Origin of the sequence: Ramlibacter henchirensis (genome assembly GCF_004682015.1) — a bacterium.
Taxonomy (GTDB): domain Bacteria; phylum Pseudomonadota; class Gammaproteobacteria; order Burkholderiales; family Burkholderiaceae_C; genus Ramlibacter; species Ramlibacter henchirensis.
Map to the genome: position 1 here is coordinate 614,253 of NZ_SMLM01000003.1, position 57,072 is coordinate 671,324.

The 57,072-nt window shown below is 67.7% G+C and carries 47 protein-coding genes and 1 tRNA gene (1 of these 48 cut by a window edge); 24 read left to right on the forward strand and 24 right to left on the reverse strand.

Going from position 1 to position 57,072, the window contains the following annotated elements; all coding sequences use genetic code 11:
* Window positions 1–122: 122 nt before the first annotated feature.
* The 3 genes from EZ313_RS21020 to EZ313_RS21030 are packed head-to-tail and all read right to left on the reverse strand — an operon-like array spanning window position 123 to window position 4,938.
* Entirely contained in the window at window positions 123–1,298 is a 1,176-nt protein-coding gene (locus EZ313_RS21020; RefSeq protein WP_135265255.1) for an acetyl-CoA C-acyltransferase, read from the reverse strand.
* Window positions 1,299–1,319: 21 nt separating this feature from the next.
* Window positions 1,320–2,795: a M20 family peptidase gene (locus EZ313_RS21025; protein ID WP_135265256.1), complete on the reverse strand. Its 1,476-nt coding sequence runs from the start codon at window positions 2,793–2,795 to the stop codon at window positions 1,320–1,322.
* A 40-nt stretch (window positions 2,796–2,835) separates the two neighbouring features.
* Window positions 2,836–4,938, reverse strand: a complete 2,103-nt coding sequence (locus EZ313_RS21030; protein WP_135265257.1) for a 3-hydroxyacyl-CoA dehydrogenase NAD-binding domain-containing protein — start codon at window positions 4,936–4,938, stop codon at window positions 2,836–2,838.
* A 231-nt stretch (window positions 4,939–5,169) separates the two neighbouring features.
* On the opposite strand from EZ313_RS21030, the gene EZ313_RS21035 reads away from it, so the two are divergent.
* Complete coding sequence (locus EZ313_RS21035; protein WP_135265258.1) at window positions 5,170–5,835, forward strand: N-acyl amino acid synthase FeeM domain-containing protein; 666 nt, start codon at window positions 5,170–5,172, stop codon at window positions 5,833–5,835.
* A 112-nt stretch (window positions 5,836–5,947) separates the two neighbouring features.
* Window positions 5,948–8,044, forward strand: coding sequence for an ATP-binding response regulator (locus tag EZ313_RS21040; RefSeq protein WP_135265259.1), 2,097 nt, complete (start codon window positions 5,948–5,950; stop codon window positions 8,042–8,044).
* On the opposite strand, the gene EZ313_RS21045 is transcribed toward EZ313_RS21040, so the two are convergent.
* The 10 genes from EZ313_RS21045 to EZ313_RS21090 all read right to left on the reverse strand — a co-directional run bounded on the left by EZ313_RS21045 (window position 8,014) and on the right by EZ313_RS21090 (window position 19,491).
* Entirely contained in the window at window positions 8,014–8,709 is a 696-nt protein-coding gene (locus EZ313_RS21045; RefSeq protein WP_135265260.1) for an ABC transporter ATP-binding protein, read from the reverse strand. The genes EZ313_RS21040 and EZ313_RS21045 overlap by 31 nt on opposite strands.
* 1 nt (window position 8,710) lies before the next feature.
* Window positions 8,711–9,493 (reverse strand): ABC transporter ATP-binding protein, encoded by a 783-nt coding sequence (locus tag EZ313_RS21050; protein ID WP_135265261.1) that lies wholly within the window; start codon window positions 9,491–9,493, stop codon window positions 8,711–8,713.
* The gene (locus EZ313_RS21055) at window positions 9,490–10,827 is read right to left on the reverse strand and encodes a branched-chain amino acid ABC transporter permease (RefSeq protein WP_135265353.1); all 1,338 of its coding nucleotides are present in this window, start codon (window positions 10,825–10,827) and stop codon (window positions 9,490–9,492) included. Before EZ313_RS21055 ends, EZ313_RS21050 begins: the two co-directional genes overlap by 4 nt.
* A 71-nt stretch (window positions 10,828–10,898) precedes the next feature.
* Complete coding sequence (locus EZ313_RS21060; RefSeq protein WP_135265262.1) at window positions 10,899–11,846, reverse strand: branched-chain amino acid ABC transporter permease; 948 nt, start codon at window positions 11,844–11,846, stop codon at window positions 10,899–10,901.
* Between the two features lie 73 nt (window positions 11,847–11,919).
* Entirely contained in the window at window positions 11,920–13,236 is a 1,317-nt protein-coding gene (locus EZ313_RS21065; RefSeq protein WP_135265263.1) for a branched-chain amino acid ABC transporter substrate-binding protein, read from the reverse strand.
* A 169-nt stretch (window positions 13,237–13,405) separates the two neighbouring features.
* The gene (locus EZ313_RS21070) at window positions 13,406–15,034 is read right to left on the reverse strand and encodes a 3-(methylthio)propionyl-CoA ligase (RefSeq protein WP_135265264.1); all 1,629 of its coding nucleotides are present in this window, start codon (window positions 15,032–15,034) and stop codon (window positions 13,406–13,408) included.
* Between the two features lie 93 nt (window positions 15,035–15,127).
* Window positions 15,128–16,294 carry a hybrid sensor histidine kinase/response regulator gene (locus tag EZ313_RS21075; RefSeq protein WP_135265265.1) on the reverse strand — a complete coding sequence of 389 codons (1,167 nt, stop codon included), beginning with the start codon at window positions 16,292–16,294 and terminating at the stop codon, window positions 15,128–15,130.
* A gap of 8 nt (window positions 16,295–16,302) precedes the next feature.
* Window positions 16,303–18,825 (reverse strand): ATP-binding response regulator, encoded by a 2,523-nt coding sequence (locus EZ313_RS21080; RefSeq protein ID WP_135265266.1) that lies wholly within the window; start codon window positions 18,823–18,825, stop codon window positions 16,303–16,305.
* A 1-nt stretch (window position 18,826) separates the two neighbouring features.
* Entirely contained in the window at window positions 18,827–19,249 is a 423-nt protein-coding gene (locus tag EZ313_RS21085; RefSeq protein WP_135265267.1) for an N-acyl amino acid synthase FeeM domain-containing protein, read from the reverse strand.
* Window positions 19,210–19,491, reverse strand: a complete 282-nt coding sequence (locus EZ313_RS21090) for a hypothetical protein (protein WP_135265268.1) — start codon at window positions 19,489–19,491, stop codon at window positions 19,210–19,212. Before EZ313_RS21090 ends, EZ313_RS21085 begins: the two co-directional genes overlap by 40 nt.
* A 219-nt stretch (window positions 19,492–19,710) precedes the next feature.
* Between EZ313_RS21090 and msrB the strand changes: the two genes are divergently transcribed.
* Genes msrB through EZ313_RS21110 form a run of 4 tightly spaced genes read left to right on the forward strand, consistent with a single transcriptional unit; the run spans window position 19,711 to window position 21,754 of the window.
* On the forward strand, window positions 19,711–20,121 hold the full coding sequence (gene msrB / locus EZ313_RS21095) for a peptide-methionine (R)-S-oxide reductase MsrB (protein WP_135265269.1): 411 nt from the start codon (window positions 19,711–19,713) through the stop codon (window positions 20,119–20,121).
* On the forward strand, window positions 20,118–20,654 hold the full coding sequence (locus tag EZ313_RS21100) for a septation protein A (protein ID WP_135265270.1): 537 nt from the start codon (window positions 20,118–20,120) through the stop codon (window positions 20,652–20,654). The genes msrB and EZ313_RS21100 overlap by 4 nt, the downstream gene beginning before the upstream one ends.
* Window positions 20,655–20,656: 2 nt before the next feature.
* Entirely contained in the window at window positions 20,657–20,923 is a 267-nt protein-coding gene (locus EZ313_RS21105; protein ID WP_135265271.1) for a BolA family protein, read from the forward strand.
* Window positions 20,924–20,974: 51 nt separating this feature from the next.
* The gene (locus EZ313_RS21110) at window positions 20,975–21,754 is read left to right on the forward strand and encodes a peptidylprolyl isomerase (RefSeq protein WP_135265272.1); all 780 of its coding nucleotides are present in this window, start codon (window positions 20,975–20,977) and stop codon (window positions 21,752–21,754) included.
* 63 nt (window positions 21,755–21,817) lie between these two features.
* Here EZ313_RS21110 and EZ313_RS21115 read toward each other — a convergent pair whose 3' ends face one another.
* The 3 genes from EZ313_RS21115 to purL form a co-directional block, all read right to left on the reverse strand.
* Window positions 21,818–22,555 (reverse strand): heparan-alpha-glucosaminide N-acetyltransferase, encoded by a 738-nt coding sequence (locus EZ313_RS21115; protein WP_135265273.1) that lies wholly within the window; start codon window positions 22,553–22,555, stop codon window positions 21,818–21,820.
* Between the two features lie 48 nt (window positions 22,556–22,603).
* Complete coding sequence (locus tag EZ313_RS21120; RefSeq protein WP_135265274.1) at window positions 22,604–22,912, reverse strand: hypothetical protein; 309 nt, start codon at window positions 22,910–22,912, stop codon at window positions 22,604–22,606.
* 182 nt (window positions 22,913–23,094) lie between these two features.
* A complete protein-coding gene (gene purL / locus EZ313_RS21125; protein ID WP_135265275.1) occupies window positions 23,095–27,063 on the reverse strand; it encodes a phosphoribosylformylglycinamidine synthase in 3,969 nt (1,322 codons plus the stop codon).
* A gap of 125 nt (window positions 27,064–27,188) precedes the next feature.
* Between purL and map the strand changes: the two genes are divergently transcribed.
* Together map and EZ313_RS21135 are read left to right on the forward strand one after the other, a co-directional pair.
* On the forward strand, window positions 27,189–27,995 hold the full coding sequence (map, locus tag EZ313_RS21130) for a type I methionyl aminopeptidase (protein ID WP_135265276.1): 807 nt from the start codon (window positions 27,189–27,191) through the stop codon (window positions 27,993–27,995).
* Between the two features lie 15 nt (window positions 27,996–28,010).
* Window positions 28,011–30,635 (forward strand): [protein-PII] uridylyltransferase, encoded by a 2,625-nt coding sequence (locus EZ313_RS21135; RefSeq protein WP_135265277.1) that lies wholly within the window; start codon window positions 28,011–28,013, stop codon window positions 30,633–30,635.
* 7 nt (window positions 30,636–30,642) lie between these two features.
* On the opposite strand, the gene def is transcribed toward EZ313_RS21135, so the two are convergent.
* Window positions 30,643–31,182, reverse strand: a complete 540-nt coding sequence (gene def, locus EZ313_RS21140) for a peptide deformylase (protein ID WP_135265278.1) — start codon at window positions 31,180–31,182, stop codon at window positions 30,643–30,645.
* A gap of 32 nt (window positions 31,183–31,214) precedes the next feature.
* Here def and EZ313_RS21145 point away from each other — a divergent pair, with 32 nt between their 5' ends.
* Window positions 31,215–31,685, forward strand: coding sequence for a YbaN family protein (locus tag EZ313_RS21145; protein WP_135265279.1), 471 nt, complete (start codon window positions 31,215–31,217; stop codon window positions 31,683–31,685).
* Here EZ313_RS21145 and ligA read toward each other — a convergent pair.
* From ligA to smc, 3 genes are all read right to left on the reverse strand, one after another.
* Window positions 31,616–33,676, reverse strand: coding sequence for an NAD-dependent DNA ligase LigA (gene ligA, locus EZ313_RS21150; RefSeq protein WP_135265280.1), 2,061 nt, complete (start codon window positions 33,674–33,676; stop codon window positions 31,616–31,618). The two genes, EZ313_RS21145 and ligA, sit on opposite strands and share 70 nt — an antisense overlap.
* Before the next feature lie 10 nt (window positions 33,677–33,686).
* A complete protein-coding gene (locus EZ313_RS21155) occupies window positions 33,687–34,712 on the reverse strand; it encodes a cell division protein ZipA C-terminal FtsZ-binding domain-containing protein (protein ID WP_135265281.1) in 1,026 nt (341 codons plus the stop codon).
* Window positions 34,713–34,785: 73 nt separating this feature from the next.
* Window positions 34,786–38,301 carry a chromosome segregation protein SMC gene (gene smc / locus EZ313_RS21160; protein WP_135265282.1) on the reverse strand — a complete coding sequence of 1,172 codons (3,516 nt, stop codon included), beginning with the start codon at window positions 38,299–38,301 and terminating at the stop codon, window positions 34,786–34,788.
* A gap of 178 nt (window positions 38,302–38,479) precedes the next feature.
* Between smc and EZ313_RS21165 the strand changes: the two genes are divergently transcribed.
* The gene (locus EZ313_RS21165; RefSeq protein WP_135265283.1) at window positions 38,480–39,388 is read left to right on the forward strand and encodes a DUF72 domain-containing protein; all 909 of its coding nucleotides are present in this window, start codon (window positions 38,480–38,482) and stop codon (window positions 39,386–39,388) included.
* A gap of 335 nt (window positions 39,389–39,723) precedes the next feature.
* Here EZ313_RS21165 and EZ313_RS21175 read toward each other — a convergent pair whose 3' ends face one another.
* Entirely contained in the window at window positions 39,724–40,104 is a 381-nt protein-coding gene (locus tag EZ313_RS21175) for a VOC family protein (RefSeq protein WP_135265285.1), read from the reverse strand.
* Between the two features lie 115 nt (window positions 40,105–40,219).
* Here EZ313_RS21175 and dapC point away from each other — a divergent pair, with 115 nt between their 5' ends.
* From dapC to EZ313_RS21220, 9 genes are all read left to right on the forward strand, one after another.
* A complete protein-coding gene (dapC, locus tag EZ313_RS21180) occupies window positions 40,220–41,425 on the forward strand; it encodes a succinyldiaminopimelate transaminase (protein WP_135265286.1) in 1,206 nt (401 codons plus the stop codon).
* Window positions 41,426–41,432: 7 nt separating this feature from the next.
* Complete coding sequence (gene dapD / locus EZ313_RS21185) at window positions 41,433–42,257, forward strand: 2,3,4,5-tetrahydropyridine-2,6-dicarboxylate N-succinyltransferase (protein ID WP_135265287.1); 825 nt, start codon at window positions 41,433–41,435, stop codon at window positions 42,255–42,257.
* Window positions 42,258–42,412: 155 nt separating this feature from the next.
* Entirely contained in the window at window positions 42,413–43,573 is a 1,161-nt protein-coding gene (locus tag EZ313_RS21190) for a PilT/PilU family type 4a pilus ATPase (protein ID WP_135265288.1), read from the forward strand.
* 40 nt (window positions 43,574–43,613) lie between these two features.
* Complete coding sequence (dapE, locus tag EZ313_RS21195) at window positions 43,614–44,759, forward strand: succinyl-diaminopimelate desuccinylase (RefSeq protein ID WP_135265289.1); 1,146 nt, start codon at window positions 43,614–43,616, stop codon at window positions 44,757–44,759.
* Between the two features lie 37 nt (window positions 44,760–44,796).
* The gene (gene prmB / locus EZ313_RS21200; protein WP_135265290.1) at window positions 44,797–45,690 is read left to right on the forward strand and encodes a 50S ribosomal protein L3 N(5)-glutamine methyltransferase; all 894 of its coding nucleotides are present in this window, start codon (window positions 44,797–44,799) and stop codon (window positions 45,688–45,690) included.
* Window positions 45,690–46,655 carry a Bug family tripartite tricarboxylate transporter substrate binding protein gene (locus tag EZ313_RS21205; RefSeq protein ID WP_135265291.1) on the forward strand — a complete coding sequence of 322 codons (966 nt, stop codon included), beginning with the start codon at window positions 45,690–45,692 and terminating at the stop codon, window positions 46,653–46,655. Before prmB ends, EZ313_RS21205 begins: the two co-directional genes overlap by 1 nt.
* On the forward strand, window positions 46,652–47,449 hold the full coding sequence (locus EZ313_RS21210; RefSeq protein WP_135265292.1) for an aspartate dehydrogenase domain-containing protein: 798 nt from the start codon (window positions 46,652–46,654) through the stop codon (window positions 47,447–47,449). The genes EZ313_RS21205 and EZ313_RS21210 overlap by 4 nt, the downstream gene beginning before the upstream one ends.
* 13 nt (window positions 47,450–47,462) lie before the next feature.
* A complete protein-coding gene (locus tag EZ313_RS21215; RefSeq protein ID WP_135265293.1) occupies window positions 47,463–49,382 on the forward strand; it encodes an ABC-F family ATP-binding cassette domain-containing protein in 1,920 nt (639 codons plus the stop codon).
* Between the two features lie 40 nt (window positions 49,383–49,422).
* Window positions 49,423–49,941, forward strand: coding sequence for a hypothetical protein (locus EZ313_RS21220; RefSeq protein ID WP_135265294.1), 519 nt, complete (start codon window positions 49,423–49,425; stop codon window positions 49,939–49,941).
* On the opposite strand, the gene EZ313_RS21225 is transcribed toward EZ313_RS21220, so the two are convergent.
* On the reverse strand, window positions 49,918–50,355 hold the full coding sequence (locus EZ313_RS21225; protein WP_135265295.1) for a hypothetical protein: 438 nt from the start codon (window positions 50,353–50,355) through the stop codon (window positions 49,918–49,920). The genes EZ313_RS21220 and EZ313_RS21225 overlap by 24 nt on opposite strands.
* A 327-nt stretch (window positions 50,356–50,682) precedes the next feature.
* Between EZ313_RS21225 and EZ313_RS21230 the strand changes: the two genes are divergently transcribed.
* Window positions 50,683–50,862, forward strand: coding sequence for a DUF3606 domain-containing protein (locus EZ313_RS21230; RefSeq protein WP_135265296.1), 180 nt, complete (start codon window positions 50,683–50,685; stop codon window positions 50,860–50,862).
* 49 nt (window positions 50,863–50,911) lie between these two features.
* Window positions 50,912–51,838, forward strand: a complete 927-nt coding sequence (ligD, locus tag EZ313_RS21235; protein ID WP_135265297.1) for a non-homologous end-joining DNA ligase — start codon at window positions 50,912–50,914, stop codon at window positions 51,836–51,838.
* A gap of 302 nt (window positions 51,839–52,140) precedes the next feature.
* On the opposite strand, the gene EZ313_RS21240 is transcribed toward ligD, so the two are convergent.
* Window positions 52,141–52,229: transfer RNA gene (locus EZ313_RS21240), tRNA-Lys, on the reverse strand.
* A gap of 116 nt (window positions 52,230–52,345) precedes the next feature.
* On the opposite strand from EZ313_RS21240, the gene EZ313_RS21245 reads away from it, so the two are divergent.
* The 3 genes from EZ313_RS21245 to EZ313_RS21255 all read left to right on the forward strand — a co-directional run bounded on the left by EZ313_RS21245 (window position 52,346) and on the right by EZ313_RS21255 (window position 55,288).
* Window positions 52,346–53,653 carry a phage integrase central domain-containing protein gene (locus tag EZ313_RS21245; protein WP_135265298.1) on the forward strand — a complete coding sequence of 436 codons (1,308 nt, stop codon included), beginning with the start codon at window positions 52,346–52,348 and terminating at the stop codon, window positions 53,651–53,653.
* Window positions 53,654–54,188: 535 nt separating this feature from the next.
* Complete coding sequence (locus tag EZ313_RS23820; RefSeq protein ID WP_135265354.1) at window positions 54,189–54,437, forward strand: helix-turn-helix transcriptional regulator; 249 nt, start codon at window positions 54,189–54,191, stop codon at window positions 54,435–54,437.
* An 11-nt stretch (window positions 54,438–54,448) separates the two neighbouring features.
* Complete coding sequence (locus EZ313_RS21255; protein ID WP_135265299.1) at window positions 54,449–55,288, forward strand: YdaU family protein; 840 nt, start codon at window positions 54,449–54,451, stop codon at window positions 55,286–55,288.
* 1,671 nt (window positions 55,289–56,959) lie between these two features.
* Here the strand turns inward: EZ313_RS21255 and EZ313_RS21260 are convergent.
* A protein-coding gene (locus tag EZ313_RS21260; protein ID WP_135265300.1) for a hypothetical protein crosses the window boundary here: on the reverse strand, window positions 56,960–57,072 show its 3' portion. It continues 82 nt past the right edge of the window; the window shows 113 of its 195 coding nt (coding positions 83–195); its start codon lies off the right edge, out of view; the stop codon is at window positions 56,960–56,962.

Genomic DNA, 57,072 nt, shown 5'->3' on the forward strand with positions numbered 1-57,072 from the left:
AAGGGATGAACTCCCGTACGCAGAATGCGCGGAAAGGACGCAGAAAGCGCAGAAACCTTAGACCGGTTTTTTCTGCGTCTCTCTGCGTCCTTTCTGCGTTTTCTGCGTACTGATGTCCGATTTCAGAGCACCTCGAACACGCCGGCCGCGCCCATGCCGCCGCCGATGCACATCGTCACCACCACGCGCTTGGCGCCGCGGCGCTTGCCTTCGATGAGCGCATGGCCGGTCAGGCGCTGGCCGGATACCCCGTACGGATGGCCCACGGCGATGGCTCCGCCGTTGACGTTGAGGCGATCGTTCGGGATGCCCAGCTTGTCGCGGCAGTACATCACCTGCACGGCGAAGGCTTCGTTCAGCTCCCAGAGGTCGATGTCGTCGACCTTCAGGCCCAGCTTCTTGAGCACCTTGGGCACGGCGAACACCGGGCCGATGCCCATTTCGTCGGGTTCGCAGCCCGCGACCGCGAAGCCGAGGAAACGGCCCATGGGCTTGAGGTTGTGGCGGCTCGCGTACTCCTCGCTCACCACGACGCAGGCGCCCGCGCCGTCGGAGAACTGGCTGGCATTGCCGGCCGTAATGACGCCACCCGGCAGCGCCGGCTTGATGCCGCTGATGCCCTCCTTGGTGGTGCCCGGTCGCAGGCCTTCGTCCTGGCTCACCGTGACTTCCTTGGTGCGCAGGCCGAACACCGGGTCGACGATGCCGGCCTTGACGGTGATGGGCGCGATCTCGTCCTTGAACTTGCCCGCTTCCTGGGCCGCGCAGGCCTTCTGCTGGCTGGCTGCGCCGTATTCGTCCATGCGGTCGCGGCTGATCTCGTAGCGCTTGGCGACCTGCTCCGCGGTCTGCAGCATGCTCCAGTAGATCTCGGGCTTCTTCTTCTCGAGAGCGGGGTCGCTCAGCATGTGCTGGTTCATCTCCTGCTGCACGCAGGAGATGCTCTCCACGCCGCCGGCGACATAGACGTCGCCCTCGCCCGCGATGATCCGCTGGCTCGCCATGGCGATCGTCTGCAGGCCGGAGGAGCAGAAGCGGTTGACCGTCGCGCCGGAGACGGTGATGGGCAGATCGGCCATCAACGCGATCTGGCGCGCGATGTTGGCGCCGGTCGCGCCTTCCGGATTGGCGCAGCCCATGAGCACATCCTCGATGGCGCCGGGCTCGATGCCGGCGCGCTGCACGGCGTTCTTGACGGCGTGGCCGCCCAGCGTGGCGCCGTGCGTCATGTTGAACGCGCCCTTCCAGCTCTTGGTCAGGGGCGTACGGGCGGTGGAGACGATGACAGCGTTGGTCATGGGAGGCCTTTCAGGAGGAAATCAGACGGCGGGGGAATTCAGGTTGGACAGCAGCAGGTGGTAGAACCGCACCAGCTCGGCCAGGTTGGCAACGGAGATCCGTTCATTGATGCCGTGCAGCCGGGGAATGTCCTGCGGCTTCACGCGGACCGGAGCGAAGCGGTAGATCTGCTCGGCGACCGGCTGGAAGTGGTGCGAGTCGGTCCCGGTGAGCACGAGTGCGGGCGACACCACGACGCCGGGGAACTGCGAGCGCAACGTGCGCTGCAGGACCTGGTAGGCCGGCGTGTCGGTGCGCGAGATCGGCGACGGATCGACGGCGCCCGGAACCATGGACACCTGCACGCCGGGGCCGGCCTTGGAGCGAACGTGCTCCAGCATGCCCTGGACCGTGTCGCCGGGCAGCAGGCGGAAATTGACCACGGCCTCGGCGGTGCCGGGAAGCACGTTGTCCTTGTTGCCCGCGTTGACCACCGTCAACGCGGTGGTCGTGCGCAGGAGCGCATTGGTCGAGTTGGCCTTTTCCAGCTGCGGCCGCACGACCGGCTCGAACAGCCAGAGGTTGGAGAGCGCCACCCGCTGGAAGCCGCCGAACTCCGGGGCCAGCGTCTCGAACATCTCCCGTCCCACGCCGCGCAGCGACGCGGGACGCTGCTCCACGTCCAGGCGGTGCAGCGCCGAGGCGATCTGGCCGATGGCGCTGGTGCCCGCCGCGGGCGGCATCGACGCGTGCCCCGGGGCGCCGGACGCCTTCAGCAGCACCGACAGGTAGCCCTTTTCGGCGAGGCCGATCAGCGCAACCGGCTTGGCCAGGTTGGGGATCACGCCCTCGGTGAGCACCGATCCTTCATCCAGCACGAACTCGAAGCGCACCTGCCGCTGCTGGAACAGCTTGACGATCTCCAGCGCCCCTCGCAAGCCGTTGACTTCCTCGTCATGGCCGAAGGCGAGGTACACGGTCTGCCGCGGCTGGAAGTTGGCCGCAAGCAGCATCTCCACCGCCTCGAGCTGCGCGATCACCCGGCTCTTGTCGTCCCACGCGCCCCGGCCCCACACGTAACCGCCCTGCACGGCTCCCGCGAACGGCGGCGCCTCCCATTTGTCTTCGGTGCCCGGCGAGACCGGCACCACGTCCTGGTGCGCCATCAGCAGGATCGGACGCGCCTTGGGATCGCTGCCGCGCCAGGTGTAGAGCAGGCTGTAGCCGCCGACCGTCTCGAGCTGCAGCCGCTCGTGCACGAGCGGGAAGCGCTCGCGCAGGAAGGCATGGAGCTTGCGGAACTCGGCCCCGCTCGCATCGGCATCCTCCCGACTGGCGATCGTCCGGAAACGCACGGCCCCCGACAGCTTGTCGGCAACCGCCTTCTCGTCGACGGCGAGCGGCCGCGCGGCGGCGACATCGATCTGCCGCGAGCCCTGGCGCAGCGTGTTCACGGCCACCACGGCCGCGAGCAGCAGGACGAGGCCCAGGACGACGAGGACGATGCGCTTGATCATCGGAGGGAAGCGGGCCGCATGGCGCGGCCCGCAGACGGCATCAGCCGTTGAACCCCTTGCCTTCGGCGACCAGCTTCCTGATCAGCGGCGCCGGCTCCCAGAACTTCGCGTCGTCGCGCGGGTTCTGCTGGAAGCGCTTCATGGCCTGCATCACGTTGAACAGGCCCACCTGGTCGGCGTACAGCATCGGGCCGCCGCGGTGCACCGGGAAGCCGTAACCCGTGAGGTAGACCATGTCGATGTCGCTGGCCTTGGACGCGATGCCCTCCTCCAGGATGTGCGCGCCTTCGTTGACCAGCGAGAACACCAGGCGCTGCACGATCTCGTCGTCGGAGATCTTGCGCGGCTCGATGCCCTGCTCCTTGCGGTGCGCCGCCACCATGTCCTCGACCAGCCTGGACGGGATGGCGTCGCGCTTGCCTTGCTGGTAGTCGTACCAGCCGGCACCGGTCTTCTGGCCGAAGCGCCCGAGCTCGCACAGCTTGTCGGCGGTCCTGCTGTACTTCATGTCCGGCCGCTCCTGCGCCCGACGCTTGCGGATCGCCCAGCCGATGTCGTTGCCGGCCAGGTCGCCCATGCGGAAGGGGCCCATGGCGAAACCGAACTTCTCGATCGCCCTGTCCACCTGCTGCGGCGTGGCGCCTTCGTCCAGCAGGAAGCCGGCCTGGCGGCTGTACTGCTCGATCATGCGGTTGCCGATGAAGCCGTCGCAGACGCCGGAGACCACGGCGGTCTTCTTGATCTTCTTGGCGATGGCCATCACGGTGGCGAGCACGTCCTTGGCCGTCTTCTCGCCGCGCACCACCTCCAGCAGCTTCATCACGTTGGCCGGGCTGAAGAAGTGCATGCCGACCACGTCCTGGGGCCGCTTGGTGAACGAGGCGATCTTGTTGACGTCCAGCGTGGAGGTGTTGCTGGCCAGGATCGCGCCGGGCTTCATCACCTTGTCCAGCGTCTCGAAGACCGTCTGCTTGACGCCCATGTCCTCGAACACCGCCTCGATCACCAGGTCCGCGTCCTTCAGGTCCTCGTACTTGAGCGTGGTGGACAGCAGGGACATGCGCTGGTCGTACTTGTCCTGTTTGAGCTTGCCCTTCTTGACCTGGGCCTCGTAGTTCTTGCGCATGGTGGCGGTGCCGCGGTCCAGCGCTTCCTGCTTCATCTCGAGGATGGTCACCGGGATGCCGGCGTTGAGGAAGTTCATCGAGATGCCGCCCCCCATGGTGCCCGCGCCGATGACCGCCACCTTCCTGATCTCGCGCTTGGGCGTGTCCTCGGGGACGTCGGGGATCTTCGAGGCGGCGCGCTCGGCCATGAAGATGTGCCGCAGGGCGCGGCTCTCGGGCGTGAGCATCAGGTTCATGAACGTCTCGCGTTCGGCCAGCATGCCCTCGTCGAACTTCTTCTTGGTCGCCGCTTCGACGGCGTCGACGCACTTGACGGGCGCCGGGAAGTTCTTGGCCATGCCCTTGACCATGTTGCGCGCGAACTGGAAGTACGCGTCGCCCATCGGGTGCTTGCAAGGCAGGTCTCGCACGCGCGGCAGCGGGCGCTTGCCGGCCACTTCGCGGGCGAAGGCCAGGGCCTCGTCCAGCAGCGAGTCGGCCGACTTGGCCAGGCGGTCGAACAGCTTCTGGCCCGGCTGGGCGAACAGGAGCTCGCTCTTGACGGCCTCGCCCGAGACGATCATGTTGAGCGCCGTCTCCACGCCCATCACCCGCGGCAGGCGCATCGTGCCGCCGGCGCCGGGGATCAGGCCCAGCTTCACCTCGGGCAGCGCCACGTTGCAGTCGGGCGCGGCGATGCGGTAGTGGCAGCCCAGCGAGAGCTCCAGCCCGCCGCCCATGGCGATCGAATGCACCGCGGCCACGACCGGCTTTGTTGAGTTCTCGACCGCCAGGATCACCGACAGCAGGTTGGGTTCGGCGATCGCCTTGGGCGACCCGAACTCCCGGATGTCCGCGCCGCCCGAGAACGCCTTGCCGGCGCCGGTGATGACGATGGCTTTCACGGCCGCATCGGCCTGCGCCTTCTCCAGGCCGGCGGTGATGCCCTGCCGGGTGGCCAGGCCCAGCCCGTTGACCGGCGGGTTGTTCAGCGTGATGACGGCGACGTCGCCATGCACCTTGTATTCAGCGGTCATGAAGCTTCCTTCGGATAAGAAAAGAACGATCGTTCGATTCGATTCTAGGGGGGCGGATGGGGCCCGGCGAGAGGCTTGTCACGGCAGGGACAACCGCTCGGGGCCCTGCGAGCCTTCACGATTTTGCCCCGCAGGAGCCGCAATCGTGTCATCCTTGCGACCTGGCTCGGCGGTAGCAGCTCTACCGCAGTTGCGCAAGACAAATCAATCACTATCGAGGAGGGAATTTCAATGCAGGCCATCCAGACCGTCTCCACCGTCGCAGCGCGCCAGCAGGTCATCCCGCTCGAGCCGCCGAGGCCGGCCGCGGCGCAGCTGAGCATTCGCGTGCTGCACACGCCCGAGGAGCGGATGGAGATTGCGCACCTGCGCCAGCACGCCGATTTCCGTTCCGAGTACGAACTCGATCCCGGGCTCGCGGCCTTTGAGTCGGTGAAGGATGCGCTGGGCATCGTGATGGCGATCAGCCTCGACGACGAGGTGATCGCCACGATCCGTTTCATTCCCACAGGGCACGGCGTGACGCTCACCGAGCGCTTCTGGCCCGACCTGATCACGCAGCCGGCCATCCTCGGCTCGACCAGCTGGGAGGTGGGGCGCCTGGTCATGGCCCCGGAACACCGCCGGGCCGACCTGCTGCCTCGATGCATGTCGATGGCTCTGGTCGAATTGCTGCAGCTGGTGAAGGTGGACCACATGCACGCGTCCTGCCTCACGGCGATGACGCGGCTGTACCGCCGCTTCGGCTTCGGCACGCACGCCGTCCGCAGCAAGGGCGGCAAGCACTGCGCGCTGATCCATGGCACGGTCGCCGAAGTGGCGAAGGCCCTGAAAGTGTCGATCCCGGTTCGTGCCCGCACCGTTGCGTCGTACGAAGAGGCTCACCTGCTACAGTGAGCTCTGCCGCAAGAACAAAGACAAAGCGAGGGAGGATGGGCAGGCCGCGGGGCCGCTCCGGCGGCAGCGGGCGCCGCGTCGGCAGCCTTCCCCTTCGCGCCAGGAACTCCGCATGAAGTCGTACCTGCGCAGGCTGCTCGACCGCTACCGCGAGCACCACGACATGGACCGGCCGCTGCTCCAGTGGATCGGTGTCGTGGGCTGCATTGCCTTCCCGCTGTTCTATGCGATCCGGCTCGCAACCGGCTCGCCGGGCTGGGACGACCTGCCGTTCCGGGCCGTGGCCGCGGTGCTCTGCCTGGGTCTGGCCGTGCGACGCTGGTGGCCTGCCACCTTGGCGCCGTACTACATCGGCTACTCGTATGGCGTGGTGTTCTACTGCCTGTCCTTCCTGCTGTCCTTCAGCATGCTGAAGAACCTGGGCGGCACGCCCTACGTCGTGAACATGGTGATCGGGGCGGTGCTGATCATCCTGCTGGCCGACTGGCGCAACACCATCGTCATGCTGGTGGGCGGCTACCTGCTCGCCATGCTGGCCCTGTGGCTCACGGAGCCGGCCGCTCACATCCCGCGGGACTTCGTGTTCGCCGCAGCGGGCTCGGTGCTGCTAGTGGTCGGCGGGGCGCTTTCGCACCAAGGCCAGAAACGGGTCGAGCTGCAGCGCATGCGTCGCGTCTACTCCGGGCTCGCAGGTTCGGTGGCCCACGAGATGCGCAGTCCGCTCGCCCAGGTCCGCCATGCGCTGGACAACATCGCCGGCGCGCTGACGCAGTCGCAGTCGGCGAGCGGGACGCGATTGGCTCCTGAACAGCTGCGGGTGGTGCTCGCCACCGTCCAGCAAGGCCGGGATGCGGTCAGCCGCGGCCTGCAGGCCATCGACCTCACGCTGCAGCAGTTGCAGCCCGCGCCGCTGGAACCCGGCCGCGTCCAGCCCGTCCGCGCCCTCGCTTGTGTGCAGCAGGCTGTGCAGGCCTATGCCTACCAGGACGAGGGCCAGCGCGCGCGCGTCCTCGTGGAAGACCGCGGGGACTTTGTCTTCCGCGGCGACCCGACGGCGCTGGAACTCGTGCTCTTCAACCTGCTGAAGAACGCGCTCTACTACGTTCCCCTGCACCCCGTGATGGCCGTCACGATCACGGTGGCCGCCGACCCCACGCCGCGCATCGTCGTGCGCGACACGGGCCCGGGCATCGCCCCCGCCTTGCTGCCGCGCCTTTTCGACGAGTTCGAGACTGCGGGCAAGGCAGAAGGGACAGGGCTCGGCCTGACGTTCTGCCGCCGCGCCATGCGCGCGATGGGCGGCGAGATCGGCTGCCGGACAGAGCTCGGATCGTTCACCGAGTTCACGCTGACCTTTCCGCCAATGGACGCCAGCGCCGCCGCGCGCGCGAGCACGGGGCCGCAGGCCGTCCTGACCGGCAAGACCCTGCTCGTCGTCGACGACCAGGCCCTGAACCGTTCCATCCTGCGCGCCCTGTGCCTTACCTTGGACCTGCACGTGATCGAGGCCGAGCATGGCCAGCAAGTGCTGGACCTGCTGCGCGGTGGCACCGTCCCGGATGCGATCCTGATGGACGTGAACATGCCGGGGCTCGACGGACTGCAGACCACCCGGGCGATGCGCGCCCTGCCCGGCCGAGCGGGCCGCGTGCCGGTCGTGGCCGTCACGGCCAACGATTCACCCGCCGTGCAGGAGACGGCCTCGGCAGCGGGCCTGCAGGCCGTGCTGGCAAAGCCGGTGGACGCGGCTGCGCTGGGGCGCACGCTCTCGCGCGTTCTCGCGCCCCTGGCCGGCGAACTGACGTCGTCGCCCGTGCCCCCGGACTCGCCCGCGGCGCTGCTGGACGCGGGTCGCATCGACGACTTCCGCCGGATGGGGCTGCTGGACGAACTGGTGCCCGAATCGCTGACCGGCATGCGCCGCCTGATCCAGGAGCTGCAGGCGTGTGCTGCTTCCGCTGATGCCGAGGGCGTGAAGACCGCGCTGCACACGCTGGTGGGGCTGAGCGGCGAAGCCGGCGCACAGGCGCTCCATCTGATGCTGCGCGCTCGTTACAGCGACCTGCTGGAAGGCCGCGCGCCGCAGGACACCGGCTGGATCGACGAAGCCCGGGCGCTGCTCGCGTCGACCGAAGAAGCCATGCTGCGGCAGTACGGCGTGGCGCCTGCTGCGGCCGCTCAGACCTCCAGCCACTCCTTGCGCGTGTAGGCGTCGGCCCGGAGGCTTTCGGGCGTCCCCTGGAACACGATGCTGCCGTGCCCCATGACCAGGGCGCGGTCGGAAATGGCCATCGCGATGGTCAGCTTCTGCTCTATGAGCAGCACCGACACGCCGCGATCCTTGAGTTTCTTCAGGTACTCGGCCACCAGTTCCACGATCTTGGGCGCGAGGCCCTCAGTCGGCTCGTCGATGATGATCAGGTCGGGGTCGCCCATGAGCGTGCGGCACAGCGTCAGCATCTGCTGCTCGCCGCCCGAAAGCACGCCGGCCTCCGTGTGCTGGCGTTCCTTCAGGCGCGGGAACATCTCGTACATGTCGTCGAACGACCAGCGCGCCTTCTGGTTGGCGCGCTTCTGGCCCAGCATCAGGTTCTGGTGCACCGTGAGCTTGGGGAAGATGTCGCGGTTCTCCGGCACGTAGCCGATGCCCAGGTGCGCGATCTCGTAGGGCTTGCGGCCGAGCGCTTGCTGCCCCTTCCAGTCCACGGTGCCCGTGCAGTCGACCATGCCCATGATGGCCTTGGCCGTGGTGGAGCGCCCCGAGCCGTTGCGGCCCAGCAGCGCCACGATCTCGCCTGGCTGCACGTCGAAATGCACGCCGTGAAGCACGTGGCTCTTGCCGTAGAAGGCGTGGAGGTTTTCGACCTTCAGCATCTCAATGCGCCCCAACCTGGGCATCCGCTACATGGGAGCCCAGATAGGCCTCCTGCACGCGCTGGTTCGCACGAACCTTCTCGGGCGAGTCGAAGGCGATGACCTCGCCGTAGACCACCACCGCGATCTTGTCGGCCAGGCCGAACACCACGCCCATGTCGTGCTCCACCGTCAGCAGCGTCTTGCCCACCGTGACTTCCTTGATCAGCTCGATGAAGCGGCGCGTCTCGCTTTTGCTCATGCCGGCGGTGGGCTCGTCCAGCAGGATCACGCCGGCGCCGCCGCCGATGGTGACGCCGATCTCCAGCGCGCGCTGCTCGGCGTACGTGAGGTTCACGGCCAGCACGTCGCGCTTCCTCTCCAGGCGGATCATCTTCATCAGTTCCTCGGCGCGGTCGTTGGCGTCGTCCAGGTCGGCCAGGAACTTCAGGAAGGTGTAGCGGTAGCCCAGGCTCCACAGCACGCCGCAGCGCAGGTTCTCGAAGACACTGAGCTTGGGGAAGATGTTGGTGATCTGGAAGCTGCGCGAGAGGCCCAGGCGGTTGATCTCGAACGGCTTCTTGCCGTCGATGCGCTTTCCGTTCAGCAGCACCTCGCCGCTGGTGGGCTCGAAGCGGCCGCTGATGAGGTTGAACAGCGTGGACTTGCCCGCGCCATTGGGGCCGATGACCGCCACGCGTTCGCCGGGCCGCACGGCCAGGTTGGCGCCGCGGATGATCTCGGTCTTGCCGAAGCTCTTGCGCAGGTCGCGCAACTCCAGCGCGAAGGACGACGAGTCGCTCATGCCAGCGCCTCCCGCCGCTTGACCTCTTTTTCGATGTACTCCTGGATCTCGCCCCACTGGTGCACGAAGTGGCGGCGAGTGAGCTCGAACAGGCCGATGCCGGTGAGCATCACGAACGCGCAGCCGAACCAGCTGTTGACGCCGTGCGCATTCAGCGGCGCGCCCAGGAACTTGAGCTCGGGCCCGAGCGCGGGATTGAGCTTGAGGTGGTAGACCATCTCGATCATGCCGGCCGCGCCGAGCAGCACGATGAGCGCGGTGGCGCCGAGGGCCAGGTAGCTGACCCACAGCTCGCGCAACCGCCCGAAGGCCGCCACGCGCAGGTTCATCATGACCAGGCTGGCGATGCCGCCGGGCGCGTACATCACCATGAAGAGGAACACCAGCCCCAGGTACAGCAGCCAGGCCTTGGTGAGCTCGGACAGCAGCACGAAGGCGAGCACCATCAGCACGGCGCCGATGATGGGGCCGAAGAAGAAGGTGGCGCCGCCGAGGAACGTGAACAGCAGGTAGGCGCCGGATCGCGGGCCGCTCACCACCTCGGAGGTGACGATCTCGAAGTTGAGGGCCGCCAGGCCGCCGGAGATGCCGGCAAAGAAGGCCGCGATGATGAAGGCGATGTAGCGCACCTTGCGTGTGTCGTAGCCGACGAACTCCACGCGCTCGGGGTTGTCTCTCACGGCGTTGAGCATGCGGCCCAGCGGGGTCCGCGTGAAAGCGAACATCAGGGCCGTGCAGACGAAGGTATAGACCGCGATCAGGTAGTAAAGCTGGATCTGCGGACCGAAGGTGATGCCCAGGGGCTTGGGGCCGGTCACGCGGTTGCTGGAGATGCCGCCCTCGCCGCCGAAGAACTCCGGGAACATCAGGGACGAGGCCCACACCAGTTCACCGACGCCGAGCGTGATCATCGCGAACGGCGTGGCGGCCTTCTTGGTCGTCACCCAGCCGAACAGCACCGCGAACAGCATGCCGGCGAGGCCGCCCACGATGGGGATCAGGCTCACGGGAATCGGCAGGCCCTTACCGACCATGTTCAACGTGTGGATGGCCAGGAAGGAGCCCATGCCCGAGTACACGGCGTGGCCGAAGCTGAGCATGCCGCCCTGCCCCAGCAGCATGTTGTACGAGAGGCAGACGATGATGGCGATGCCCATCTGGCTGAGCATCGTTTGCGACAGCGAACTCGTGAACAGCAGGGGCGCGACGAACAGGACCACCGCGAAGAGGCTCCAGACGATCCAGCGGCCGATGTTGAACGGCTTGAATTCGTAGTAGCCCGCCGCGGGTGCGCTCGCCGGAATCGGCGCCGATGTGGCGCCGGGCACCGGCATCGGCACGCCCATGCGCGAGTTTTCCTGGCGCGCCTCGGGCGACTGGGTGTCGGTGAGTGTGCTCATGGACGTCATCCCTCCCGCGTGCCGAGCAGGCCCTTGGGCCGGAAGATCAGCATCAGCACGAGAAACAAGTACGGCAGGATCGGGGCGATCTGGCTGATCTTGAGCCTCCACAGCGGATAGCCGAAGGTGTCGGACGTGATCGGGGCGCCGACTGCATTGAGCGCGCCCATGATCGAGGCGTCGACACCGACCGCGAAGGTCTGGATCACGCCGATCAGCAGCGACGCGACGAAGGCGCCGGTCAGCGAGCCCATGCCGCCCACCACGACCACCACGAAGATCACCGATCCGACCGTGGCCGCCATGCCCGGCTCCGTGACGAACGCGTTGCCGCCGATCACCCCGGCCAGCCCTGCGAGCGCGGCGCCGCCGCCGAAAACCAGCATGAACACCCGCGGCACGTTGTGGCCGAGCGCCTCCACCGTCTCCGGATGCGTGAGCGCCGCCTGGATGACCAGGCCGATGCGTGTGCGCGTCAGCAGCAGCCAGATGGCGATGAGCATCAGCACCGCCACCAGCATCATGAAGCCGCGGTACATCGGGAACTGCGTCCCGTACAGGGTGAACAGCGGCCCGCCGAGGGCCTGGGGGACGCGGTAGTCCGCCGAACTCGTGCCCCAGACCAGCTGGACCATCTCGAGGATGATGAACGACAACCCGAAGGTGATGAGCAGTTCCGGCACGTGGCCGAACTTGTGCACGCGTCGCAGGCAGTACTTCTCGAACAGCGCACCGATCAGTGCGACGAGCAGCGGTGCGACGACCAGTGCAGGCCAGTAGCCGACCAGTTGCGACGTCGTGAACGCGAAGTACGCGCCCAGCATGTAGAAGCTGGCGTGGGCGAAATTGAGCACGCCCATCATGCTGAAGATCAGCGTCAGGCCGGAACTCAGCATGAACAGCAGCAGCCCGTAGCTGATGCCGTTCAGCAGAGAGATCGTGAAGAACTCCATGGACCCTCGACAGGTGCGGGCACAAAAAAGCCGGGACCGCTGGCGGAACCCGGCTTCGTCGGGAGGCCGGCGTTCAGCCCGCCGGACGCTTCATCTGGCAGCTGGTGGGCGTGCTGGACACGTACGGGTCCATCTGCTTGATGGGCACGAAGGTGTAGCCCGTGTTCTCCACGTTGTACTCGCCCTGCTTGGCCTTCTGCCACTTGGTGATGAACATCGACTGCTGCAGCTGGTGGTCGGCCGCGCGCATCTGCACGTCGCCCGCGAAGCTCTTGACCGTCAGCCCTTCCAGCGCCTTGGCCACCCGGATCGGGTCCGTGCTGCCAGCCTTGGCGAAGGCCGCGCCCAGCAGCTGGATGCCGTTGTAGGTGGCGAAGGTGTAGTAGTCGTCGTTGAACTTCTTCTTGAACTCGGCGGCCATCTGGCCGATGTCGCCCTTCTGGTTGGAGTGGCCGTACGCCACCACGTACACCTCGCTGTCACCGCCGGCGGCGAGCGCGGTCGGCGTGCCGGTGACGCCGGCGTAGTAGGTGTACATCGGCACCTTCAGGCCCGCATCGTTCATGGCCTTGACCAGCAGCGTCAGGTCCTGCCCCCAGTTGCCGGTGACGACGGTGTCGGCGCCGGCCTGCTTGATCTTGGCGACGTACGGGGCGAAGTCCTTGACCTGGCCCAGCGGATGGAGCTCCTCGCCGACGATCTGCACGTCCGGACGCTTGCGCTTCATCGCGTCCTTGAAGTACTTGTTGACCTGGTGGCCGTGGGCGTAGTTCTGGTTGATCAGGTACACCTTCTTGATGTTCTGCTGGTCCTTCATGAAGGTGGTCAGCGCTTCCATCTTCATGGAGGTGTCCGCGTCCAGGCGGAAATGCCAGTAGTCGCACTTCTCGTTGGTCAGGGCCGGGTCGACCGCGGCGTAGTTGAGATACACGATCTCCTTGCCGGGGTTGCGCTCGTTGTGCTTGGAGACGGCGTCCAGGATGGCCGCGGCGGCGCCGGAGCCGTTGCCCTGGGTGACGTAGCGGAAGCCCTGGTCGATGGCGGCCTTCAGCGTGTTGAGGCTTTCCTGCGGCGAGCCCTTGTTGTCGAAGCCGACCACCTCGAACTTCACGCCGGAGGGCGTCTTGCCCGACAGCTGCTCGGCGGCGAACTGCCAGCTCTTCAGCTGGTTCTGGCCGACGTTGGCGAAGGCGCCGGAGAGCGGGTCCATGAACGCGATGCGGACGGTCTGGCCCTTGAGCGCGCCGCCGCCGGAAGGAGCCGCGGCCTGGTTGCCCTGCGCCGCCGGAGCTGCCGCCGGCCGGGCGGGCGCCTGCTGCGCGATGGCGAACCCTGCGCCGCTCAGGGCTAGGACGGCGGCGATCGTGACGTGTCTGCGCGCGGAACTCATCTTCTGTCTCCTGGGTAGGTCTCGAATGCGCGCAGGGTACAAGTAATCGTGCAGCGCAATGGTCAGGGAATGCCCGTAAGCTGGTGCGCTGCTATCGCGCAAGCGACATGCAGTGTGCGCAGCACCACCGTGCGCAGCGGCTGCGAGACCCTGCCCGCTCAGAAGGAACTCAGGCCGTGGGCAGCTTGTAATCCTTGAGCGTCTCGCGCAGGCGCGTCTTGAGCATCTTGCCGGTGGCGCCCAGCGGGATCGATTCGACGAACACCACGTCGTCGGGGACCTGCCACTTCGCGATCTTGCCCTCGTAGAACTCGAGCAGATCCTCGCGCGTGATGTCGGCGCCGGGCTTCTTCACCACCGCGACGATCGGCCGCTCGTCCCACTTGGGATGCGGCATGCCGACGCAGGCCGCCATCTGCACCGCGGGATGGGACATCGCGATGTTCTCGATGTCGATCGAACTGATCCACTCCCCGCCGGACTTGATCACGTCTTTGCTGCGGTCGGTGATCTGCAGGTAGCCCTCGGGATCGATGGTGCCCACGTCGCCCGTGGGGAACCAGCCGTCCACCAGCGGATCGCCGCCTTCGCCCTTGAAGTACTCGCGCACGATCCACGGGCCCTTCACGTACAGGTCGCCGAACGTCTTGCCGTCCCAGGGCAGTTCGCTGCCGTCCTCGCCCACGATCTTCATGTCCACGCCGAAGATCGCCCGGCCCTGCTTGAGGCGGATCTTCATCTGCTCCTCGGGCGGCATCGTCAGGTGCTTGTTCTTCAGCGTGCACAAGGTGCCCAGCGGGCTCATCTCGGTCATGCCCCATGCGTGCAGCACGTCGACGCCGTACTCCTCGCGGAAGGCGTGGATCATCGCGGGCGGGCAGGCCGAGCCGCCGATGACGGTGCGCCTGAGGGTCGAGAAGCGCAGGTTGTTCGGCTTCAGGTGCCCGAGCAGCATCTGCCAGACGGTGGGCACGCCTGCCGCGTACGTCACCTTCTCGGCCTCGATCAGTTCGTACACCGACTTGCCGTCCAGCGCCGGCCCCGGAAACACCAGCTTGCAGCCGGTGAGCGCCGCCGAATACGGGATGCCCCAGGCGTTGACGTGGAACATGGGCACGACCGGCAGCACCGAATCGCGGGCCGAGATGCCCATCACGTCGGGCAGCGCCGCGGCATATGCGTGCAGCAGTGTCGAGCGGTGGCTGTAGAGGGCGGCCTTGGGGTTGCCGGTCGTTCCGCTCGTGTAGCACATGCTCGACGCGGAGTTCTCGTCGAAGCTCGGCCAGGTGTAGGCGGTGGGCTTGCCGCCGATCCAGTCTTCATAGCCGATCAGGTTGGGCACGCCACTGTCCCTGGGCAGTTTGCCCGCGTCGCAAAGCATCACGTACTGGCGGATCGTCGGGCACCTGGCGTGGATCGCCTGGACCAGCGGCAGGAAGGTGGCGTCGAAGCAGAGCACCTGGTCCTCGGCATGGTTGGCGATCCAGGCGATCTGGTCGGGATGCAGGCGCGGATTGATGGTGTGCAGCACGCGGCCCGAACCCGAGACGCCGAAGTACAGCTCCAGGTGCCGGTAGCCGTTCCAGGCCAGCGTGGCCACGCGGTCGGAGAACAGCAGGTTCAACCCGTCGAGTGCGTTCGCCACCTGGCGTGCGCGTGCGCCGACGTCGCGCCAGGTGTAGCGGTGGATGTCGCCCTCGATGCGGCGCGAGACGATCTCCCCGTCGCCGTGGTGGCGCTCGGCGAAGTCGATCAGCGACGAGATCAACAGGGGTTGGTTTTGCATCAGGCCCAGCATGGTGGCGTCTCCTTGTGCGCTTTCTTGTGTTCGAAAGCGCACATGCTAAGTCCAACCGAACCCGTGCGGGACGGTGGCAGGGAGCCCTGGGTTTCAGGACGCGGCGGGCGCTGCGACCGGCTGCACGGCCCGCTCGAACTGCAGCAGCACCGTGGTGCCCGCGCCCGGCGTGGACTCGATCCGCACCGAGCCGCCGGCCGCCTGCATCACGCGCTGGCAGAACATCAGGCCCATGCCGTTGCCGCCGCCGGCGGCGCGGGTCGTGACCGGCTCCCGGGTGAGCCGGGCCAGCACTTCGGGCGGGATGCCGGGTCCGTTGTCGGTGAACCGGAGCCAACCGCGGGCAGTGTCTGCGCCGCCCTCGCAGCCGGCCTCGACGCGCAGGCTGGGCTGGTCGCGGCCGCGCAGCGCCTGCAGCGCGTTCTTGGTCAGGGTGCACAGCACCAGGTACAGCAGGTCGCGCCGGCCCGGCAGGCGGAAGTCGCGCACCACCTGGCGAGTGACCCAGAGGCGCTCCTGCTCCTCGAACGGGAACTCGTCCAGCGCGGCCAGCAGCGCCGAGGCGCTGACGGTTTGCGGCGCGGCGCCCGGGTAGGCATCGCGCGCCGATTGCAGGAAAGTCGCCACCAGCGACTGGCAGTACTGGGCGCGCCGCTCCGCGCGTTCGAGCGCCGCCAGCAGCTCGCCGGGCTCGTGCTCCTCGAATTCGACGACGCCGGGACGCGATTGCGCTCCGGGCGGCCGCACGCGGGCGGCGACGGTGCCCACGCAACCGCGCACCGTCGTCAGCGGCGTGTTCAGCTCGTGCGCCAGGAAGCCGAGTGTCTCTCGCAGCGTCGCCGCGCGGCTCTCGTTCAGGGCGCGCTCCAGCGCCTGCTCGCGGTACAGCGCGAGCGCCTCTCGCAACGCCTCGCGCGTGGGCTCGTCTTCCAGGGGCTTTTCGAGGATGCGCAGCACCTTGCCCTGGTTGACGGCCGCGATGGCGACGTCCTTCTCCGCATAGGCCGTGGCCAGCAGGCGCACGATGTACCGGTGGTCGCGCTGGACCCGGCGCAGCAGCTTCATGCCGTCCTGCTCCGGCATGCGGTAGTCGGTCACCAGCGCCGCGAACTCATCGCCGCGCTCCGCGAGGATGGCCAGGGCGTCGTCGGCGCTGGCCGCGGTGGCGACGTCGAATTCGCCGCCGAAGCAGCGCGCGAACCACTTGCGCGAGGGCGCCTCGTCGTCGACGAACAGGATGGCGCGTGCAACGTTCGGCATGGTCTGCCCTATCCCTCGGTGGCGGCCGCGCCCGAGTGGCTGGCGCCGTAATCCCGCAACGCCTTTTCCGTCGCGGCGGCGAGTTCCTGCACCTTGGGCAGCCACTCCTCGGGCGCCGGCCAGCGGCCCTGTTCCAGCACGGGAACATAAACACCGCGCACCCACTGGTACAGGGCCAGCGCGCCGGCCTCGCCGCTCATGCCGAGCAGCGAGTGCATGGCCTCCTGCGCGCGCTTCAGGTCCTGCTCGGCCATGGCCTGCTCCAGCACGCCCACCAGGCGGGCGATCTCGGGCAGGTAGTCGGCCAGCAACTCTTCGAGCAACCCAAGCCGCTGGTAGCTCTCCAGCCGGGTGACGTTGAGCAGCGGGCCCTCCTCTCGCTGCGGCGCGGCCGCGACGGTCGGCTGGTCCAGTCGCGGCGCCGGGGTGTCGCGGCCGGCGGTGAGTTCCGCCACGACTTCGCAGAGCTGGCCGGCTTCGACCGGTTTGACCAGGAAGCCGTTCATGCCCGCCTCGCGCGCGCCCTCCACCGCCGCCGAGTCGGAATGTGCCGTGAGCGCGATGATGGGGATCGCCGACCACGTCTCCTTGCTGGCGCGGATGGCGCGCGACGTGTCCAGGCCGCCCATGCCCGGCATGTTCAGGTCCATCAGCACCGCGTCGAAGGCCGGGCCGCGGCGCAGGGCCTGCAGCACGGCCTCGCCGTGGTCGGCCTCCACCACCACGGCGCCCGCTTCGCGCAGGTACGCGGCAACGGCACGGCGGTTGTACGCGCTGTCGTCCGCCAGCAGCACGCGGCGCTGCTCGAGCGGGCGGCTGCCGGCCGGCGAAGCGCTGCTGCGGCGCTCCATCGCCTTCTGCAGCGCCTGCACCAGCGGCAGCTGGGCGGAAGGCTTGGACACGAAGCCATCCATGCCGGCGCGCTGGGTCTTCGCGCGGGCGAGGTGGGCTGGCTCGCTGGTGTGGGCCACGATGCGGACATAGCGGTTGGCCGGTACCTGCCCCTGGCGCACCTTCTGCGCCACGTGGTAGCCGTCGGGCCCCGGCATGTTCAGGTCCAGCAGCACCAGGTCGTAGGCATGGCGGGCCAGCAGTTCCATCGCGCGGTTTCCGTCCGCAGCGTCGTCGATGACCATGCCCAGCGGCCTAAGCTTGTGGCGGGCGGTCATCCGCTGGGCCGCGTCGTCTTCCACCAGCAAAAGCCGTTTTTGCGCCAGGACGGCCCGGGCGGCCTGCAGCACCTTTTCGTGGTGCGCCTGGCGCGCCTCCTCGCCCACCGGCGGGAACTGCATCGTGAACTCGGTGTAGGAGCCTGCGACCGACCGGCACCGGATCTCGCCGCCGAACGCCTTCATCACCCGCTGGCAATAGGCCAGGCCCAGGCCGGTGCCGCCCGACTTGCCGAACGAATGGAACGGCTCGAACAAGGTGGGCAGTACTTCGGGCGGGATGCCGGGGCCGGTGTCCCGCACCGCGATCTGGTGGCCGCCGACCGTGATCGTCACGCGGGTGCCGGGGTACGGCCCCAGGTAGTACAGCGCGTTCTTGATGAGGTTGAAGAGGACGTAGAGGTAAGCCGTCTCATCGCCGCGGAACTGGAAGTCCTCCCGCACGTCGACGCTGACGCTCTCGCGGGCGGCGTCGCCGTCGTAGCCGTATTCGTCGACCGCCTTGCGCACCACCTCCGCGGCCGAAAGCACGTCGAACTTCCCCGGGTCCAGCGGCTTGGCGCTCAGGGCGTCCAGCGTCATCGTGATGACCTGCAGGCCGCGCTCGATCGCGCGCTCGCCCTTCGCGAGCTGACCGTGCAGGTTGTCGAGCTCATGGTGCGCCACCGCGGTCAGCTGGTCCTGCACGCCCGGCCCCGAAAGGCTTTGCTGGATGCCCGAGAGGCTGTGGCGCAGCTGGCCGAGAGGATTGCGCATTTCGTGCGCGATCGTGCCGGCCAGCGCCGTCGCGGCGTCCAGGCGCTCGGCCTGGATCTGCTTTTCAGAGAGCTTGAAAGCGTTGCCCCCGATGATCACCAGGATGAGCGTGGGCAGCCGGCCCAGGTAGTCCACCGGCATCGCAGCTTGCGGCGTGGTGGCGATGTAGAGCAGCGCGGCGGCGCCCGCTCCCGCGACCATCATCACCACGGTGTTGCGCCAGTCCGTAAGCAAGACCAGGAAGAACACGCCCATGAAGGTGTTGGCGACCGACACCGAGCCGCCGCCGTTCTTCAGGGCCAGGAAGACCATGAGGAAGGGCAGGCAGAACAGGTAGGTCACGTACGACCAGGGCACGTACCAGGACTTGAAGCGCTCGGGCCAGTGGTCGCGCAGCGCCAGCCCGAGGCACAGCACCGCTGCCGTGCCGCGCAGCCAGGCGCTGTCGTAGCCCTTGGTGGAGCGCAGCTCGTGCAACAGGAAGAAAAGCGGGAAAGCGATCGCGCCCACCACCCCGACGGCCTTGGGGATGTGGCGCATGTACTCGGCATGCGCCACGTAATGGGACCAGAGGTGCCGGGTCCAGAGTTGCCGCAGGGCAGTCATTTCAAGCCTCGATGGCGGATGGCGCCAGGGCGTCGCGCACGCGTTCGACCTCGCCGTGGATCAGGCAGTACGTCTTCTCGGTGCCGGGCAGGAGCACGTCGCGCGCGACCAGGTTGAAGCCGAAGCGGCGATAGAGGCGGCTGAGGATGTGCGTGCAGGAACCCACTAGGTTCTCGACGTCGGCGTGCTCGAGCAGGTCGGTCAGGGTGAGGTGCAGGCAGCGCTTCAGGACGTCTTGGCCGACCCGGTACTCGGGCGCGATCACCAGCCGTCCGGCGTCCCAGGCCTTGGGCCAATGGGAGAGCGCCTGCGGGTGCGAAATCTGGAGCAATTGCTCGGTCAACGTGAGGCCGTGTCCGAGCGGGACCAGCCGGATGGTGCCGATCAGGCGGTTATGGAGCTCGAAAGCGAAGACGCGACCCAACTCGTCTCTTTTTTTTCGCGGGTGGCGAATTGCGGGTCCGCCGAAGCGGCCGCCTTCAGGTCGATCTGACCGCGAAGCTGGGCCAGATCGCGGATGTCGGTCGCCTTGCGCAGGCACCGGATGGTCAGGTCCTCGACCGCGATGTCGCGGCTGCCGGCGGCCTCGGGCTCATCGGCGGGAAAAGGAAAAGCCTGCAGCCCCGCATGGGGCATCGGCACGGAAACGACGCTGGTGTTGAACATGAAGGGGCCCCTCCTCAGGTAGCGTAAGTGAATCTCCCCGGGCGGCCCTTGCGGCCGCGCAATCTGCGCGTTCATTATTGGGCTGAGCCAAAACGCACGCCATAAGTCAATGCCTTAATTGGCAAGGGACTCCGGGGTTCGGCGGACAATCCGGGTCTTGATTCAGTAGCGGCCCAGCGCTGGGCCGGCCGGCTTCCCACCTCGAAACGGGTGCTCCCCATGAACTATCCCATCCAGAAGACCGACGCCGAATGGAAAGCGTTGCTGAGCCAGAAAGGTGCCGAGCGCGGTGCCTTCGAGGTCACGCGACATGCGAGCACCGAGCGCCCGTTCACGGGCAAGTACGAGCGCGTCTGGGCGGACGGCAGCTACCACTGCATCTGCTGCGGGAACAAACTCTTCGACTCCGGCACCAAGTTCGACGCCGGCTGCGGCTGGCCCAGCTTCTCCGAGGCGGTGCCCGGCGCGATCAAGGAGATCCGCGACGCCAGCCACGGCATGATCCGCACCGAAACCGTCTGCGCGCAGTGCGGCGCGCACCTGGGCCACGTGTTCCCGGACGGACCCGCCCCCACGGGGCTTCGCTACTGCATGAACTCCGCCTCGCTGGACTTCCACAAGAACGAATGAAACTGCTGATCGATTTCCTGCCCATCGTCGTCTTCTTCGTCGCCTTCAAGCTGTTCGACATCTGGATCGCCACCGGCGTGGCGATCGCCGCGACCGTGGCGCAGATCGCCTGGCTGCGCTGGTCCACCGGCAAGGTGGAGCCGATGCAGTGGCTCAGCCTGGCGGTCATCGTGCTGTTCGGCGGGGCCACGCTGCTGTCGCACAACGAGACGTTCATCAAATGGAAGCCCACGGTGCTCTACTGGCTGATGGGCGGCGCGCTCGCCATCGGCCAGCTGGTGTTCCGCCGCAACCTGCTGAAATCGCTGATGGGCGCGCAGATGACGTTGCCGGACGCAGCCTGGCGGGTCATGAACTGGAGCTGGGTCACGTTCTTCGCCGCCATGGGCCTGGTGAACCTCTGGGTCGCCTACAGCTTCGAGACCGACACCTGGGTCAATTTCAAGCTGTTCGGCGGGCTCGGGCTGATGCTCGCCTTTGTGCTCGCGCAGGCGGTCTACCTGTCACGATTCATGAAGCCCGAGGCGGAGTAGCCATGCCCACCGGCATCACGGCCGAGGCCTTGCACCGGCGGCTCACCGAAAAGCTGGCGCCCAGCAGGCTCGAAGTGATCGATGAAAGCTTCGCGCACGCCGGCCACGCCGGCGCGGACGGCACGGGCTTCGGCACCCATTTCCGGGTGCGGATCGACTCGCCCCTGTTCGCCGGGAAGCCCCGGGTGGCGCAGCATCGGCTTGTGTATGATGCGTTGCAGGATTACCTCGACGCCGGGCTGCACGCGCTGGCCATCGAAACTCCCTGACTCCCCCTCCTTTCCCGCTTCCCGCTCCCGTTCGACCCTAGGGACCTCCCCATGAAACAGCAAATCGTCGCGGCGCTGGCCGCCGCCCTCGTGTGCGCCGCCCTGCCGGCCTCGGCGCAGAACGTCGCCATCGTCAACGGCAAGCCGGTGCCCAAGGCCCGTGTCGACGCGCTGGCTTCCCAGATCGCCAAGTCGGGCCGCCCGATCACGCCGGAGATGTCCGACCAGCTGAAGGAGGAAGTCATCGCCCGCGAGGTGTTCATGCAGGAAGCGCAGAAGCGCGGCCTGGACGGCACCGACGATTTCCGCGCGCAGATGGAACTGGCCCGGCAGACCCTGTTGATCCGCGAGCTGTTCGCCGACTACCAGAAGAAGAACCCGGTGACCGACGCCGACATCAAGGCAGAGTACGACAAGTTCGTCGCGACCAACGGCGGCAAGGAGTACAAGGCCCGCCACATCCTCGTGGAGAAGGAAGACGAGGCCAAGACCATCATCGCCAGCCTCAAGAAGGGCGGGAAGTTCGAGGACATCGCCAAGAAGCAGTCCAAGGACCCCGGGTCCGGTTCCAACGGAGGCGACCTCGACTGGGCGAATGCGGCGAGCTACGTCCCCGAGTTCTCGCAGGCCATGATCAAGCTGAACAAGGGCCAGACCACCGATACGCCGGTGAAGACGCAATTCGGCTACCACGTGATCCGGCTGGACGACGTGCGTGAAGCACAGCTGCCCAAGCTGGACGAAGTCAAGCCGCAGATCGCCCAGGCGCTGCAGCAGCAGAAGCTGGCGAAGTTCCAGCAGGACCTGCGCACGGGCGCGAAGATCGAGTAATCACCGTTTTTGCCGCGAAGGCGAAATTCCGGGAAGCGGTCCACGAGGCCGCTTTTCTTTTGATCAGCGCACCAGCGCCGCCACCACCGTCAGCACCCCGATCAGCACCGGCTGGTGCAGCATGTACCAGGACAGGCTCCAGCGCCCCATCCACGCCAGCGCACCCGCGCGGTTCGGCAGCCGTCCCTGGAGCAACGCCGGCCGGCGCGCAATCGCCTCCCGCCCCGCGGCCATCCCCCACCACATCGCGCCCAGCCAAGGGACGATGGGCACGTAGTCCTCGGTCACGGGCTTGCGGCTGATCAGGCCCAGCCAATGGAACGGCGGGCGGTTGAGGAATTCCAGCGATGGCCAGGCGGCATGCGCGGCCGGCGCCAACGCCCACAAGCCGATCGCCACCGCTCCGGCAGGCCACAGCCATCGCCCCCAGCCGGCCGTCAGCCGCACCACGATGAGCATCACCGCGATGCCGTGCAGCACGCCGAAGAAGATGTAGCTGCGCGGGAACATGAACCACGAGCCCACCGTGACCAGCAGCGCGCAGCCGGCGATCTGCGCCCAGCGCCGCCAGAAGCGGGGCCACGACTGCCCCTGCGACCAGGCGACGGCCTGGGACAACCCCGCGCAGAACAGGAACAGGCTGACGATGGCCGTCCGCTGCCAGGTCCAGAACGGGTCTGCGTAGAAGTTCTGCCGGATCCAGCGGAAATGGTTGAGGTCGAAGCAGAAGTGGTAGACCGTCATCCAGACGATCGCGGCGCCCCGCAGGGCATCGAGTCGGTCGTAGCGGGCGCTGGCCATCGCGGCCGAGTTTAGGCCGGCGATTTGTCGGGGAGCCGGGGGCGCCGCCTAGGTGCCGTTCTTGCCGACGCGTGTGAAGGGATCCGGGTCCTCGGGGTCGCCAAACTGGCTGGGGCGCTCTTGCCTGACGCGAACGGACTTTTCCGGCGTCAGCGCGCCCAGCTGACTGTCCAGCTGGAACGACGATTCCTGCCACAAATCCCAGGCGGACTCGTCATTGTCCTCCCTCACCTCCGGCAGGGGCGGCAGTTCCGGGACCAGAGGCGCGGGCCGGGAGCGCTTCGCGAAACGCGGGGCCTGGGCCTCCGGTTTTCGGGGAGCGGCGGGCGCCTCGGCGCGTCGGAACAGCTTGAACATCTCGGGTCTCCGTCGGGCTATCCGACCTCGCCATCTGCAGCAAGGACCGAAGTAACCCACCGTTACATTGAACCTCTGCCGATGAAGCGGGTCAAGGGGCGCAACCCCCAAGGTGGTGTGTCCCAGCGCGCGGTGCCGTTTTCAGTGTCTCGTCCGAGACACGGGCGTGCGCCGATGCGGGACTAGCCCACCCACCTCCTCGCATTGCGCCACATCCGCAGCCAGGGGCTGAATTCGCCCGTGTCGCCGCCGGTCCAGGACATCTGCACGTTGCGGAACACCCGCTCGGCGTGCGGCATCATGGCCGTGAAGCGGCCGTCCGCCGTGGTCACGGCCGTCAGCCCGCCCGGACTGCCGTTCGGGTTCAGCGGATAGTCCTCGGACGGGTTCCCGTGGTGGTCGATGAAGCGCATCGACGCGATCACCTTGGCGCGATCGCCGCGGTGCGCGAAGTTGGCATAGCCCTCCCCGTGCGCCACCACGATCGGCAGCCGGCTGCCCGCCATGCCGTCGAAGAACAGGCTGGGCGAGTCGAGCACCTCCACCTGCGACAGGCGCGCCTCGTAGCGCTCGCTGCGATTCGTCGTGAAGCGGGGCCACGCCTGCGCGCCCGGGACGATGTCGGCCAGTTCCGCCAGCATCTGGCAGCCGTTGCACACGCCCAGCGCGAATGTGTCCGTGCGGGCGAAGAAGGCCTGGAACTGCTCCGAGAGCTTCGGGTTGAACGTGATGCTGCGCGCCCAGCCGATGCCCGCGCCGAGCGTGTCGCCATAGCTGAAGCCCCCGCAGGCGACGAAGCCCTTGAACTGCGGCAGATCGGCGCGGCCGGACTGCAGGTCGGTCATGTGCACGTCCACCGCCTCGAAGCCCGCCGTGTCGAAGCAGTAGGCCATCTCCACGTGCGAGTTCACGCCCTGCTCGCGCAGGATCGCGACCTTGGGGCGGGACAGGTTCAGGAACGGTGCCGCCACGTCCTCCCGCGGATCGAAGCTGGGCGCGAACTGCAGGCCCGGGTCCGCCGCATCGCCGGCGGCCGCATGCTCCTGGTCGGCGCCGGCGGGGTTGTCGCGTTGCCGGCAGATCTTCCAGCTTACGCTGTCCCACACCTGGTGCAGGTCCGACAGTTTGGCGCTGAACACCGCCTTGGTGTCGCGCCAGACCTGGAACTCGCCCTTGCCGATTTCGATGCCGGAAGAGGCCGGCCGCGTCTTGCCGATGAAGTGGCTGAACCTGGACAGGCCATGCTCGCGCAGCACCTGCATGACCTCGTTGCGCTCCGCGGTGCGCACCTGCAGCAGCACGCCGAGTTCCTCGTTGAAGAGCGCCTGCAGTGTCAGTTCCTCGCGCCGTGCGCTGACCTGCGCCGCCCAGTTCTTGGCATCGCCGTACTCGGCCCGACTGTCGCTGATGCCGTCGCCTTCGGTGACCAGCAGGTCGACGTTGAGGCTCACGCCCACGTGGCCTGCGAAGGCCATCTCGCAGGCCGCAGCGACCAGGCCGCCGTCGCTCCGGTCGTGGTAGGCCAGCACGCGCCCCTGCCCCCGCAACGCATTGACCGCGTCCACCAGGTTCACCAGGTCCTTCGGATCGTCGAGGTCCGGCACCTTGCCGCCGGGCTGCTCCAGCACCTGCGCCAGGATGCTGCCGCCCATGCGGCGGCGGCCCTTGCCCAGGTCGACCAGCACCAGCGTCGTGTCCTCGCTCGCCTCGAGCTGCGGCGTCAGCGTGGGGCGCACGTCGTCGATGCTGGCGAAGGCGCTCACGACCAAGCTCACGGGCGAAACCACCTTCCTGGCCGCACCGCTCTCCTGCCACTGCGTGCGCATCGACAGGCTGTCCTTGCCGACCGGGATGGACACGCCGAGGCTGGGACACAGTTCGAGGCCCACCGCCTTCACCGTGTCATAGAGGGCGGCGTCCTCACCCGCCTCGCCGCACGCGGCCATCCAATTGGCCGACAGCTTCACCCTCGGCAGTTCGATCGGCGCGGCGAGCAGGTTGGTGATCGCCTCGGCCACCGCCATGCGGCCCGAGACCGCCGCGTCGGTCGCAGCCAATGGCGTGCGCTCGCCCATGCTCATGGCCTCGCCCGCGAACCCCTTGAAGTCGGCCAGCGTGACGGCGCAATCGGCCACCGGCACCTGCCACGGCCCCACCATCTGGTCGCGGTGCGACAGGCCGCCCACCGTGCGATCGCCGATCGTGATGAGGAAGCGCTTGGAGGCGACGGTGGGATGCGACAGCACCTTGATGACGGCGTCCTGGAGGTCGACACCCGTGAGGTCGACCGGCGCGGCTTCGCGCGGCACGCGCTTTACGTCGCGGTGCATCCTGGGCGGCTTGCCGAGGAGGACATCCAGGGGCATGTCGACCGCCTTCGTGCCCGGCTCACCCACGATCAAGTGCCGCTCCTGCGTCGCGACGCCCACCACCGCGAACGGACACCTCTCCCGCTCGCAAAACGCCCGGAACTGCTCCAGTGACTGCGGCGCGATCGCCAGCACATACCGCTCCTGGCTCTCATTGCACCAGATCTCCTTCGGCGCCAGCCCCGATTCCTCCAGCGGGATCTTGCTCAGGTCGAACCGCGCACCGCGGCCCGCGTCATTCGTCAGCTCCGGGAATGCATTCGACAGCCCGCCGGCGCCCACGTCGTGGATGGCCAGGATCGGGTTCGCGTCGCCCAGGGACCAGCAGTGGTTGATGACCTCCTGCGCTCGCCGCTCGATCTCGGGGTTGCCGCGCTGCACCGAATCGAAGTCCAGCTCCGCCGCATTGGCGCCGGTGGCCATGGAACTCGCGGCGCCGCCGCCCATGCCGATGCGCATGCCGGGCCCGCCCAGCTGCACCAGCAGCGTCCCCGCGGGAAAGCGCTCCTTGTGCGTCTGTCCGGCCTCGATGCTGCCCAGGCCGCCGGCGATCATGATCGGCTTGTGATAGCCGCGCACCACGCCGGCGACGGTCTGCTCGTACTCGCGGAAATAGCCCAGCAGGTTGGGCCGGCCGAATTCGTTGTTGAACGCGGCGCCGCCCAGCGGGCCCTCCGTCATGATCTGCAGCGGGCTGGCGATGTGAGCGGGCCGGCCGTTCGGGTTGTCCCAGAGGCGCGAGACCGAGAACCCCGTCAACCCCGCCTTGGGCCGCGCGCCGCGGCCGGTGGCGCCCTCGTCGCGGATCTCGCCGCCGGCGCCGGTGGAAGCGCCGGGGAAAGGCGAGATCGCCGTCGGGTGGTTGTGCGTCTCGACCTTCATCAGCACGTGGTTCAGCGCTTGGCGGCGGGTGTATGCGGCAGGCCCGTCCCCGCGCACGGGCAGGAACGATTCGACATGAACGCCTTCCATCACCGCCGCGTTGTCCGAGTACGCGACCACCGTGTGCGCGGGGTGCGCCTTGTGCGTGTGGCGGATCATCCCGAACAGGCTGTGCTCCTGCTGCACGCCGTCGATGGTGAAGTCGGCGTTGAAGATCTTGTGCCGGCAGTGCTCGCTGTTGGCCTGCGCGAACATCATCAGCTCGACGTCGGTCGGGTTGCGACCCAGGCCGCGGAAAGCCTCGAGCAGGTAGTCGATCTCGTCTTCGGCCAGCGCGAGGCCGAATTGCACGTTGGCCTTCTCCAGGGCGCTGCGCCCGCCGCCCAGCACGTCGACCTCTTCCATCGGCGCCGGAGCGAGTTCGCTGAACAGGCGGTGCGCATTGCCACGCTCGGCCATCACGCTCTCTGTCATGCGGTCGTGCAGCAGCGCGGCGATCGCCTCGCGCTGCGTGGCCGTAAGCTGCGCATTGCCCAGCAGCGGCGCCTTGAGCGTCACCCTGTACTCGACGGCGCGTTCGACGCGGCGCACCGCGATGCCGCAGTTGTGCGCGATGTCGGTGGCCTTCGAGGCCCAGGGCGACACGGTGCCCAGACGCGGCGTCACCAGGAACATCTCGCCTTGCATGCCGCCCTCGAACGGCTCGCCGTAGGTCAGCAGTGCGCCCAGCCGCTCCCGCTCGGCGCCCGAGGGTGCATGGTCCCAGGCCGCGAGGTGGACGAAGCGCGCCGAAAGGCCGCTGACCCTGTCGTGCACTTCCTGGAGCCGGGGGAGCATTTGGCGGACGCGGAACTCGCTGAGGGCGCGGCCACCCTCGAACTCGGTGATGTGCAGGGTCACTGTGAAGCCTGTGTGGGAAGCGGATGCGCCGACGCTGACTGGGCCGGCGTGGTGAGCCCACGATTTTACCGGGCACGGTCCTGCTCCACTGCGGTGCACGGATCGCTCTGGGATAATTCGATGCCATGAGCATCACGTACAAGGACGCGCAGGGAGTCCAGGGAATGCGCACCGCGGGCCGGCTGGCGGCCGAGGTGCTGGACTTCCTCACGCCCCACATCAAGCCGGGCATCACCACGCGTGAGATCGACCGGCTCGCGGCCGAGTGCATGAGGAAGCAGGGCACCACCTCCGCCACGCTGGGCTACCAGCCGCCGGGCTATCCGCCCTACCCGGCCTCGCTGTGCACCTCGGTCAACCACGTGGTGTGCCACGGCATCCCCAACGACAAGCCGCTGAAGAAGGGCGACATCGTCAACGTCGACGTCACCGTCATCAAGGACGGCTGGTACGGCGACACCAGCCGCATGTTCATGGTGGGCGAGGTGTCCATCGCAGCCAAGCGGCTGGTGAACTTCACGTACGAAGCCATGTGGCACGGCATCGTGAAGGTGCGTCCCGGCGTGCACCTGGGTGACATCGGCTGGGCCATCCAGCAGTTCGCGGAGAAGAACGGCTTCTCGGTGGTGCGCGAGTTCTGCGGCCATGGCATCGGCCGCAACTTCCACGAGGAGCCGCAGGTGCTCCACTACGGCAAGCCGGGCACGCTGGAGAAGCTGGAGCCCGGCATGACCTTCACGATCGAGCCGATGATCAACGCCGGCCGCAAGGAGGTGAAGGAGTTCGGCAACGACGGCTGGACCATCGTCACCAAGGACCATTCGCTGTCGGCCCAGTGGGAGCACACGGTGCTGGTCACCGAGACCGGCTACGAAGTGATGACGCTGTCGGCTGGCAGCCCGCCGCCGCCGCCCTTCGTCCACGCGGCCTGACCGGAGCTTGCGGCCATGGCCTCGGCCGTCCTGCAGCCCATCGAAGAAGCGCCGACCGCCGTGCTGCGCGAGCAGCTCAAGGCGCAGAAGGCGGCCATCAACGCCGCGCTGCTGAAGGAAGGCAACCCCACCCGCTCCATTGGCGCCCTGCTGCGGCGGCTTGCCCGCCATGTCGACGCGGCGATCAAGAGCCTGTGGCAGGCCGGCGGCTTTCCGGAGGGAATCGCCCTCGTCGCGGTGGGCGGCTACGGGCGCGGCGAGCTGTTTCCGCATTCCGACGTCGACGTGCTGGTGCTGCTACCCGACGGCGTGCACGCAGATGGTGACGCGCAGCTCAAGCAGCAGCTGGAAGCCTTCATCGGCCGCTGCTGGGACACCGGCCTGGAGATCGGCTCCAGCGTGCGCACGGTCAGTGAATGCGTGGCCGCCGCGCAGGCCGACGTCACCATCCAGACCTCGCTGCTCGAGTCGCGCCCCCTGGCCGGCGACCGCCCGCTGTTCGCCCGCTTCCAGCAGCGCTTCCGCGAAACCCTGGACCCGCGCGCCTTCTACATCGCCAAGACGCTGGAGATGCGGCAGCGGCACACCAAGTTCGAGAACACGCCGTACTCGCTGGAACCGAACTGCAAGGAGTCGCCCGGCGGCCTGCGCGATCTGCAGGTGATCCTTTGGGTGGCCAAGGCGGCGGGCTTCGGTGGCAGCTGGGACGAACTGGCGGCCAATGGCCTGGCGACGCCGCTGGAAGCGCAGCAGATCCAGCGCAACGAGGCGCTTCTGAGCCTGATCCGCGCGCGGCTGCACGCCATCGCCGGGCGGCGAGAGGACCGCCTGGTCTTCGACCTGCAGACGGCGGTGGCCGAGGCTTTCGGCTACCGCACGCAGTTCAGCACCGAGGGCCGGCTGCTGCAGCGCGCCAGCGAGGCGCTCATGAAGCGCTTCTACTGGGCCGCCAAAGCGGTGTCGCAGCTCAACCAGATCCTGCTGCTGAATATCGAGGACCGTCTCAACCCCAGCGGCCACGAGCTGGTCCCGATCAACCCGCGCTTCTCGATCAAGGACGGGATGCTGGAGGTCGCGAGCGACGACCTCTACGAGAAGAACCCGCACGCGATCCTGGAAACCTTCCTCGTCTATCAGACCACGGTCGGCATCAAGGGCCTGTCGGCCCGCACGCTGCGGGCGCTGTACAACGCGCGCGGCCTGATGGACTCCAAGTTCCGCAACGACCCGGTCAACCACGCCACGTTCAAGGCGATGCTGCTGCACCCTTCGGGCATCACGCATTCGCTGCGGCTGATGAACCAGACGTCGGTGCTCGGGCGCTACCTGTGGGTGTTCCGCCGCATCGTCGGGCAGATGCAGCACGACCTGTTCCACGCCTACACCGTGGACCAGCACATCCTGATGGTGCTGCGCAACGTGCGCCGTTTCTTCATCGCCGAGCACGCGCACGAATACCCGTTCTGCTCGCAACTGGCCGCCGGCTACGACAGGCCGTACGTGCTCTACGTGGCGGCCCTCTTCCACGACATCGCCAAGGGCCGCGGCGGCGACCACTCCGAGCTGGGTGCCGCCGAGGTGAGGCACTTCTGCCGCCAGCACTCCATCGGCGCAGAAGACTGCGGCCTGATCGAGTTCCTCGTCCGCGAGCACCTCACCATGAGCCGCATCGCGCAGAAGGAAGACCTGAGCGACCCGGCCGTGATCTCCGCGTTCGCGAAGAAGGTGGGCAACGAACGGACGCTCACCGCGCTGTACCTGCTGACGGTGGCCGACATCCGCGGCACCAGTCCCAAAGTGTGGAACGCGTGGAAGGGCAAGCTGCTGGAAGACCTGTACCGCGCCACGCTGCGCGCCCTGGGCGGCCATGCGCCGGACAAGGCGGCCGAGATCGAGGCCCGCAAGCGGGATGCACTGGTTCAGCTGCAGCTCCACGCCCTGCCCTTCGAGGCGCACAAGAAGCTCTGGGACACGCTCGACGTGGGCTACTTCATGCGCCACGACGCGGGCGAGATCGCGTGGCACACGCGGCACCTCTCGCGCCATGTCGGCGCGGCGAAGCCAGTGGTGCGGGCGCGGCTTTCACCTGTCGGCGAAGGCCTGCAGGTCGTGGTGTACACGCCCGACCAGCCGGACCTGTTCGCGCGAATCTGCGGCTACTTCGACCAGGCCGGCTTCTCGATCCTGGACGCGCGCATCCACACGGCCAGGAACGGATACGCGCTCGACACCTTCCAGGTCGTCACGTCGATGCTGCCGGAGCACTACCGCGAGCTGATCAGCATGGTGGAGTCGGAACTGGAGCAGACGCTCGAGCGTGCGGGCCCGCTGCCGCCGCCCAGCCGCGGCCGCGTGTCGCGGCGCGTCAAGAGCTTCCCCCTCACGCCGCGCGTGCAGCTCACGCCCGACGAGCGCGCGCAGCGCTGGCTGCTGAGCATCTCCGCGAGCGATCGGGTGGGGCTGCTGTATTCGGTGGCGCGCGTGCTCGCCAGGCACAAGATCAACCTGCAGCTCGCCAAGGTTTCGACGCTCGGTGAGCGGGTCGAGGACACCTTCCTGATCGACGGCGCCGAGCTGCAGCAGAACCGGCGGCAGATCGAGATCGAGACCGAGCTGCTGGAAGCGCTGGCGGCGGCGTAAGCCCGGGCTAGTCGTCCTCCGCAGCGTCGATCTCCGGGAACAGCACCTCGGTGAAGCCGAACTTGGTGAAGTCGCGCACCCGCATCGGATAGAGCTTGCCGACCAGGTGGTCGCACTCGTGCTGCACCACGCGCGCATGGAAACCCTCGACGGTGCGGTCGATCGGCTTGCCGAATTGATCGACGCCCGTGTAGCGGATCGTCTTCCAGCGCGGCACGACGCCGCGCAGGCCGGGAACGGACAGGCAGCCTTCCCAGCCCTCCTCCTCCTCGCTGCCGACCGGCGTGATCACCGGGTTGAGCAGGACGGTGCGGGGCACGACGGGAGCATCGGGATAGCGCGGGTTCGGCGCGTCCGTCCCGAAGATGACCAGCTGCAGGTCCACGCCGATCTGCGGCGCGGCCAGGCCCGCGCCGTTGACCGCGCGCATGGTCTCGAACATGTCCGACACCAGCGCGTGGACCTCGTGGGTGTCGAACCGCTTCACCGGCTGCGCCACGCGCAGCAGCCGCGCATCGCCCATCTTCAGGATCTCTCGAATCGCCATGGGACGAGCATAGCCGCAAGCGAGAATGCCGCATGGCCCACTCGCCTGCGGAACCCCGCCCCCTCACCGGCCCGGCCCGCTGGCTGTTCCTGCTGCTGGCGGTGGCCAGCCTGGCGCTCGGGATCATCGGCCTGTTCCTGCCGGTCGTGCCGACCGTGCCCTTCCTGCTGCTCTCCGCCTGGGCCGCGGCCCGCAGTTCGCCGCGTCTGCTGCGCTGGCTGGAATCGCATCCGCACTTCGGGCCGCCCCTGCGCGACTGGCGCAACGGCGGCGTGGTGCGGAGGCGCGCGAAGTGGCTCGCGAGCCTGGTGATGGCGGCCAGCGCCGCCGGCATGCTGCTGTGGATCGGACCGCGCTGGTACGTGCTGGCGGTCGCGGCCGTGATGGCCGTCGTGCTGCTGTGGCTCTGGCGCCGGCCGGAGTCCGCGCCCGGTCAGGACACCTCGCCTGCCAGCAGCCGCCGCAGCCCGTCCTCGTCGAGCACCGGCACGCCCAGCTCCTGAGCCTTGTCCAGCTTGCTTCCCGCTTCGGCGCCGGCCACGACATAGCTGGTCTTCTTGCTCACCGAGCCGGCCACCTTGGCGCCGGCCGCTTCGAGCATGTCCTTGGCCTCGTCGCGGCTGAGGGTCGGCAGCGTGCCTGTCAGCACCACCGTCTTGCCCGCCAGCGGCTTGGGCGCCTGCGCCGCCGGCTCGCCTTCTGCCCAGTGCAGTCCGCAGGCGCGCAGCTGCTCCACCACCTCGCGGTTGTGCGGCTGCGCGAAGAAGGTGTGGATGCTCTCGGCAACGATGGGACCCACGTCAGGCACTTCGAGCAGCTGTTCGGCGCTCGCGTTGAGGATCGCGTCGAGGTTTCCGAAGTGGTGCGCGAGGTCGCGCGCCGTGGCCTCGCCGACATGGCGGATGCCCAGCGCATAGAGGAAACGCGGCAGCGTCGTGTTCTTCGATTGCTCCAGGCCGGCGAGCACGTTCTGCGCCGACTTGTCGCCCATGCGGTCCAGTGCGATCAGGCTGGCCAGCCCCATCCGGTACAGGTCGGGCAGCGTCTTGACGGCGCCGGATTCCACCAGCTGGTCGACCAGCTTCTCGCCCAGGCCTTCGATGTCCATCGCGCGGCGCTGGGCGAAATGCAGGATCGCCTGCTTGCGCTGCGCGCCGCAGAACAGGCCGCCGGTGCAGCGGTGGTCGACCTCGCCCTCCTCGCGCACGGCGTCGCTGCCGCATACCGGGCAGCGCTGGGGCATGGCGAAGGGCTGTGCGCCCGCAACGCGCTTGTCGGGCACGACGGCCACCACTTCGGGAATGACGTCGCCCGCGCGCCGCACGATGACCGTGTCGCCCACGCGCACGTCCTTGCGCCGCGCTTCGTCCTCGTTGTGCAGCGTGGCATTGGTAACCGTCACGCCGCCGACGAACACCGGCACCAGCCGCGCCACCGGCGTGAGCTTGCCGGTGCGGCCGACGTACACGTCGATCGACTCCACGGTGGTGAGCTGCTCCTGCGCCGGGAACTTGTGCGCCACGGCCCAGCGCGGCTCCCGGGTGACGAAACCCAGGCGCTTCTGCAGCGCCAGGCTGTTCACCTTGTAGACCACGCCGTCGATGTCGAACGGCAGCTGGTCGCGCTTCGCGCCGATCTCCTGGTGGAAGGCGACGAGTTCGTCGGCGCCGCGCGCCACGCGCGTTTGCCGCGACACCGGCAGGCCCCAGCCACGCAGCGCTTCCAGCAGCTCGTACTGCGTCTCGAAGGCCGGCCCGCCCGTGATCTCGCCCCAGCCGTAGGCATAGAAACTCAGCGGCCGCTGCCGCGCGATGTTGGGATCGAGCTGCCGCACGGCACCGGCCGCCGCATTGCGCGGATTGACGAACGTCTTCTCGTTCTTCGCGCCGCGCGCGATCTTTTCGCGCTGCTGGTCGTTCATGCGCTCGAAATCGTCTCGGCGCATGTAGACCTCGCCGCGGACTTCGAGCACCGGCGGCACCGACTTGCCGGAAAGCCGCAACGGGATCTGCCCGATGGTACGGATGTTCTGCGTGACGTCTTCGCCCACCTCCCCGTCGCCGCGCGTGGCCGCCTGCACCAGCACCCCGTTCTCGTAGCGCAGGCTGATGGCCAGGCCGTCGAACTTGAGTTCGGCCACGTACTCGATGGGCGGAGCGCTTTCCGCGAGGCCCAGCTCCCGGCGCACGCGTGCGTCGAAGCTGCGCGCGCCGCTGGCCTCGATGTCGGTTTCCGTGCGGATGGAGAGCATCGGCACCTTGTGGCGCACCTTGGCGAATCCCTCGAGCACCGCGCCGCCGACACGCTGCGTGGGCGAGTCCGGCGACCTCAGCTCGGGATGGGATTCCTCCAGCGCCTGCAGTTCCTGGAACAGCTTGTCGTACTCGGCGTCCGGGATCTCCGGCTCGTCGAGCACGTAGTAGCGGTGGGCGTGGTGGTGCAGCAGTTCGCGCAAGGCGTCGATGCGCTCCTGCACCTTGGGGGATGCGGCCATGGCGGCGAAGTTAACTGAAAAGCCGGCGTGCCTGCGTCGAGCCGGCAGCCAGGTCGCGCGCCTCGAGCGTGTCGTACAGCTGCTCCAGGTCGGCGGCGATCACGTCCATGGCTTCGGACTGGATCGGCTGGCCGTTGTCGTCGGTGATCGCCCCGTCCATCGCCTTGGCCAGGCCGATGGCGGCCTCGCACATGCGCGCGAACGGCTGCTCGGCGCGGTGCACCTGCGGCACGTCCAGGCTGAGCGTGACGTCGCGGATGGCCGACTGCGCCGGGTCTTCGGACAGGGCCGCCTGCGTGTCGAAGGACAGCACCAGCAGGGGCGGATGGCCCGGCTGCGACGCGGGCATGACCAGCCGGCCGGGGATGGCGCCGGCCACGAAACCGAAGCGGCCCGCATTCTGCTGCACGTAGCCGGGGCTCCAGGCCGCATTGCGCGCGCGCAGCGTGAAGCCCAGTTGCGCGTCATGCTGGCTGGCGAACTGGTCGAGCTCCCGCGCGCGCGCCACCTCATGCAGCATTTCCGGGAATTCGGGCGCGCCGTTGACGGCATCCGCGAAGGCCTGGGCCTTGACCACGAACTCGGAGAACTCGATCTCGTTGAGCGCGCCCATGCGATTGGCCAGTTGCACGCCGGCCTGGAAGGCGATGTAGCGCTGCCCGGCGTGCGGCGTTTCCCAGTGCTGGCTGGCTTCGTTCAATCCTTCGATGGCGAAAGGCTTGCTGCCCGCGCGCCGCGTGGCCGGCAGCGCCCCGAGCGCGGCTTCGCCGGAGACGGGCGATTCGACGGCGATCGGCGCGAGCACGTCGATCAAGGCGTCGAGGCCGGGTTTTCGCTCCGGTACGGGCAACGGCGGCGCGGTTTCGGAGTCGAACACCGGCTCGATGGCGAGGTCGGGATCGACGGGCTCGCTGCGTTGCGGCGGCTGCTGCGCTTGGCGCGGGGCCAGCTTGCGCGTGGTCCAGGCGTTCCAGGCCACGAGCAGCGCGAGCACCAGGCCGCCGAGGATGGCGAGGCCGAGGGTGAAGCCGCTCACGGGGTCGGGCCCTCACCCCGTCCCTCTCCCGCAAGCGGGAGAGGGTGGGAACGGCGCGTGTCGCGCATGGCGCTCACGCGGCTTCAGCCATGGACACGGCGGATTCCATGTCCACCGCGACGATGCGCGAGACGCCCTGCTCCTGCATCGTGACGCCGATCAACTGCTCGGCCATCTCCATCGCGATCTTGTTGTGGCTGATGAACAGGAACTGGGTTTCTTTGCTCATGCTGGTCACCAGCTTGGCGTAGCGCTCGGTGTTGGCGTCGTCCAGCGGCGCGTCCACCTCGTCCAGCAGGCAGAACGGCGCGGGGTTGAGCTGGAAGATCGCGAACACCAGCGCGATGGCCGTGAGCGCCTTCTCGCCGCCCGAGAGCAGATGGATGGTCTGGTTCTTCTTGCCGGGCGGCTGCGCCATCACCTGCACGCCGGAATCGAGGATCTCCTCGCCGGTCATCACCAGCTTTGCATTGCCGCCGCCGAACAGCTCCGGGAACATGCGGCCGAAGTGGTCGTTGACGACCTTGAAGGTGCCGGCCAGCAGCTCGCGCGTCTCGCCGTCGATCTTGCGGATCGCGTCTTCCAGCGTGGTGATGGCCTCGTTCAGGTCGGCCGACTGCGCGTCCAGGAACTGCTTGCGCTCGCGCGCGGTGGACAGCTCGTCCAGCGCCGCGAGGTTGACCGCGCCCAGCGCCGCGATCTCGCGGTGCAGCCGGTCGATGTCCCCCTGCATGCCCGAGAGGCGCACGTTGCCTTCCTCGACGGACTTGACCACGGCCTCCAGGTCGGCGTTGGCATCGGTCAGTTGCTGCGTGTACTGCTCGAGGCCCAGGCGGGCGGCCTGTTCCTTGAGCTGCAGGTCGGTGATGCGCTGGCGCAGCGGGTCCAGCTCGCGTTCGAGCTGCAGTCGGCGCTCGTCGCTGGCGCGTAGCTTGGCGGTCAGGTCGTCGTACTCGCTGCGCTTGGCGCCGAGGGCCTGCTCGCGCTCGGACTTCAGCTGCAGGGCGCTTTGCAGGCCTGCCTGGGCCGCCGCGTCCGTGAGGCGGGAGAGTTCGTTGCGAGCGCGCTCCTCCTCTTCGGCGATGGAACCGGCCTGCTGGCTGGCGGTTTCGATGGCGCGCTGCAGTTCGCCGCGCCTGGCCTCGAGCGATCGCTGCGAGAACTGCGCCTCCTGGGCCTGCCGCTCCAGGCTGCGCTGCTGCTCGCGCGCCTGGGCCAGCTTGCGCTCCGCCTCGATCACGCGCTCGTCCAGCTGGGCATGCCGCTCCTGGCTGTCGGCAAGCTGCATGTCCAGTTCCTCGAAGCGGCCTTCGGCGGCGACGCGGCGCTCCTGCAGTTCCTCCAGCAGCGCATCGACCTCGGCCAGATCGCCGGCGATCTGCTCGCTGCGGGCCCGGGTCTGTTCGGCCAGCTGCGTCAGGCGCAGCGTTTCCACCTGCAGTTCGTGGGCGCGGCTCTGGGTCTCGGCGGCCTCGCGGCGCGCCGTCACCAGGCGCTGGGAAGCATCGGTGTACGCGGCCTCGGCCCGCACCAGGGCCGAACGCGTCTCCTCGGTGATCAGGGCCTGGGCGCGCAGTTGCTTCTCCAGGTTCTCGATCTCCTGCTGCCGCGCGAGCAGGCCGGCGCGCTCGGAATCCTGCGCATAGAAGCTCACGCTGTGCGCCGTCACGCAGTGGCCGCTGCGCACGAAGATGGCCTCGCCCGGCTTGAGCCTGTCGCGCGCCGCCAGCGCCTCGTCGAAGCTCGCGGCGGTGTAGCAGCCAGTCAGCCAGTCGGCCAGCAGCGCCTTCTGGCCGGCGTCGTTCAGCCGCAGCAGGTCCGACAGACGCGGCAGCGCGCCGGCGGCTTCGGGCACTGCGGCTGCCGGCGGCGTGTAGAAGGCCAGCTTGGCCGGCGGCGCGTCGGCGGCGAAGGCCTTCACCATCTCCAGGCGCGAGATCTCCAGCGAGGACAGGCGCTCGCGCAGCACCGATTCGAGCGCGTTCTCCCAGCCTTGCTCGATGTGGATGCGGCTCCACAGCGCCTGCAGGCCGTCGAGGCCGTGCCGGGCCAGCCAGGGCTTGAGCTTGTCGTCGGTCTGGACTTTTTCCTGAAGGGCCTTGAGCGCCTCCATGCGGGCGGACAGGTCGGCCTGCTTGTGGCTCTCGCTGTTGACCGCCTGCTGTTTCGCGCGCCGGTCCTCGTCGAGCGCGGGCACCTGCTCCTGCAGTTCATGCAGGCGGGCATCGGCGGCTTCGGCGGTTTCCTGCGCCGAAGCGAGCTGCTGCTGCAGGTTGGCCAAGCGCGCTTCGTCGGGGGCCGCCAGCGCGTTGCGATCGACGACCAGGCGCTCTCGCCGCTGGTTGAGCTGGCGGCTCTGTTCCTCGATGTTGCGCTGGTCCGCCGCCAGCACCTGGATCTGCTGCTGCACCTGGGCGACGCCCGTGCGCTGCTCGGCCGACTTGGCCTGGGCCTGCCGCAGCGCATCTTCCATGTCGGGCAGCGCCATCGACTGTTCCTCGACCTGGGCCGACAGCAGCGCCGCCTTCTCCTCGGCGTCGACGGCCTGGCCGGCGAGGGTCTCGATCTCCGCGGCCGCGTCGTCCTTGCGCGCGGCCCACTGCGCCGTCTGTTCTTTCAGCTGCTGCAGGCGCTGTTCGACGCGCTGCCGGCCTTCGACCACGAAGCGGATCTCCGCCTCGAGCCGGCCGACTTCCGCGCTGGCTTCGTACAGCAGGCCCTGCGCCTGGTTGACCTGGTCGCCGGCCGCGTAGTGGGCCTGGCGGATGGTCTCCAGCTCGCTCTCCACATGCCGCAGGTCGGCGACACGCGACTCGAGGTCGTTGACCGCCTTGGCGGCATCGGCCTTGAGGCGGCCCTGGTCGGCCTCGGCCTCGGCGCGCTTGAGGAACCACTGCTGGTGCTGCTTGAGCGTGACCTCGGCCTGCAGCGAGTTGTACTTCTGCGCCACCTCGGCCTGCTTCTCCAGCTTGTCGAGGTTGGCGTTGAGCTCGCGCAGGATGTCTTCGACCCGGGTGAGGTTCTCCCGCGTGTCCGAGAGCCGGTTCTCGGTCTCGCGGCGGCGCTCCTTGTACTTGGAGACGCCCGCCGCTTCCTCCAGGAACAGGCGCAGCTCCTCGGGCTTGGATTCGATGATGCGGCTGATCGTGCCCTGGCCGATGATGGCGTAGGCGCGCGGGCCCAGGCCTGTGCCGAGGAACACGTCCTGCACGTCGCGCCGGCGCACCGGCTGGTTGTTGATGTAGTAGCTGCTGGTGCCGTCCCGCGTCAGCACCCGCTTGACCGCGATCTCCGCAAACTGGCTCCACTGGCCGCCTGCGCGGTGGTCCGCGTTGTCGAAGACCAGTTCCACCGAGGACCGCGAGGCCGGCTTGCGCGTCGTGGTGCCGTTGAAGATGACGTCCTGCATGGACTCGCCACGCAGTTCGCTGGCCTTGGATTCGCCGAGCACCCAGCGCACGGCGTCCATGATGTTGGACTTGCCGCAGCCGTTGGGGCCGACCACGCCGACCAGCTGGCCGGGCAGCATGAAGTTGGTGGGTTCGGCGAAGGACTTGAATCCGGAAAGCTTGATGGAGGTGAGACGCACGGCGGCAAGCCCGGTGGAGGATTCGACAGCGCGGGCCGCGTGGGCGGCCCCTCGGAAAAGTGGGTCGGATGATACCCGTTGAGTTGCAGGGCCCGACACCCGGAAACGCCCGCCTCCGCCTGCAACAAGCGGTAAGCGCCGACACGGCGCAGACGGGCCGCCTTGCTAAGAAACCGGCATGGCGGGCAAGGTGTTCATCGGTGTTTCAGGCTGGCGTTACGAACCGTGGCGGGGCAACTTCTATCCCCGTGGCCTGGCCCAGTCGAAGGAGCTGTGGCACGCCGCCCGGCACTTCAACAGCATCGAGCTCAATGGCTCGTTCTATTCGCTGCAGCGCCCTTCCAGCTACGCCATGTGGGCGGAGCAGACGCCGCCGGGATTCGTCTTCGCCGTCAAGGGTGGGCGATTCATCACGCACATGCTGAAGCTGCGCAACATCGAGGCGGCCATGGGCAACTTCTTCGCTTCGGGGCTGTTTGCACTTGGCGACAAGCTGGGGCCGATCCTGTGGCAGTTCCCGCCGCAGATGCGGCTGAACCTGGAGCTGTTCGAGCAGTTCTTCGCGTCCCTCCCGAAGACGACCGCGACCGCGGCGAAGGTGGCGATGCAGCACGACTACCGGCTGAAGGGCCACGAGCTGCTGGAGCCCGTTCACCGGCAGCGGCTGCGGCATTGCGTCGAGGTGCGGCACGAGTCCTTCGTGGACACGGCCTTCATCGACCTCCTGCGTCGGTACGGCATCGCCTGGGTGGTGGCGGACACGCCCAACCCCTGGCCGCTCTACGAGGACGTGACGGCCGATTTCGTCTACATGCGGCTGCACGGGTCGACCGAGTTGTACAAGAGCCGTTACACGCCGGAGCAGATCGAGGACTGGGCGCGGCGCATCGATGCGTGGAGGAATGGCGGGCAGCCGAAGGATGCGCGGCTGATCTCGCGGAAGGCACCCGGGAAGCGTGAGGCGCGGGACGTGTACTGCTATTTCGACAACACGGACAAGCTGCACGCGCCGGACAACGCGCGGGAGTTGATGGTGGCGTTGGGGTTGCCGCTGGAGGTTTCGCCGACGGGGCGGTGGGCAGGGTGAATCGTGGGTCCTTCGGCGTCCGGGGCGGCGGCAGGCGAGCCCCGCCTGCCGCTTCAGACGCGGTGGCTCATTCGGCCCGCAGATCCCCGCCATTGACCGTCATTCCCGCGAAGGCGGGAATCCAGTGCGTCCGCTTTCGCGGACTGTTCGGGAAGCACTGGATCCCCGCCTTCGCGGGGATGACGAAGATGGCGCGGGGGGTTCTTCAACTGCTCGATCAAGCACACGGCTTCCACGCGGCAGGCCGTGCCTGGCCCGGGCGATTTGTGGGACGAGCGGGGTGAGAAGTCCGTTTCAACTTCCTCTCCCAGAGGGAGAGGGAGCAAAGACAGCTCTCAGGCCACCTCCTCGTGCAGGCAAAGGCAATTCCCCTCCGTGTCGTAGAACCACGCCGCCTTCTCCGACCCGAGGACGCACACATGGTTCTCCGTCTTCAGCCCCGGCATGTCGTAGTCCTCGAACTTCACGCCGGCTTTTTCCAGCTGGCGGATTTCGGAGGCGATGTCGCGTACCTCGAAGCTCAGCGCCGTGTGCTCGGCCTTGGTGGCCTGCTCGCGAGGGAACAGGGCGACCGTCGACCCGCCGACGTGGTAGAGCACTTTCCCGTCGGGCAGCGAGCCATCGGCGCGCAGGCCCAGCTTGCCCTCGTAGAAGGCCCTCGCGCGCTGCATGTCGACGACGGGCAGCATGGTGGTCACGGCGCTTTCGGACAGCATGGCGGGTCTCCTTGCGAAATGTGGCGTCAAGGATAGTGGGCGGGTGCGGCGTTTCAAGCTGCCGAGCCCGGCCGTGGCGAAGTCGGCATGGCAACGCAACCGATAATCCGCACCCATGAATCCCCTCCTGGCCCGCCTGCAGCCCTACCCCTTCGAGCGGCTGCGGCAACTGTTCGCGGGCGTGACCCCGAATCCCGCGTACCGCCCGATCAGCCTGGGCATCGGCGAACCGAAGCACGCGACGCCCGCCTTCATCAAGCAGGCCTTCGCCCAAGCCATCGAAACCCCCGGCACGGACTTCGCCGCCTACCCGCCCACGATCGGAACACCCGCGCTGCGCGAAGCCTTCAGCGGCTGGCTGGGCCGCCGCTACGGCCTGAAGGTGGACCCGGCCACGCAGGTGCTGCCGGTGAACGGCTCGCGCGAGGCCCTGTTCGCGTTCGCGCAAACGGTGATCGATCCGACCAGGCGGCCGGTCGTGGTCTGCCCGAATCCGTTCTATCAAATCTACGAAGGCGCAGCCCTTCTCGCGGGCGCGCAGCCGTACTACGCGCCCTCGGACCCGGCGCGCAACTTCGCGGTCGACTGGGACAGCGTGCCTGCGGGCGTCTGGGCCCGGACACAGCTGCTGTACGTCTGCTCGCCCGGCAATCCCACGGGCGCGGTGATGCCGCTGGAGGAGTGGCGCAAGCTGTTCGAGCTCTCGGACCGCCATGGTTTCGTGATCGCCTCGGACGAGTGCTACAGCGAGATCTACTTCCGCGACGAACCGCCGCTGGGCGGCATGGAAGCGGCGGCCAAACTGGGGCGCGCCGATTTCCGGCGGCTGGTCTCGTTCACCAGCCTGTCCAAGCGCAGCAACGTGCCCGGCATGCGCAGCGGCTTCGTGGCCGGCGATGCGCAACTGCTGAAAGCCTTCGCGCTGTACCGTACCTACCACGGCAGCGCGATGGCGCCGCCGGTGCAGGCCGCCAGCATCGTCGCGTGGGGCGATGAGCGGCACGTCGAAGAGAACCGCGCGCAGTACCGCCGCAAGTTCGCCGAAGTCACGCCGGTGCTCACGGACGTGCTGGACGTGCGCCTGCCCGATGCGAGCTTCTACCTCTGGGCCGGCGTGCCCGGCGGCGACGACCAGGCTTTCGCCCGCGAGCTGCTGGCTCAATACAATGTGACGGTCCTGCCCGGGAGCTTCCTGGCCCGCGAGAGCGGCGGCCGCAACCCCGGCGCCGGCCGGGTGCGCATGGCGCTGGTGGCCCAGACCGCCGAATGCCTCGAAGCCGCGCAGCGCATCGCCCGATTCATCCAACAACATTCCGCCTGAACCATCCATGACCGCACAACTGCAACAGACCATCGACGCCGCCTGGGAGAACCGCGCGAGCCTCTCCCCCAAGGGCGCGCCCAGGGAAGTGACCGAGGCGGTCGAGCACGTCATCGCCGAGTTGAACCATGGCCGCCTGCGCGTGGCCACCCGCGAGGCCGTGGGCAAATGGACCGTGCACCAGTGGATCAAGAAGGCGGTGCTGCTGTCGTTCCGCCTCAAGGACAACGAGCTGATGAAGTCCGGCGAGCTGGCCTTCTTCGACAAGGTGCAGACCAAGTTCGCCCACCTCTCGCCCGAGGAGATGGCGGCCACTGGCGTTCGCGTGGTGCCGCCCGCCGTGGCACGCCGCGGCAGCTTCATCGCCAAAGGCGCAGTGCTGATGCCCAGCTACGTCAACATCGGCGCCTATGTCGACGAAGGCACGATGGTGGACACCTGGGCCACGGTCGGTTCCTGCGCGCAGGTGGGCAAGAACGTGCACCTGTCCGGCGGCGTCGGCTTGGGCGGCGTGCTGGAGCCGCTGCAGGCCAACCCGACCATCATCGAGGACAACTGCTTCATCGGCGCCCGCTCCGAGATCGTGGAAGGCGTGATCGTCGAGGAGAACTCGGTCGTCTCCATGGGCGTGTACATCGGCCAGAGCACCCCCATCTACGACCGCGCCACCGGCGAGGTGAGCTACGGCCGCATCCCGGCCGGCTCGGTGGTGATCTCCGGCAGCCTGCCGAAGGACGGCGGCAAGTACAGCCTGTACGCCGCCATCATCGTCAAGCGGGTGGACGCCCAGACCCGCGCCAAGACCAGCCTGAACGACCTCCTCCGGCCCTGAGGGCGTTGCAACTCCCGTACGCTGAAAACGCAGAGATCACGCAGAAATCGCAGAAAGTCTGAAGACTTCGTTCTTTTTCAGCGCTTTCTGCGTAACCTCAGCGTTTTCTGCGTACGTGTCTTGCGTACAGCTGTCCTGAACAACCGGAGGGGAACATGAGCACGATGGAGCGCATCCTGCGCCTGATGGGCGAGAAGAAGGCGTCGGACGTCTACCTGTCCGCCAACGCGCCCGCCCTGATCAAGATCAACGGCCAGTGCGTGCCGATCAACAACCAGCTGCTGCCGGCCGACGCGCCCAAGGCGCTGCTGGCCGAAGTGCTGCCGGCGCGCCGCATGACGGAGCTGGAGGAGACGGGCGAATTGAACATGGCGCACGCCATCGAGGGCGTGGGCAACTTCCGCTTCTCGGCAATGCGCCAGCGCGGCACCTATGCCGCGGTGATCCGCTACATCACCACCGAGATCCCGCCGCTGGAATCACTCAACGTCCCCATGATCCTGGGCGACCTGATCATGGCCAAGCGCGGCCTGCTGCTGATGGTGGGCGCCACCGGCGCCGGCAAGAGCACCACGCTGGCGGCGATGATGGACTACCGCAACGAGAAGGCGGCCGGCCACATCCTGACGATCGAGGACCCGGTCGAATTCCTGTTCAAGAACAAGAAGTCGGTGGTCAACCAGCGCGAGGTCGGCAGCGACACCCAGTCGATGCAGACCGCGCTGAAGAACGCGCTGCGCCAGGCGCCCGACGTGATCCTGATCGGCGAAATCCGCGATCGAGAGACGATGTCGGCCGCCATCGCCTACGCGCAGTCCGGCCACCTGTGCCTGGCCACCATGCACGCCAACAACAGCTACCAGGCGCTCAACCGCGTCCTCTCGTTCTACCCCGTCGAGGTGCGCCCCACGATGCTGGGCGACCTCGCGGCGGCCATGAAGGGCATCGTCTCGCAGCGGCTGCTGCGCACCGTCCACGGCGGGCGCGTGCCTGCGGTGGAGGTGATGCTCAACACCAAGCTGGTGTCGGAACTGATCGAGAAGGGCGACTTCTCCGGCGTGAAGGAAGCGATGGAGAAGTCCATGGCCGAGGGCTCGCAGACCTTCGAGCAGGCCATCGCCAAGCTGATCGTCGACGGTGTGGTGGACAAGAAGGAAGGCATCGCCAACGCCGACTCGCCCACCAACCTGCAATGGCGCCTGCAGAACGACTTCGGCCAGGGCGCCGCGGCGGACCGGGCCGAGGAAGGCGCGAGCGAAGAGGACCTGTCGGACGAGCCCTCGTTCACCGAGATCACGCTCGACGTGAAACACTGAAAATCGTCGTTCCCGCGGAGGCGGGAATGACGTGCATCCCATGAAGACCCTCCACCTCACCGAGCAGCTGATCTCGCGCCGCTCCGTCACGCCCGAGGACGGCGGCTGCCAGCAGTTGCTGCGCGCGCGTCTCGAGCCCCTGGGCTTCGACTGCGAGACCATCACGAGCGGCCCGGAGAGCTTTCGCGTCACCAATCTCTGGGCCAAGCGGCCCTCCTCCAGGCCCGACGCGCCGACGCTGGTGTTCGCCGGCCACACCGATGTCGTGCCCACCGGCCCGCTGGAGCAATGGAGCAGCGATCCTTTCGTCCCCGCGCACCGCGACGGCAAGCTGTACGGCCGCGGCGCGGCGGACATGAAGACGTCCATCGCCGCCTTCGTCGTCGCGGTGGAGGAATTCCTGGCGGCGCGGCCCGATCCGGACCTGTCGATCGCCCTGCTGATCACCAGCGACGAGGAAGGCCCGGCGCTCGACGGCACGGTGGTCGTCTGCGAACGGCTCAAGTCGCGCGGCGAACGCCTGGACTTCTGCATCGTCGGCGAACCCAGCTCGGTTAGCCGCCTGGGCGACATGATCAAGAACGGGCGCCGAGGCAGCCTCTCGGGCAAGCTGGCCGTGAAAGGCGTGCAGGGCCACATCGCCTACCCGCAGCTGGCCCGCAACCCGATCCACCAAGCCATGCCGGCGGTGGCCGAACTGGCGGCGATCGAATGGGACCGCGGCAACGAGTTCTTCCCGTCCACCAGCTTCCAGGTGAGCAACATCCACGGCGGCACCGGCGCCACCAACATCATCCCGGGCGAAGTCGTGGTGGACTTCAACTTCCGCTTCTCCACCGAGTCGACGCCCGACGGGCTGCGCCAGCGCGTGCACGAGGTGCTCGACCGGCACGGACTGGAGTACCGGCTGGACTGGACGCTGGGCGGTCAGCCCTTCCTGACCCGTCCCGGCAAGTTGGTCGACGCTGCCCGGCAGGCCATCCGCGATGTTGCCGGCGTGGAAACGCAGCTCTCGACCACCGGCGGCACCAGCGACGGGCGCTTCATCTCGCAGATCTGTCCGCAGGTGGTGGAACTCGGCCCGGTCAACGCCACGATCCACAAGATCGACGAGCACGTGGCGGTGGCCGACATCGAACCGCTGAAGGACATCTACCGGCGCACGCTGGAGCTGCTCGGGGCCTGACCTCCGCTTGCGTCGCGGGATGACGCAAACTTCCCGCATGACCCTTCTGCAGCTCATCGACTCCTGCGCCGACCGGCTGCGGCAGGCCGGCGTCGCCTTCGGCCACGGCACCACCAACGCCTTCGACGAAGCGGCCTGGCTGGTTCTCTGGAAGCTTGGCCTGCCGCTGGACGCCCTGGAAGACCACGAACACGACGAGGTGGACGAGGAGGCGGCCGCGAGGGTGCGAGCCCTCATCGAAGAGCGCATCACGACCCGCAAGCCTGCCGCCTATCTCACCGGCGAAGCCTGGCTGCAGGGCGTGCCCTTCCACGTCGATGAGCGGACGATCGTGCCGCGCAGCTTCATCGCCGAACTGCTGGCCGACGGCACCGTTGACTCATGGCTGGGCGAGCACACCCGCCGCGTGCTGGACCTGTGCACCGGCAACGGCAGCCTGGCCGTGCTGGCGGCGATGACTTACCCGGACGTGGTGGTCGACGGCGCCGACCTCTCGGCGGAGGCGCTCGAGGTCGCCCGCCTCAACGTCGAGCGGCACGGGTTGCAGGACCGCATCCGGCTATTGCGCTCGGACGGACTGCAGGACGTAGACGGACCCTACGACCTGATCCTCTGCAACCCGCCCTACGTCAACAGCACGAGCCTGTCGCAGCTGCCGCCGGAGTACCGCGCCGAGCCCAAGCTCGCGCTGGCCGGCGGCGAGGACGGGATGGACTTCGTGCGCGACCTGCTCCGCGACGCGCCCGCGAAGATGAGCGAACAAGCCGTCCTCGTGCTCGAGATCGGCAACGAGCGCGACAACTTCGAGCGCGCCTTCCCGCGCCTCGAAGCCGTCTGGCTCGAAACGAGCGCGGGAGCGGACCAGGTCCTGCTGCTGACGCGTGAGGCGCTGGTGCGAAAATCGCTGCCCTCGCCCCGCCAGGAACGCTGATGTCCGCCATCACCCGCCGCACCACTCTCGCCGCCCTGGCTGCCGCCGGCGCGGGGCCGCTGTTCGCGCAGGCGCTCGCGGGGCCGATCCGCATCCTCGTCGGCTTCCCGGCCGGTGGCACGATCGACGTGGTCGGCCGCGTGCTGGCCGACAAGCTCAAGGACGAGCTGGGCGTGCCCGTGGTGGTCGAGGTGCGCGCCGGGGCCGGCGGGCAGATCGCGGCCCAGGCGCTGAAGCAGGCCGCACCGGATGGCCGCACCTTGCTGCTGTCGCCCGACCACACGATGGTCACCATCCCGCTGACCGTGCGCAATCCGGGCTTCGACGTCGCCAAGGACTTCGTTCCGGTCGCGCAGGTCGCCCGCTACCTCGGCGCGCTCGCGGTCGCCTCCAACACGGGCGTGAAGAACCTGGCCGAGTACCTCGCTTGGCTGAAGGCGAACCCCGCGCGCGCGAGCGTCGGCGTGCCCGCGCCGGGCAGCCTGCAGCAATTCAGCCTGGCGACGATCTCGCGCGCCGCCGGAGTGCCGGTGGCGGCCGTTCCCTACCGCGGTTCGCAACCTCTGGTGGCCGACCTCGCCGCGGGGCAGGTGCCGGCGGGCATCACCGCGCTGGGCGACTTCCTGGAGTTCCACGCCACCGACAAGCTGCGCGTGATCGCCACCATCGACACGCGCCGCGCGCCGCAGCTGCCCGACGTGCCGACCTTCAACGAACAGGGCATGAAGCTGGACTTCAACTTCTGGCTGGGCCTGTTCGCGCCGGCCGGAACGCCCACGCCCGCAGTCCAGCGCATCAACGCCGCCGTGGCCAAGGTGCTCGCGCAGCCAGACGTGCGCGAGCGCATGGTCAAGCTGGTGTTCGAGCCCACCACCGGCACGCCCGCCGCGCTGGCGGAGCGCATCGCCGCGGACACGCGCTACTGGGACCCGATCATCAAGTCGTCCGGCTGGGTGCCGCAATGACACGGCCGGCCGCGGCCCCGCGGCGCGTCGGGCTGATCGGCTTCGGCTTCATCGGCCGGCAGGTCTTCGAGCGGCTGCGGTCCGATCCGCACTTCGCAGTCGCGTTCGTGCACAACCGCAGCACGCCCGCGGTCGCCGAAGTGCCCTCCGGTTTGCGATTGGACGACCTGGCCGATGCGGCGTCGCGCACGCCCGACCTGGTGGTGGAGATGGCGCACCCCGAGTACACCCGCCGTTGGGGCGAATCGCTGCTGCGGCACTCCGACTACCTGCCGCTTTCGGTGACCGCACTGGCGGATGACGAGCTTCGTGAACGCCTGCTGGCGACGGCGCGCGGGCACGGCACGCGCCTGCTCGTGCCGCACGGCGCGCTCATGGGCACCGACAACCTTGCCGAGGGCCGCTGGAAGCGCGTGTCCATCACCTTCTGGAAGAACCCGGCCCACATCGACTTCAGCGAGTCGGGGCTGGACCCGTCCATGATCCGCGGCGAGACCGTGGTGTACGACGGCCCGGTGCGCGGCATCGCCGACCTGTTCCCGCGCAACGTCAACACGATGGTGACGTGCGCGCTGGCCACCACCGGCCTGGACGCGTGCCATGCGCGGCTGGTGGCGGTGCCCGGCTACGAGCGAGGCCGCATCCTGGTCGAGGCCATCGGCGCCGGCGGCGCCCTGCTGCGCCTGGAAAAGGAGCAGCCGATGGCCGGCGTCTCCGGCACCGAGATGTTCGAGTCGCAGTGGCGCTCGATCCGCCGCGCGGCGGGCGTTCCCGACAGTCCCGACTTCATTTGAGTTTTCCTTCTTCATGATCACGCTGCGCAACCTGACCCTGCGCCGCGGCGCCAAGGTGCTGCTGGACAAGGTGTCGGTGACCCTCAACCCCGGCGAAAAAGTCGGTTTGGTCGGCCGCAACGGCGCCGGCAAGTCCAGCCTGTTCGCCCTCTTCAACGGCAGCCTGCACGAGGATGCCGGCGAGTTCTCCATTCCGGCGCAGTGGCGTTTGTCGCAGGTCGCGCAGCACATGCCCGAAACGGACGAGAGCGCCACCGCCTTCGTGCTGGGCGGCGACACGCGCCTGATGGAACTCCGCGACGAGCTGGCGCAGGCCGAGGTTTCGGGAGACGGCATGCGGATCGCGCACGCCCACTCCGACCTGGGCGACGCGGGCGAGCACGACGCCGTGCCGCGCGCGCAGGCGCTGATCCTCGGCCTCGGCTTCAAGGTGGCCGAACTCGGCCTGCCGGTGAACAGCTTCTCCGGCGGCTGGCGCATGCGGCTGCAGCTTGCGCGGGCGCTGATGTGTCCGTCGGACCTGCTGCTGCTGGACGAGCCCACCAACCACCTGGACCTGGACGCCCTGGTCTGGCTGGAAAGCTGGCTGCAGCGCTACGCCGGCACGCTGGTGGTGATCAGCCACGACCGCGAGTTCCTGGATGCGGTGACGAACGTGACGCTGCACATCGAGAACAACAAGCTCACTCGCTACGGCGGCAACTACAGCTCGTTCGAGACGCTGCGCGCGCAGCAGCTCGAGCAGCAGCAGTCGGCGTTCACGCGGCAGCAGGAGCGCATCGCGCACCTGCAGAAGTTCATCGACCGCTTCAAGGCCAAGGCCACGAAGGCGCGCCAGGCGCAAAGCCGCGTCAAGGCGCTGGAGCGCATGGAGAAGATCGCGCCCGTGCTGGCCGAGGCGGAGTTCGGCTTCGAGTTCAAGGAGCCGGCGAACCTGCCGAACCCGATGCTGGTGATCGGCGATGCGCAGCTGGGTTACGGCGAGAAGGTCGTCCTGCGCAACGTCAACCGCTCCGTGCTGGCGGGCCAGCGCATCGGCATCCTCGGCGCCAATGGCCAGGGCAAGTCCACGCTGGTCAAGACCATCGCACGGCAGATCCCCGCACTGGGCGGCACGCTCACCGAAGGCAAGGGCCTGCACATCGGCTACTTCGCGCAGCAGGAGCTGGACGTGCTCACGCCCGACAGCAATCCGCTGGAACACATGGTGCGGCTGGCGCGTGACGTCGGCCCGCAGGCGCGCGAGCAGGAGTTGCGCAACTTCCTGGGCAGCTTCAACTTCTCCGGCGACATGGTCGCGCATGCCGTGGGCACCATGAGCGGCGGCGAGAAGGCCCGACTGGTGCTGGCGATGATCGTCTGGCAGCGCCCCAACCTGCTGCTGCTGGACGAGCCGACCAACCACCTGGACCTGGCCACGCGCGAAGCGCTGTCGGTCGCGCTGAACGAATTCGAAGGCACGGTGCTGCTGGTCAGCCACGACCGGGCCCTGCTGCGCGCCGTGTGCGACGAGTTCTGGCTGGTCGGCGGCGGCAAGGTGGGGCCGTTCGACGGCGACCTGGACGACTACCAGCGCTACCTGCTCGACGAAGCGAAGCGGCTGCGCGAAGCGGCCCGGCTGGAGTCGGCGGCGGCCAGCGTGGTCGAAGCGCCGGCTCCGCAAGAGCAGCGCCGCGCGGATGCCGCGGCCCGCCAGCAGGCGACCGCTCGCGCGAAGCAGCTGAGGAAGGAGCTGGCGCAGGCCGAGCAGCGCATGGCCGGCCTGCAGGCCGACAAGGACGCGCTCGAGCAGCGCCTCTCGGGCGGCCTTGCGCCGGCCGAGATGGCGGAAACGGGCCGGCGGCTGAAGACCGTCACGCAGGAACTGGAAGCGGCCGAAGAGCGCTGGCTGGCGCTGTCCGGCGAACTCGAGGCGCTCGAGGCTTCGGCCTGAAGGTCCCGCTGCGCGCACGCCTGCCGCAGAATCGGTGGCCATGGCGACATCGCTGCAAATGGCCGCAGGCGATCCGCTCCTGCTGGAGCGCGTGCGCGCCTGCCGCCGGCTGCTCAACCGCCGTGCCGTGGTCGGTGCGGCAGCGAGCGCCGTTCCCGTTCCGGGCCTGGACTGGGCGGTGGACGCCGCGCTGCTCAGCCGCCTGCTGCCCGAGATCAACGCGCAATTCGGGCTGACGCCGGAGCAGCTCGACAGGCTCCCGCGCCATCAGCGCGAACAGGCGCAAAAGGCGATCTCGGTGGTCGGCTCGCTCGTGGTCGGCAAGGTGGTCACGCGCGACCTGGTGATCCGGCTCGCCCGCGCCGTGGGCGTGCGCATGAGCGGCAAGCAGGCGGCGCGCTACGTTCCGGTGGCGGGCCAAGCGGTGGCGGCGCTGATGGGGTACGCCGCCATCCGGTACCTCGGCGAAGAGCACATCAAGGATTGCGTGCGCGTCGTGCGCGAAGCGGGGCTGGCGCTGCCGCCCGCGCCGCTGTCAATGGTTGAGCGACTGAGCTGAGAGCTCGCGCAGCACCTGCTCGTTGTCCAGCAGGCGGGCCACCAGCAGCGCCCCCTGGCGCAGCCAGCGCAGGTCGCGCTCGGAAGTGGCGGGGTCGGTCACCGCACTCACGCAGCAGAGCTTGCCCAGCACGCGGCCGTCGCGCAGGACCACCGTCGATTCCAGGAGCGAGCGCCCGTCACCCGCGTCGACGCCGGTGGCCGCTGCGGCCGCGAGCCCATGCGCGATCGTCTCCACGACGCGGAACCGCCGCGAGCCTTCGGTGAACTGGCCGACGAAGACCACGTCCATGCCGTGTTCGCGCAGCATCCCCAGCACCACCCGGATCGCCTCCTCCTGCCCCGGGACGGAGGTCGGGGACGAATGGGAACGGGAGGCAGCGGAAGAGATCAGCATGGCGTTCGAAAGCGACATGGGAATCCTACCCATCCGACTTTTGGGTGGTGTGCCGCCGCGTAACAGCCGGCACGCGGGCGGCAACAATATGGATGAGGCAGGAGGCCCGCGCCACGTGCCGCTTCCGAGCGGAAACGGGCCCTGTCAAGGCGCTGCGCCACAAGTGTCGCAATGGATGAGCCTGGTTACTTCTGGGACACGGGTGCGGCATCTTCGCAACGCGCGTTACTCGCATGCCGCGCCGCCGACCGAGTGCGCCGCTTTCCTTCGCGGTCCGATGAGCCGGACCTACACGGCCGCGCCGGGCGTCTGGCTACCGTGTTCCGATCCACTTGGGAGATCCACATGGCAGACGACAAGAGCAAATCGCAAGGCCAGGACCGCGAGCGCATCAACGTCCACCAGGACTACGAACTGCGCGACTGGGCCAGGAGCCTGAACACCACGCCCGAGCGCGTCAAGGAAGCGGTGCAGGCCGTCGGCGACCGCGCCGAGAAGGTTCGCGAGTACCTCAAGAACAAGTAAGCCGGCGGATGGGCCGCCGCGCTTGGCGCCCGGTCGACCGCAGCGAGCGATGAAGGCGGCCGCACGCCGCAGCACCGCCGCCCCGCCGCGGACGCGGGCGGCCGGAGGCGATGCGTTTACCGTCACGCACGCGAGCCGTGTGATCGATCCCTCCACGGGGTTCACCAAACTCGACCTGGCGCGCTACTACGCGACCGTCGCCCGGTGGGCGCTGCCGCACCTGCGCGGCCGCCATGCGTTCATCCGCAGGGCGCCGGAGGGCCTCAAGCGCCCTTCCTTCTTCCAGGAACATCCCGAGGGCCTGCCGGGACTGAAGGGAACCGACCCCGCGCTGTGGCCGGGGCACGCGCCGGCGATCACTTTCGAGACCGCCGAAGACCTGGTCGCGGCCGTGCAGCTGGGGATGATCGAGATCCACACCTGGAATTCGACGGCGGCCGCCGTCCTGCAGCCCGACCGGCTCGTGTTCGACGTCGACCCCGGCGAGAACGTTGCGTGGGACCAGGTGCGCCAGGCCGCGATGCTGACGCGCACCCTGCTGGGGGAGCTGGGCCTGCGCAGCTGGGTCAAGACGACGGGGGGCAAGGGGCTCCACGTCGTCGTGCCGATCGTCCCCGAAGCGGATTTCCCGGCGGCCAAGGCCTTCTGCCGCCGCGCGGTGGAGCACCTGGCGCGCACGCTCCCTCAGCTGTTCGTGGCCAAGTCGGGACCGCGCAACCGCGTGGGCCGCGTCTTCGTCGACTATCTGCGCAACGGGCAATCGCAGACGACCGCGGCGGCGTTCTCCGCGCGTGCGCGGCCCGGGCTTTCGGTGTCGATGCCCGTGCGCTGGGAGGAACTGGATCGCGTCTCCGGCCCCGGCGAATGGAACATCGTCAGCGCCCTCGAACGCCTCGCCGGCCTGAAGCAGGACCCTTGGGCGAGCTTCTGGAAGACGCGCCAGTCGCTGCTGCCCGCCGCTCGTGCGCTGGGTTGAGCCTGCGTCCTACAGCTCAGTCACTCCGGCCGCTGCAGCATGGACCTGTCGTTCACAGGAGAGTGCCATGCCGAACGCCAAGCCTGCGTGCGGTCCCTGCAATCACAACTGCGAACAGGGCCGACGCTGCCCGGCGCGCCGGCCCGTGCCGAGCTCCGAGCTTCTTGCGCGCTTCGTCAAGCTGTTCCGGCACCAGCGAACTCCGAATAGCGCCCCTCCGCAGTGACGCCCGACGCGGCCGATCCAGCCGGGTTGACGCGGCAAAAAGAAAGCCCGCTCAAGGCGGGCTTTTTCTTCTTGGGTGGTAGGACGTGCAGGATTCGAACCTGCGACCAACGGATTAAAAGTCCGCTTCCCCTAGGCAGTTGTGGACATCCGTAGACAACCTCCCGACCTTGCTCTACTCTTAAAACCGTCCATAGTTGTCCACGGACGGACAACAGCATCGGCCAGAAAACTGTCACGGAAACTGTCACCGTCTCGGGGAACGGACTAGGAGGAGAGTCGGTGACAGTCACCCCGGGACAGATGATCAAGGAGCTCCAGGCCGGCCAATCGGCGCGTCTGGTAAAGATCGAGCATGGCGGCTCACTTGAGGCGCGGCGCCTGAACTCGGGCAACGTCATGTTGTACTGGCGACATACGCGGGAGGGCCGTACCGAGCGAACCCCGATCGGCCCATGGGACTCCGCCGCGCCGCCGAAGTCGACCGATCCCACTCCCCGCGGCTACTCCATCACTGCCGCGACAGTCGCAGCCCGTGGAATGGCCAAGGAGGACGCAGAGACACCCGGGGGCCTGCGCGCCCAGCGAGAGCGAGAAGCGGCTGCCCAGGCTGCTGCGGCCCACGAGAAGGCCTCACGCGAGCGCTACACCTTGAAGGCCCTGTGCGCCGACTACGTCGCCTACCTGAAGGGCAAGCAGAAGGCCTCCTGGCGGGATGCCGAGAACATCTTCCAGAACCACCTGCAGGCGGCCTTTCCGGAGCTTGCCGCCAAGCCAGCGGCGCAGGTCGAGCGGCGGGAGATCGTCGAGGCCGTGCGCCGGCTGACCGAGGCGGACAAGGCGACCACTGCCCGGAAGCTCCGCGCCTACGTCCGGGCCGCGTACTCGTGCGCCGTGCGGGCCGATTCGGACCCTGCCCTGCCCTCCTCCTTCATCGCCTATCGGGTCACGACCAACCCTGTCGAGGGGATGGCGGCCATCAAGAGCCAGGCGGACAAAAATCCGCTCTCGGCCGCGGAGCTGCGGCGGTACTGGAAGGCGCTGCAGGAGGTCGACGGGCCGGTCGGTGCGGCGCTGCGGCTGCAGGTTGTGAGCGGTGGCCAGCGGCCGCTCCAGCTCGCCCGTCTCACCGCCAACGACATCGCGGGCGACACCCTGCGCCTGCTGGATCCGAAGGGCAAGCGCGACGAGCCCCGCGAGCACTTCCTGCCGATCACCAGGCCGATGCGGACGGAGCTGGACCGATTGCCGGCCACCGGCTTCAAGCTGTCGACTGACGGGGGCACGACTCCGATGCACGCGACAAGCCTGTCCGCGTGGGCATCCGAGATCGGCGCCGCGGCCAGGATCGAGGGCTTCCAGCTGAAGCGGGTGCGCAGCGGGATCGAGACCCTCCTGGCCGAGGCCGGCGTCTCGCGTGAGATCCGCGGGCACCTGCAGTCGCACGGCATCAGCGGCGTGCAGGCGGTGCACTACGACGCTCACACCTACCTGCCCGAGAAGTGCGAGGCGCTTGACGCTCTGTACCGGCTGCTCGAGCGGGAGCCGGCAAAGAACTGGTCACGGATTGCAAGGAAGCGCGCCGCCTGAGCGACCACAGGTACCAGGTGCGCGGTACAGCGGCAAAGCGAGGCCAGCGAGCGATACGCAACTCCGATGAGGCGCTCTGTTGAAGACACTCAGGTCGCCGCACAAGCGCATCCGATCGCCAGCGCCGCTTGCAGTGTCTTCGTGGTTGGCGGTTTGAGGCGAGCTTTCATATTCTTGCAATTTCGCGGCTGGCGAGCTTCACCGGAAAGATTCCGCACTTGGGCACTCCACGGGCGTTTAGCAACGCTAAATCAAGAAGCCGAGTGCGCGCCGGAGACAGCTAGCTATTGAGCCTTCTATAAAGCCGTCACTTCCCGCCCTCTGTGGTCCGAAGCTCTTACCACGGTGTCACTCATACCGTTTGTTCTGACACCACAGCTATTTAGCACCGCTAAATAAGGGCCGTCTACAAGTAGGTGTGATCGTCTGCTTCTAGCTGCAGATATCTCGTGCGTTGCGGGCAATGAACGCCTTCTTTGCCTCTAGACGGCGGCCCATTGATCGGATGCAATGCCGTCTCTCTTCACCGATCATCATGCGACTTGAACAATTCATTCGACCTGCCGAAATGCCGAAGCACACAGGCTGCGCACAATCAACCGCATACGCCGATGTGAAGGCGGGTCTTCTCCCACCTCCAGTAAAGCTTGGCCGCCGTTCTTCAGGCTGGATTGCCAGGGAAGTAGCTGCCGTTCAGCAGGCGCGGATCGCCGGCTCTAGCGAGGGCGAGATCCGCAAGTTGGTGGCGGAACTCGTTAGACAGCGGCACACGGCAACTACATAACCAGCACACGTATGATTTTTTTTGAGCATCACCTCGGCGATCACATACGCAAAACCATGCAGTTAACCATGGTCGAGGAAGGTGCATATCGACGCCTGCTGGATGCCTACTATATGACCGAGCAGCCGATCCCACGAGCGTTCAAGGATGCTTGCCGCGTGGCGCGCGCAACGTCCAAGCGCGAGCGCGACGCGGTCTGCATCGTCCTCGGAAGGTTCTTCCACGAGACCTCGCAAGGTTGGCTTCATACACGCTGCGAGTCCGAAATCGCGCACTACAAGGAAAAACGAGTGAAGGCGCAGCGCAGCGCATTTGCAAGATGGGGTACACGCAATCCGCAGGAAGGCGATGCGAACGCATCTGATGTGCGCAGCGCAGGCGCAATCCGAACGCACACTGAACGCGATGCTCACCACACACCAGCCCCCAACCCCCAATCTCCAAGCCCGGCGGATGCCACACACTCTCCAGCCGTTGACGTGCGTGAACACGCAGAGCGGGTGTGCGAAGCGCTGAAGGAAGCAGGCATCGACCGGGTGAACCCCGCAGACCCTACGTTGCTCTCGCTGCTACAAGGCGGCGCCACGCTCCAGCACTTCACTGCCGCAGTCGAAGGATCGATGCGCAAGCACAACCCGTTCGCGTACGCCCTCGGCACGGTAAAGGGGCAGCTCGCCGAAGCCGCACAGATTGCAATGAGCCCGAGACCCAGCCCATCTGCCCGCGCGCCGACGCTCGTCGAGCGCCGCTCCCAAACGACCGCTGAGCTGACCGGCCAAACTGGTGAAAGGTTCGACGATGAAGTCCGGGATAAAAGCACTATCGACGTGGACGCCAAATTCCTTCGGTGAGCAGCCCCCGATGCCACTGCAATTGGTGGAGCAGATCTTCACTCACCTGCACGCGCAGTTCGGCACAAAGGTCGCAGACCTTTTCGCCGGGGTGCCTGCCGCTACCGTCAAAGCCGAATGGGCGGCAGCTCTTGCGGGGTTTCGTGCAGCCGAGATTCGCCGGGGCCTGAGGTCCTGTCAAAGCCGTGTCTTCGCCCCGACACTAGGCGAATTCCGGCGCCTTTGTAGGCCGGCACTCGATCCGAATTTCGCATGGCACGAGGCATACGCCGGCATCGGTCAGCGCGCGGCAGGGCACACAGGGGAGTGGTCACATCCCGCCGTGTACAGAGCGGCCTGCGGCTTTGAGCACGAACTGCGCACTGGTAGCTACCTTCAGCACCAGAAAGCATGGGAGTGGCGGCTTGACAGGGAATTTCGGAACGGCTGGCAAGACGACATACAGAAGCCGCTCCAGGCGCTTTCACTTCAGCCGACTACGCGCAGCCCGACTGTTGAGGAGCGAGAAAGCCTAGCCTCGTTGCGCAACTCGATGGTCTCCACGTCAACTTCGTCAAGTCCTCGCCCTAAGTGTTCTGGCGAGCCGTGCCCCACCCCCCGTATGGGTCCTTCTGCCAGAACTGTCTTGCGGGTGATTCGACCCCCGACGTTTCGCTAGTGCCTGGAATTTCGAATTACTTGACAGTTGACAAAGAGGCGGAGGATGAGCGGACAGTGTTTCGGACTTGTGCTGATGAAATACCCTGGAGGAGGTGGAGATTTCAAGCTTGCCCTTGCACTTGGGGACAGTGCTGATGACGAGGGATATGTTTACGTTGAGGCGACTCTGGACTTGCTGCATCGGGCACGCTTGACAGAGCAGGGCTTTCGCCGAGCACTCGCGCAGATGAAAGCCAAAGACTGGCTGACGGCAATCAACTCGAATGAGTGCCTCTATCAGCTGAAGCCACCGGGGGAAAGCGTCCCTTGGAGGCGCGGTGGCGTGAGGTCTCCCAAGGTCTCTTTGGTCCGCTGAAAACGGAACGCCGGATGAACAATCCGCCGGTTGATGTCCGCTTCCGCCACCCATAGCTGACATCGGAATGGCTCTGGAAGTTGCGATCGAAAGCAGCGTGATTGGGGGCGCAGCCCTGTTCAGCCGCTGCCCGCAGCCGCAACGCCGAAAGCGCGCCTTCGCCAATCCCAGCCTTGCTCCGGAGATCACACCGGCGTCAAAGTGCCCGCCCAGGAGGGAGCGGATCCGGCTGCGGCCGGCCGCTTGCTCATGGCCATGACCGGCGTCCGCGCCGCGTGCCAGCCGACGAGCGAGCCGGTGACGAGGAGCAGTCCGCCGATGCAGACGATGGCCTTCCTGGGCCGCGCCCTTGACGTTCAGAGGGCGCGGATGGGGTGATGTGGCGGAGAGGGCGTCCGCAAAAGTTCAGTCGTGGCAAAGCGCCGGGGAGCACCCGCCAGTTTACCCATCGATGAGCCCACCTTCCCTCGGCGGGTTGAGCAGTACGAGATGCGCAGAAGCGCGCTTTGCCTAGTGCCCCGGGGAACAGGTGGGGGAACCAGATAGCAGCTCACGCTGCTTACCTGGCCTCGGCCCAAGTGGCGCTGCCGCGTGTTCAAGGTCCTAGACGTGGCTCGAACTCGAGAAAACGTCAGCAGGCACCTGAGCGTTGACAATCACTTTGCGCCCTTGAAGCGGGCTCGCACGTCCATGGCTGCACTCTCGATCGGCTCGCCTCCGGGAGTGAAGTAGTCGACCGGTGGCGCAACGAAGATCACCATCGGAAGGT

Excerpts from the sequence above, each read along its gene's own strand:
- EZ313_RS21020 (WP_135265255.1), bottom strand. The coding sequence starts at position 1,298 with ATGACCAACGCTGTCATCGTCTCCACCGCCCGTACGCCCCTGACCAAG.
- EZ313_RS21025 (WP_135265256.1), bottom strand. The coding sequence starts at position 2,795 with ATGATCAAGCGCATCGTCCTCGTCGTCCTGGGCCTCGTCCTGCTGCTC.
- EZ313_RS21030 (WP_135265257.1), bottom strand. The coding sequence starts at position 4,938 with ATGACCGCTGAATACAAGGTGCATGGCGACGTCGCCGTCATCACGCTG.
- EZ313_RS21035 (WP_135265258.1), top strand. The coding sequence starts at position 5,170 with ATGCAGGCCATCCAGACCGTCTCCACCGTCGCAGCGCGCCAGCAGGTC.
- EZ313_RS21040 (WP_135265259.1), top strand. The coding sequence starts at position 5,948 with ATGAAGTCGTACCTGCGCAGGCTGCTCGACCGCTACCGCGAGCACCAC.
- EZ313_RS21045 (WP_135265260.1), bottom strand. The coding sequence starts at position 8,709 with ATGCTGAAGGTCGAAAACCTCCACGCCTTCTACGGCAAGAGCCACGTG.
- EZ313_RS21050 (WP_135265261.1), bottom strand. The coding sequence starts at position 9,493 with ATGAGCGACTCGTCGTCCTTCGCGCTGGAGTTGCGCGACCTGCGCAAG.
- EZ313_RS21055 (WP_135265353.1), bottom strand. The coding sequence starts at position 10,827 with ATGCCGGTGCCCGGCGCCACATCGGCGCCGATTCCGGCGAGCGCACCC.
- EZ313_RS21060 (WP_135265262.1), bottom strand. The coding sequence starts at position 11,846 with ATGGAGTTCTTCACGATCTCTCTGCTGAACGGCATCAGCTACGGGCTG.
- EZ313_RS21065 (WP_135265263.1), bottom strand. The coding sequence starts at position 13,236 with ATGAGTTCCGCGCGCAGACACGTCACGATCGCCGCCGTCCTAGCCCTG.
- EZ313_RS21070 (WP_135265264.1), bottom strand. The coding sequence starts at position 15,034 with ATGCTGGGCCTGATGCAAAACCAACCCCTGTTGATCTCGTCGCTGATC.
- EZ313_RS21075 (WP_135265265.1), bottom strand. The coding sequence starts at position 16,294 with ATGCCGAACGTTGCACGCGCCATCCTGTTCGTCGACGACGAGGCGCCC.
- EZ313_RS21080 (WP_135265266.1), bottom strand. The coding sequence starts at position 18,825 with ATGACTGCCCTGCGGCAACTCTGGACCCGGCACCTCTGGTCCCATTAC.
- EZ313_RS21090 (WP_135265268.1), bottom strand. The coding sequence starts at position 19,491 with ATGTTCAACACCAGCGTCGTTTCCGTGCCGATGCCCCATGCGGGGCTG.
- msrB (WP_135265269.1), top strand. The coding sequence starts at position 19,711 with ATGAACTATCCCATCCAGAAGACCGACGCCGAATGGAAAGCGTTGCTG.
- EZ313_RS21100 (WP_135265270.1), top strand. The coding sequence starts at position 20,118 with ATGAAACTGCTGATCGATTTCCTGCCCATCGTCGTCTTCTTCGTCGCC.
- EZ313_RS21105 (WP_135265271.1), top strand. The coding sequence starts at position 20,657 with ATGCCCACCGGCATCACGGCCGAGGCCTTGCACCGGCGGCTCACCGAA.
- EZ313_RS21110 (WP_135265272.1), top strand. The coding sequence starts at position 20,975 with ATGAAACAGCAAATCGTCGCGGCGCTGGCCGCCGCCCTCGTGTGCGCC.
- EZ313_RS21115 (WP_135265273.1), bottom strand. The coding sequence starts at position 22,555 with ATGGCCAGCGCCCGCTACGACCGACTCGATGCCCTGCGGGGCGCCGCG.
- EZ313_RS21120 (WP_135265274.1), bottom strand. The coding sequence starts at position 22,912 with ATGTTCAAGCTGTTCCGACGCGCCGAGGCGCCCGCCGCTCCCCGAAAA.
- map (WP_135265276.1), top strand. The coding sequence starts at position 27,189 with ATGAGCATCACGTACAAGGACGCGCAGGGAGTCCAGGGAATGCGCACC.
- EZ313_RS21135 (WP_135265277.1), top strand. The coding sequence starts at position 28,011 with ATGGCCTCGGCCGTCCTGCAGCCCATCGAAGAAGCGCCGACCGCCGTG.
- def (WP_135265278.1), bottom strand. The coding sequence starts at position 31,182 with ATGGCGATTCGAGAGATCCTGAAGATGGGCGATGCGCGGCTGCTGCGC.
- EZ313_RS21145 (WP_135265279.1), top strand. The coding sequence starts at position 31,215 with ATGGCCCACTCGCCTGCGGAACCCCGCCCCCTCACCGGCCCGGCCCGC.
- ligA (WP_135265280.1), bottom strand. The coding sequence starts at position 33,676 with ATGGCCGCATCCCCCAAGGTGCAGGAGCGCATCGACGCCTTGCGCGAA.
- EZ313_RS21165 (WP_135265283.1), top strand. The coding sequence starts at position 38,480 with ATGGCGGGCAAGGTGTTCATCGGTGTTTCAGGCTGGCGTTACGAACCG.
- EZ313_RS21175 (WP_135265285.1), bottom strand. The coding sequence starts at position 40,104 with ATGCTGTCCGAAAGCGCCGTGACCACCATGCTGCCCGTCGTCGACATG.
- dapC (WP_135265286.1), top strand. The coding sequence starts at position 40,220 with ATGAATCCCCTCCTGGCCCGCCTGCAGCCCTACCCCTTCGAGCGGCTG.
- dapD (WP_135265287.1), top strand. The coding sequence starts at position 41,433 with ATGACCGCACAACTGCAACAGACCATCGACGCCGCCTGGGAGAACCGC.
- EZ313_RS21190 (WP_135265288.1), top strand. The coding sequence starts at position 42,413 with ATGAGCACGATGGAGCGCATCCTGCGCCTGATGGGCGAGAAGAAGGCG.
- dapE (WP_135265289.1), top strand. The coding sequence starts at position 43,614 with ATGAAGACCCTCCACCTCACCGAGCAGCTGATCTCGCGCCGCTCCGTC.
- prmB (WP_135265290.1), top strand. The coding sequence starts at position 44,797 with ATGACCCTTCTGCAGCTCATCGACTCCTGCGCCGACCGGCTGCGGCAG.
- EZ313_RS21205 (WP_135265291.1), top strand. The coding sequence starts at position 45,690 with ATGTCCGCCATCACCCGCCGCACCACTCTCGCCGCCCTGGCTGCCGCC.
- EZ313_RS21210 (WP_135265292.1), top strand. The coding sequence starts at position 46,652 with ATGACACGGCCGGCCGCGGCCCCGCGGCGCGTCGGGCTGATCGGCTTC.
- EZ313_RS21215 (WP_135265293.1), top strand. The coding sequence starts at position 47,463 with ATGATCACGCTGCGCAACCTGACCCTGCGCCGCGGCGCCAAGGTGCTG.
- EZ313_RS21220 (WP_135265294.1), top strand. The coding sequence starts at position 49,423 with ATGGCGACATCGCTGCAAATGGCCGCAGGCGATCCGCTCCTGCTGGAG.
- EZ313_RS21225 (WP_135265295.1), bottom strand. The coding sequence starts at position 50,355 with ATGTCGCTTTCGAACGCCATGCTGATCTCTTCCGCTGCCTCCCGTTCC.
- EZ313_RS21230 (WP_135265296.1), top strand. The coding sequence starts at position 50,683 with ATGGCAGACGACAAGAGCAAATCGCAAGGCCAGGACCGCGAGCGCATC.
- ligD (WP_135265297.1), top strand. The coding sequence starts at position 50,912 with ATGAAGGCGGCCGCACGCCGCAGCACCGCCGCCCCGCCGCGGACGCGG.
- EZ313_RS23820 (WP_135265354.1), top strand. The coding sequence starts at position 54,189 with ATGCGACTTGAACAATTCATTCGACCTGCCGAAATGCCGAAGCACACA.
- EZ313_RS21255 (WP_135265299.1), top strand. The coding sequence starts at position 54,449 with ATGATTTTTTTTGAGCATCACCTCGGCGATCACATACGCAAAACCATG.